Source organism: Carnimonas nigrificans ATCC BAA-78, assembly GCF_000526695.1.
Lineage (GTDB): Bacteria > Pseudomonadota > Gammaproteobacteria > Pseudomonadales > Halomonadaceae > Carnimonas > Carnimonas nigrificans.
In genome coordinates this window covers 1-57,671 of sequence record NZ_JAGO01000012.1, presented here as the reverse complement: position 1 = coordinate 57,671, position 57,671 = coordinate 1, and the positions used below count along the sequence as shown (strand labels likewise).

The 57,671-nt window shown below is 56.9% G+C and carries 51 protein-coding genes and 2 pseudogenes (1 of these 53 running past the window's edge); 17 read left to right on the top strand and 36 right to left on the bottom strand.

The features are described from left to right. The 3 genes in view from L881_RS0106295 to leuC are tightly spaced (at most 18 nt apart) and all read right to left on the bottom strand, a layout consistent with a single transcriptional unit that may run on beyond the window. Positions 1-693: the 5' portion of a class I SAM-dependent methyltransferase gene (locus L881_RS0106295; protein WP_025732854.1), read on the bottom strand. 84 nt of this gene lie to the left of the window's left edge; 693 of the gene's 777 nt are visible here — the first part of the coding sequence; it begins with the start codon at positions 691-693; its stop codon lies beyond the left edge, outside the window. After that, the gene (leuD, locus tag L881_RS0106290) at positions 686-1,330 is read right to left on the bottom strand and encodes a 3-isopropylmalate dehydratase small subunit (RefSeq protein WP_025732853.1); all 645 of its coding nucleotides are present in this window, start codon (positions 1,328-1,330) and stop codon (positions 686-688) included. The genes L881_RS0106295 and leuD overlap by 8 nt, the downstream gene beginning before the upstream one ends. A gap of 18 nt (positions 1,331-1,348) precedes the next feature. After that, positions 1,349-2,797: a 3-isopropylmalate dehydratase large subunit gene (leuC, locus tag L881_RS0106285; protein WP_025732852.1), complete on the bottom strand. Its 1,449-nt coding sequence runs from the start codon at positions 2,795-2,797 to the stop codon at positions 1,349-1,351. Between the two features lie 793 nt (positions 2,798-3,590). Here leuC and tsx point away from each other — a divergent pair. Beyond that, positions 3,591-4,481 (top strand): nucleoside-specific channel-forming protein Tsx, encoded by an 891-nt coding sequence (gene tsx / locus L881_RS0106280; protein WP_025732851.1) that lies wholly within the window; start codon positions 3,591-3,593, stop codon positions 4,479-4,481. Between the two features lie 442 nt (positions 4,482-4,923). On the opposite strand, the gene aroC is transcribed toward tsx, so the two are convergent. Next, complete coding sequence (aroC, locus tag L881_RS0106275) at positions 4,924-6,009, bottom strand: chorismate synthase (RefSeq protein WP_025732850.1); 1,086 nt, start codon at positions 6,007-6,009, stop codon at positions 4,924-4,926. 37 nt (positions 6,010-6,046) lie between these two features. Next, positions 6,047-7,018 carry a 50S ribosomal protein L3 N(5)-glutamine methyltransferase gene (prmB, locus tag L881_RS12925; RefSeq protein ID WP_051464828.1) on the bottom strand — a complete coding sequence of 324 codons (972 nt, stop codon included), beginning with the start codon at positions 7,016-7,018 and terminating at the stop codon, positions 6,047-6,049. A gap of 175 nt (positions 7,019-7,193) precedes the next feature. Here prmB and L881_RS0106265 point away from each other — a divergent pair, with 175 nt between their 5' ends. After that, positions 7,194-7,841 (top strand): Smr/MutS family protein, encoded by a 648-nt coding sequence (locus L881_RS0106265; protein ID WP_025732848.1) that lies wholly within the window; start codon positions 7,194-7,196, stop codon positions 7,839-7,841. 1 nt (position 7,842) lies between these two features. On the opposite strand, the gene L881_RS0106260 is transcribed toward L881_RS0106265, so the two are convergent. Then, positions 7,843-8,709 carry an alpha/beta fold hydrolase gene (locus tag L881_RS0106260; RefSeq protein WP_025732847.1) on the bottom strand — a complete coding sequence of 289 codons (867 nt, stop codon included), beginning with the start codon at positions 8,707-8,709 and terminating at the stop codon, positions 7,843-7,845. Between the two features lie 237 nt (positions 8,710-8,946). Between L881_RS0106260 and L881_RS0106250 the strand changes: the two genes are divergently transcribed. Next, complete coding sequence (locus L881_RS0106250; RefSeq protein ID WP_034578776.1) at positions 8,947-9,894, top strand: AEC family transporter; 948 nt, start codon at positions 8,947-8,949, stop codon at positions 9,892-9,894. A gap of 5 nt (positions 9,895-9,899) precedes the next feature. Here the strand turns inward: L881_RS0106250 and sixA are convergent, their stop codons facing one another. Genes sixA through L881_RS0106235 form a run of 3 tightly spaced genes read right to left on the bottom strand, consistent with a single transcriptional unit; the run spans position 9,900 to position 13,047 of the window. Further along, positions 9,900-10,397, bottom strand: coding sequence for a phosphohistidine phosphatase SixA (gene sixA, locus L881_RS0106245; protein ID WP_025732845.1), 498 nt, complete (start codon positions 10,395-10,397; stop codon positions 9,900-9,902). Further along, complete coding sequence (locus L881_RS0106240) at positions 10,394-11,464, bottom strand: NAD(P)H-dependent glycerol-3-phosphate dehydrogenase (RefSeq protein ID WP_025732844.1); 1,071 nt, start codon at positions 11,462-11,464, stop codon at positions 10,394-10,396. Before L881_RS0106240 ends, sixA begins: the two co-directional genes overlap by 4 nt. Positions 11,465-11,517: 53 nt before the next feature. Then, entirely contained in the window at positions 11,518-13,047 is a 1,530-nt protein-coding gene (locus L881_RS0106235) for a protein adenylyltransferase SelO (RefSeq protein WP_025732843.1), read from the bottom strand. Positions 13,048-13,516: 469 nt separating this feature from the next. Between L881_RS0106235 and L881_RS0106230 the strand changes: the two genes are divergently transcribed. After that, positions 13,517-14,185, top strand: coding sequence for a response regulator transcription factor (locus L881_RS0106230; RefSeq protein WP_025732842.1), 669 nt, complete (start codon positions 13,517-13,519; stop codon positions 14,183-14,185). Then, complete coding sequence (locus L881_RS0106225; RefSeq protein ID WP_084055418.1) at positions 14,185-15,660, top strand: ATP-binding protein; 1,476 nt, start codon at positions 14,185-14,187, stop codon at positions 15,658-15,660. The genes L881_RS0106230 and L881_RS0106225 overlap by 1 nt, the downstream gene beginning before the upstream one ends. Before the next feature lie 111 nt (positions 15,661-15,771). Here L881_RS0106225 and htpG read toward each other — a convergent pair whose 3' ends face one another. Further along, complete coding sequence (htpG, locus tag L881_RS0106220; protein ID WP_025732840.1) at positions 15,772-17,688, bottom strand: molecular chaperone HtpG; 1,917 nt, start codon at positions 17,686-17,688, stop codon at positions 15,772-15,774. A gap of 73 nt (positions 17,689-17,761) precedes the next feature. Further along, positions 17,762-18,079, bottom strand: a complete 318-nt coding sequence (locus L881_RS0106215; RefSeq protein ID WP_025732839.1) for a YkvA family protein — start codon at positions 18,077-18,079, stop codon at positions 17,762-17,764. Between the two features lie 142 nt (positions 18,080-18,221). On the opposite strand from L881_RS0106215, the gene L881_RS0106210 reads away from it, so the two are divergent. After that, entirely contained in the window at positions 18,222-20,219 is a 1,998-nt protein-coding gene (locus L881_RS0106210; protein WP_025732838.1) for a transglycosylase SLT domain-containing protein, read from the top strand. A gap of 401 nt (positions 20,220-20,620) precedes the next feature. Here L881_RS0106210 and L881_RS0106205 read toward each other — a convergent pair whose 3' ends face one another. Together L881_RS0106205 and L881_RS0106200 are read right to left on the bottom strand one after the other, a co-directional pair. Beyond that, positions 20,621-21,505 (bottom strand): transglutaminase family protein, encoded by an 885-nt coding sequence (locus L881_RS0106205; RefSeq protein ID WP_025732837.1) that lies wholly within the window; start codon positions 21,503-21,505, stop codon positions 20,621-20,623. A gap of 51 nt (positions 21,506-21,556) precedes the next feature. Next, a complete protein-coding gene (locus L881_RS0106200; RefSeq protein WP_169730597.1) occupies positions 21,557-24,061 on the bottom strand; it encodes a circularly permuted type 2 ATP-grasp protein in 2,505 nt (834 codons plus the stop codon). A gap of 282 nt (positions 24,062-24,343) precedes the next feature. Between L881_RS0106200 and L881_RS12920 the strand changes: the two are divergent. Beyond that, positions 24,344-25,808, top strand: a pseudogene (locus L881_RS12920) (circularly permuted type 2 ATP-grasp protein). Then, entirely contained in the window at positions 25,808-26,812 is a 1,005-nt protein-coding gene (locus L881_RS0106185; protein WP_025732834.1) for an alpha-E domain-containing protein, read from the top strand. Before L881_RS12920 ends, L881_RS0106185 begins: the two are co-directional and overlap by 1 nt. Before the next feature lie 38 nt (positions 26,813-26,850). On the opposite strand, the gene L881_RS0106180 is transcribed toward L881_RS0106185, so the two are convergent. From L881_RS0106180 to L881_RS14110, 5 genes and pseudogenes are all read right to left on the bottom strand, one after another. Beyond that, the gene (locus L881_RS0106180; RefSeq protein WP_025732833.1) at positions 26,851-27,924 is read right to left on the bottom strand and encodes a zinc-binding metallopeptidase family protein; all 1,074 of its coding nucleotides are present in this window, start codon (positions 27,922-27,924) and stop codon (positions 26,851-26,853) included. A 458-nt stretch (positions 27,925-28,382) separates the two neighbouring features. Next, entirely contained in the window at positions 28,383-28,811 is a 429-nt protein-coding gene (locus L881_RS0106170; RefSeq protein ID WP_025732832.1) for an NINE protein, read from the bottom strand. Positions 28,812-28,922: 111 nt separating this feature from the next. Next, on the bottom strand, positions 28,923-29,414 hold the full coding sequence (locus tag L881_RS13400; protein ID WP_025732831.1) for a GNAT family N-acetyltransferase: 492 nt from the start codon (positions 29,412-29,414) through the stop codon (positions 28,923-28,925). Positions 29,415-29,633: 219 nt separating this feature from the next. Next, positions 29,634-30,488 (bottom strand): substrate-binding domain-containing protein, encoded by an 855-nt coding sequence (locus L881_RS0106160; RefSeq protein WP_245587938.1) that lies wholly within the window; start codon positions 30,486-30,488, stop codon positions 29,634-29,636. Between the two features lie 54 nt (positions 30,489-30,542). Further along, positions 30,543-30,740: pseudogene (locus tag L881_RS14110) on the bottom strand (LacI family DNA-binding transcriptional regulator); the annotation flags it as partial. Here L881_RS14110 and L881_RS0106155 point away from each other — a divergent pair. After that, the gene (locus L881_RS0106155) at positions 30,739-31,968 is read left to right on the top strand and encodes a phytanoyl-CoA dioxygenase family protein (RefSeq protein ID WP_211238898.1); all 1,230 of its coding nucleotides are present in this window, start codon (positions 30,739-30,741) and stop codon (positions 31,966-31,968) included. The pseudogene L881_RS14110 and the gene L881_RS0106155 overlap by 2 nt on opposite strands. A 120-nt stretch (positions 31,969-32,088) precedes the next feature. On the opposite strand, the gene L881_RS0106150 is transcribed toward L881_RS0106155, so the two are convergent. The 11 genes from L881_RS0106150 to L881_RS0106095 form a co-directional block, all read right to left on the bottom strand. Next, the gene (locus L881_RS0106150; protein ID WP_025732828.1) at positions 32,089-32,670 is read right to left on the bottom strand and encodes a sugar O-acetyltransferase; all 582 of its coding nucleotides are present in this window, start codon (positions 32,668-32,670) and stop codon (positions 32,089-32,091) included. A gap of 174 nt (positions 32,671-32,844) precedes the next feature. Next, the gene (modC, locus tag L881_RS0106145) at positions 32,845-33,930 is read right to left on the bottom strand and encodes a molybdenum ABC transporter ATP-binding protein (RefSeq protein WP_025732827.1); all 1,086 of its coding nucleotides are present in this window, start codon (positions 33,928-33,930) and stop codon (positions 32,845-32,847) included. Beyond that, positions 33,927-34,622, bottom strand: coding sequence for a molybdate ABC transporter permease subunit (gene modB / locus L881_RS0106140; RefSeq protein ID WP_211238900.1), 696 nt, complete (start codon positions 34,620-34,622; stop codon positions 33,927-33,929). Before modB ends, modC begins: the two co-directional genes overlap by 4 nt. Further along, complete coding sequence (gene modA, locus L881_RS0106135; protein ID WP_084055415.1) at positions 34,612-35,439, bottom strand: molybdate ABC transporter substrate-binding protein; 828 nt, start codon at positions 35,437-35,439, stop codon at positions 34,612-34,614. The genes modB and modA overlap by 11 nt, the downstream gene beginning before the upstream one ends. Positions 35,440-35,819: 380 nt before the next feature. Beyond that, positions 35,820-37,088 carry a dihydrolipoamide acetyltransferase family protein gene (locus L881_RS0106130; RefSeq protein ID WP_025732824.1) on the bottom strand — a complete coding sequence of 423 codons (1,269 nt, stop codon included), beginning with the start codon at positions 37,086-37,088 and terminating at the stop codon, positions 35,820-35,822. 3 nt (positions 37,089-37,091) lie between these two features. After that, positions 37,092-38,129 (bottom strand): alpha-ketoacid dehydrogenase subunit beta, encoded by a 1,038-nt coding sequence (locus L881_RS0106125; RefSeq protein ID WP_025732823.1) that lies wholly within the window; start codon positions 38,127-38,129, stop codon positions 37,092-37,094. 20 nt (positions 38,130-38,149) lie between these two features. Next, the gene (locus tag L881_RS0106120) at positions 38,150-39,157 is read right to left on the bottom strand and encodes a thiamine pyrophosphate-dependent dehydrogenase E1 component subunit alpha (protein ID WP_245587937.1); all 1,008 of its coding nucleotides are present in this window, start codon (positions 39,155-39,157) and stop codon (positions 38,150-38,152) included. Between the two features lie 16 nt (positions 39,158-39,173). Further along, complete coding sequence (gene lpdA, locus L881_RS0106115; protein WP_025732821.1) at positions 39,174-40,526, bottom strand: dihydrolipoyl dehydrogenase; 1,353 nt, start codon at positions 40,524-40,526, stop codon at positions 39,174-39,176. Between the two features lie 36 nt (positions 40,527-40,562). Next, the gene (locus L881_RS13395; protein ID WP_051464814.1) at positions 40,563-41,615 is read right to left on the bottom strand and encodes a lipoate--protein ligase family protein; all 1,053 of its coding nucleotides are present in this window, start codon (positions 41,613-41,615) and stop codon (positions 40,563-40,565) included. 94 nt (positions 41,616-41,709) lie between these two features. Continuing rightward, a complete protein-coding gene (gene exaC / locus L881_RS0106100) occupies positions 41,710-43,230 on the bottom strand; it encodes an acetaldehyde dehydrogenase ExaC (RefSeq protein ID WP_025732819.1) in 1,521 nt (506 codons plus the stop codon). Positions 43,231-43,404: 174 nt separating this feature from the next. Beyond that, the gene (locus L881_RS0106095; RefSeq protein WP_025732818.1) at positions 43,405-43,938 is read right to left on the bottom strand and encodes a gamma carbonic anhydrase family protein; all 534 of its coding nucleotides are present in this window, start codon (positions 43,936-43,938) and stop codon (positions 43,405-43,407) included. A gap of 372 nt (positions 43,939-44,310) precedes the next feature. Between L881_RS0106095 and L881_RS13390 the strand changes: the two genes are divergently transcribed. Beyond that, a complete protein-coding gene (locus tag L881_RS13390; RefSeq protein WP_051464813.1) occupies positions 44,311-44,691 on the top strand; it encodes a putative signal transducing protein in 381 nt (126 codons plus the stop codon). Between the two features lie 35 nt (positions 44,692-44,726). Here L881_RS13390 and L881_RS0106085 read toward each other — a convergent pair whose 3' ends face one another. From L881_RS0106085 to L881_RS0106070, 4 genes are all read right to left on the bottom strand, one after another. After that, positions 44,727-45,707, bottom strand: coding sequence for a 5-oxoprolinase subunit C family protein (locus L881_RS0106085; RefSeq protein ID WP_211238897.1), 981 nt, complete (start codon positions 45,705-45,707; stop codon positions 44,727-44,729). Beyond that, the gene (locus L881_RS0106080) at positions 45,697-46,464 is read right to left on the bottom strand and encodes a 5-oxoprolinase subunit B family protein (protein WP_025732815.1); all 768 of its coding nucleotides are present in this window, start codon (positions 46,462-46,464) and stop codon (positions 45,697-45,699) included. The genes L881_RS0106085 and L881_RS0106080 overlap by 11 nt, the downstream gene beginning before the upstream one ends. Then, the gene (locus tag L881_RS0106075) at positions 46,461-47,204 is read right to left on the bottom strand and encodes a 5-oxoprolinase subunit PxpA (protein WP_025732814.1); all 744 of its coding nucleotides are present in this window, start codon (positions 47,202-47,204) and stop codon (positions 46,461-46,463) included. Before L881_RS0106075 ends, L881_RS0106080 begins: the two co-directional genes overlap by 4 nt. A 75-nt stretch (positions 47,205-47,279) precedes the next feature. Continuing rightward, on the bottom strand, positions 47,280-48,512 hold the full coding sequence (locus L881_RS0106070; protein ID WP_025732813.1) for an NRAMP family divalent metal transporter: 1,233 nt from the start codon (positions 48,510-48,512) through the stop codon (positions 47,280-47,282). A 336-nt stretch (positions 48,513-48,848) separates the two neighbouring features. Between L881_RS0106070 and L881_RS12900 the strand changes: the two genes are divergently transcribed. Then, positions 48,849-49,490, top strand: a complete 642-nt coding sequence (locus tag L881_RS12900) for a GntR family transcriptional regulator (RefSeq protein WP_034578774.1) — start codon at positions 48,849-48,851, stop codon at positions 49,488-49,490. A gap of 129 nt (positions 49,491-49,619) precedes the next feature. On the opposite strand, the gene L881_RS0106060 is transcribed toward L881_RS12900, so the two are convergent. Together L881_RS0106060 and yegS are read right to left on the bottom strand one after the other, a co-directional pair. Further along, entirely contained in the window at positions 49,620-49,964 is a 345-nt protein-coding gene (locus L881_RS0106060; protein ID WP_025732812.1) for a hypothetical protein, read from the bottom strand. A gap of 216 nt (positions 49,965-50,180) precedes the next feature. Then, positions 50,181-51,125, bottom strand: coding sequence for a lipid kinase YegS (yegS, locus tag L881_RS0106055; protein WP_025732811.1), 945 nt, complete (start codon positions 51,123-51,125; stop codon positions 50,181-50,183). A 279-nt stretch (positions 51,126-51,404) separates the two neighbouring features. On the opposite strand from yegS, the gene bioB reads away from it, so the two are divergent. From bioB to L881_RS0106025, 6 genes are read left to right on the top strand one after another with little or no spacing between them, the layout of a single operon-like run. Beyond that, positions 51,405-52,448 carry a biotin synthase BioB gene (gene bioB / locus L881_RS0106050; RefSeq protein ID WP_025732810.1) on the top strand — a complete coding sequence of 348 codons (1,044 nt, stop codon included), beginning with the start codon at positions 51,405-51,407 and terminating at the stop codon, positions 52,446-52,448. Positions 52,449-52,451: 3 nt separating this feature from the next. Then, entirely contained in the window at positions 52,452-53,612 is a 1,161-nt protein-coding gene (bioF, locus tag L881_RS0106045; RefSeq protein WP_025732809.1) for an 8-amino-7-oxononanoate synthase, read from the top strand. Beyond that, positions 53,609-54,364 carry an alpha/beta fold hydrolase gene (locus L881_RS0106040; RefSeq protein WP_025732808.1) on the top strand — a complete coding sequence of 252 codons (756 nt, stop codon included), beginning with the start codon at positions 53,609-53,611 and terminating at the stop codon, positions 54,362-54,364. Before bioF ends, L881_RS0106040 begins: the two co-directional genes overlap by 4 nt. Further along, on the top strand, positions 54,361-55,161 hold the full coding sequence (locus L881_RS0106035) for a methyltransferase domain-containing protein (protein ID WP_025732807.1): 801 nt from the start codon (positions 54,361-54,363) through the stop codon (positions 55,159-55,161). The genes L881_RS0106040 and L881_RS0106035 overlap by 4 nt, the downstream gene beginning before the upstream one ends. Positions 55,162-55,163: 2 nt before the next feature. Further along, positions 55,164-55,889 (top strand): dethiobiotin synthase, encoded by a 726-nt coding sequence (bioD, locus tag L881_RS0106030; RefSeq protein ID WP_025732806.1) that lies wholly within the window; start codon positions 55,164-55,166, stop codon positions 55,887-55,889. Then, entirely contained in the window at positions 55,882-57,246 is a 1,365-nt protein-coding gene (locus L881_RS0106025; RefSeq protein ID WP_025732805.1) for an adenosylmethionine--8-amino-7-oxononanoate transaminase, read from the top strand. The genes bioD and L881_RS0106025 overlap by 8 nt, the downstream gene beginning before the upstream one ends. A gap of 123 nt (positions 57,247-57,369) precedes the next feature. Here L881_RS0106025 and L881_RS13565 read toward each other — a convergent pair. Next, a partial coding sequence (locus L881_RS13565; RefSeq protein WP_156926509.1) for a transposase occupies positions 57,370-57,671 on the bottom strand: 302 nt, incomplete at its 5' end.

Genomic DNA, 57,671 nt, shown 5'->3' with positions numbered 1-57,671 from the left:
CACATCCTGCTGCAAGCGACGAATCGCGTCGCGCATCACGTCGGGGGTTTTCATACGCTCAATCCAACTAGAGAAGTCGAGGCGCAGCTTCTGGCGCTGCGTCGCGGTTACATCAAGCCCCGCCTCGCCGACCTGCCGTGTCCACTCGCCCACGCTGTAATCACGCACATGGCTGGTGTCACGCAGCATCTCGACGGTTTGTAAAAAGCTGTCAAAGAGCGGCTGCCCTGACGCCACCACATCAATGAAGGCTGCCACGCCACCGGGCTTGAGCACGCGCCGGACTTCGCGCAGTGCCGCGCCGAGATCGCGCCAGTGATGGGCCGAAAACCGGCTTATCACCACGTCGAAACTGGCCTCGTCAAAGGGTAGCGCCTCCGCTACTCCCTGCACGGTGCAAATATTGTCGTATTCACGCTCGCGCGCTGTCTCTGCGACCACCGCCAGCATGCGCGGCGATAGGTCATACGCCGTCATTTCGCCCGCCAGATCCGCCAACTGAAAGCTGACATGACCCGCACCACAGCCGAGATCAAGCACGCGCGGCGATGCCATCCTGCTCACCCGCTCACGCAGCGCCTGAAACTCCTCGCCCTGGGCATGCACCTGACTCGTCAGATAGGCCGCCGCCTGACCGCCGAACTGACGCTCGACCACGGCACCATGACTGGCCCCTTCAGTGGGCTTAGGCATCGCGAAACAGCCATGGCTGCTCGGTCTTGTGCTGCGCTTCAAAGGTACGGATGGCGTCGGCCTGCTCCAGCGTGATGCCAATGTCATCAAGACCATTTTGCAGACAGTATTTGCGGAATGAATCTACCTCGAACGGAATCTGTTCCCCGCTGGGCGTGATAACGTTCTGGCCGTCGAGATCGACATCAAGACGATAGCCTTCGTTGGCTTCAACTTCCTTGAACAGACGATCGACGGTCTCTTCATCAAGGGTAATCAGCAGCAGGCCGTTCTTGAACGCATTATTGAAGAAGATGTCGGCAAAGCTCGGCGCGATAATCACCTTGAAGCCAAAATCTTCCAGCGCCCAGGGCGCGTGCTCGCGCGAGCTGCCGCAGCCAAAGTTACTGCGCGCCAGCAGCACACTGGCACCTTCATAGCGCGGCTGATTCAGCACAAAATCGGGATTTTTCGGACGCTGACTGCAATCCTGCCCAGGATAGCCTTCATCGAGATAGCGCAGCTCGTCGAACAGATTGGGGCCGAACCCCGAGCGCTTGATTGATTTCAAGAACTGCTTGGGAATAATCAGGTCAGTATCGACGTTGGAGCGATCCAGCGGTGCTACCAACCCTTCCTTACGTACAAACTTCTGCATGGTACCTCTCCGAATGGGTTAGGCGCTGACCGCTGCGCGGGGAGCCTGATCAAAATCGCGCACATCAACAAAATGACCGGCAATGGCAGCCGCTGCCGCCATCGCGGGGCTGACCAGGTGGGTACGGCCACCGTAGCCCTGACGCCCTTCGAAGTTGCGGTTCGAGGTGGAAGCGCAGTGTTCACCCGCCCCCAGCTTGTCGGCGTTCATGGCCAGACACATGGAGCAGCCCGGTTCACGCCATTCAAAGCCCGCTTCCTTGAAAATGCGGTCAAGCCCTTCCTTCTCAGCCTGCTTTTTCACCAGACCCGAGCCTGGCACCACCATCGCCAGCTTGACGCTGGAGGCGACCCGACGGCCCTGGGCCACCTTGGCCGCTTCACGCAGATCTTCAATGCGCGAGTTGGTGCACGAGCCAATGAAAACGCAATCGAGCTTGATATCAGTGATCGCCTGATTGGCCTCAAGCCCCATGTATTCCAGGGCGCGCTCAATACCGCGACGCTTGGTAGCATCGCTCTCCTGCGCAGGATCAGGCACGGAGTCGTGCACGCCTGCGACCATTTCCGGGCTGGTGCCCCAGGTCACCTGCGGTTCGATCTCGGCGGCATCAAGTTCGACGATCTTGTCGAAGTGCGCGCCCTCATCGGAGACCAGATTGCGCCAGTAGGCGACGGCCGCGTCCCACTGCTCGGCGCGGGGGGCGAAGGGACGATTGCGAATATAGTCAAAGGTAGTCTCATCGGCAGCCACCAGACCAACGCGCGCACCTGCTTCAATCGACATGTTGCAGATGGTCATACGGCCTTCCATCGACAGGTCGCGAATAGCTGAACCGGCAAACTCAATGGCGTAGCCAGTACCGCCCGCCGTGCCAATCTTGCCGATCACCGCCAGCACGATATCCTTCGCGGTAACCCCACGCCCCAGTTCACCCTCGACACGCACCTGCATGTTTTTCATCTTGCGCTGAAGCAGGCACTGGGTCGCCATCACATGTTCGACTTCGGAGGTGCCGATGCCGTGAGAAAGTGCGGCGAAGGCTCCGTGCGTGGAGGTGTGCGAGTCGCCGCAGACCACTGTCATGCCGGGCAGCGTCGCGCCCTGCTCCGGCCCCACCACATGAACGATGCCCTGGCGCAGATCGTTGATCGAATAAAGCTCGATACCAAAGCTTTGGCAGTTGTCATCCAGCGTCATCACCTGGATGCGCGAGACGTTGTCCTTGATGCCATCCACCCCTTCGCTGCGCTCCAGCGAAGTAGTCGGCACGTTATGGTCAGCCGTTGCCAGGTTGGCATCCAGACGCCACGGTGTGCGCCCCGCCAGCCGCAGCCCCTCAAACGCCTGGGGCGAAGTGACTTCATGCAGCAACTGGCGGTCGATGTAGAGCAGTGACGTGCCATCGTCACGGGTGCTCACCAAATGCGCTTGCCACAACTTGTCGTACAATGTCTGGGCGGCCATCGCCTATCTCCTCGTTAACGGCCCTTGACGCCACGGTTGTTCAAGGGCTGCCGAATCCTGCTTAACATTATGAATGCGACCATTGGATCAAAAAAGGCACTTAATTTCAACCTCTAGCCAATAAACGGCAACTTTATGCCTTGTTTTCCTTCATTAAAGCAACTTATACAGAGATTGATCGGGGGCTTGGATAAAAACCATGCATGTTCTTCGCCCGTCGCCTTCTCCAATGGCAGCACACATCTTCCAGTGAAGCCTTCTGCCCCCCCTACTGGCGCATTGATGAAGCCTGGCAAGTGCGGCTTTTTTACTGACTTCCCTCTATTTGGCCCGACCAGTCACCCGCAAGCGGCTGACACGCGAGAAGCCAAGGGAGGAATCTCTCGGCGCTCGAAGCATTAGAGCAAGGCCGAAGGAAGGTGTTGCTTCGCGTGCGATAGATTATTGCGCTGACGGCACACAGCGAACCGCGATTACCCTCCACTGCTCATAAACCGCACCACACTGCGCGCTATTGCGCTTTATCGTTATCGTACCTGGCACACGCAACCATGCACTGGTAGCCGCATGACGGGATTTCCCGGGTAATGGCGTTTCCAGGCCGATAGCAAACACAATCGTATTACTGGCATACTTCACGGCAGGATAGTGCAATAACGACATAATCGCCTTTTGGCTCATTATCGGGAACGCGCCGCGTGACAATTTCCACCCGCTGCCGGTGCACTTGTGAGTACCTTTCCTTCACCCTCTCGGTACGTCAGCCAACAATAACAACGGGAACAACACCACAATGAAATCATTGCTCGCCATGGCATCGCTCGCTGCGCTGCTGCCTTCTCTCGCCTGTGCCCAGCAGGAAGTCGATACCCATAAACTCGCCAGTGTGCCGGCACAAAGCAAATCCAGCCCCTATATGTCGGAGTGGCTGACCCAGCACATCAATGTGATTGGCAGTCACGATATTCGCTTTGGGCCTCAGCCGGTCGATGATGTCTATCTTGAATATGAATTCATGGGCCGCAAGGGGCCATGGGATCTCTATGGCTATATTGATATGCCAAGGTTCGTGGGGATTGGTAACGGAGCAGACAAGGGCGCCTGGAATGATGGCTCGCCGCTGTTCTGGGAGTTAGAGCCGCGCCTGTCGATTAACCATCTGACCGGCAAGGATCTGAGCATCGGGCCGTTCAAGGAGTTCTATATTGCAGCGGATGATGTCTTTGATCTCGGCCATAACCGCGATGGACGCCAGCACACGCTCTATATCGGATTAGGCACCGATATTGATACCCACAGCCGCGTTAATTTGTCGTTTAACTTTTATGGACGGCGTCAGTTCGAAAACTATCGCGCCAGTAATGAGAACAGTTGGGACGGTTATCGCGCACAGGTGAAATATATTGTGCCGCTTACGCAGCTCGCCGACGCCGACCTGACCTGGGTGGGCTTCACCAATTATGATTTCGGCTCCAATCTCGACAAGGATAACCCCGGCGTGCGCACCTCCACCGCCTGGGTATCCACCAACGTACTCTCCCTGTCATGGACGCACTGGGCCGTTAGCGTAGTGGGCCGCTATTTCCACAATGCCAGCAACTTCCGCTCCGGCGCCGATCTTGGCAGCTTCAAGGCCAAAACGACCGGCTGGGGCGAATACTTTATTGTGACCTATAGCTTTTAATCGCCTTCCGCCCAAACACTTCTATGGTGTTATGGGCGGAGTTTCTCGCTGTTAGAGCACTGCGTCTAAAAGAAGAAATATCCACACTTCATAAGTAGCGGCATCCGTCTTCTACGCGAGAATGTCACGCAGCAACAACACTCGCCGCCTTCCTGTCAGGGATATGCTGGAAGAAGTCGCATGAGCGGATTTTCCATGCCCATATCTCGGTATTTCTGAGCGGTTATCACTAAAAGGGTGGATATCTGCTTGTTAATGTCGTGACAGCGCCGCTCAGGATGGAGAGAAGCAAATAAGGCGGAGCGCTGTAATAAACGCAAAACGCTGAATCCGACTGTCGATGAGAGCAATCAGATTCAGCGTTGGAGAAAGACACCATCATTCAACATTAACCAGCGCTTGCCCCGCTCGCATGAGCGAGGCTTTACCCGGTGATCGCTGCTTAACGCAGCACCGGTGTCGCGACCTCGACATCGCCATTTTGCGCGCGCTGACGCATCCAATGATCCACTAGCGTTAGCGCCATCATGGCTTCGGCAATGGGAGTGGCGCGAATACCGACACAGGGGTCGTGGCGCCCTTTGGTAACTACTTCGACGGCCTCGCCTGACGTATTAATGGAGCGGCCCGGAGTCGTAATCGACGAGGTTGGCTTCAATGCCAGTCGCGCCACTACCGGCTGACCGCTGGAAATACCGCCCAGCACACCACCGGCGTGATTGCTAGCGAAGCCCTGCGGCGTCATTTCATCGCGATGTTCAGTGCCATGCTGCGCAACGGATTTGAAACCGTCACCAATTTCAACCCCCTTCACCGCGTTGATCCCCATCAGCGCGTGGGCCAGATCGGCATCCAGGCGGTCAAAGACAGGTTCGCCCCAGCCCGGCGGCACACCTTCTGCCACCACTGTAATTTCGGCACCAATCGAATTCTGCTCACGACGCAGCTGTTCCATGAAGGCTTCCAGCTCTTCGATACGCGAATCATCAGCACAGAAGAAGGGATTGTCGTTGACCCCTTCCCAGCTCACAAAAGGCAGCTCAATAGGCCCCATGCGGCTCATATAGCCGCGCACCTCAATGCCCTGCTGCGCCAGCAGCTTTTTGGCGATGGCACCAGCCGCCACGCGCATCGCTGTTTCGCGAGCACTGGAGCGACCACCGCCCCGATAGTCACGGCGACCATACTTGTGGTGATAGGTGTAGTCAGCGTGGGCAGGCCGGAACAGATCCTTGATCGCCGAATAATCCTTGGAGCGCTGGTCGGTATTTTCAATCAAGAGCGCAATCGGCGTACCGGTGGTTTCGCCCTCAAACACTCCCGAGAGAATACGCACCTGATCGCCTTCACGCCGCTGCGTGGTATAGCGGGAAGTCCCTGGGCGGCGGCGATCAAGGTCGTGCTGCAGATCGGCTTCGCTAAGCGCAAGTCCTGGCGGGCAACCATCCACAATGGCGACCAGCCCTGCTCCATGACTTTCGCCAGCAGTGGTCACGGTAAACAGCTTGCCGAAGGTATTGCCTGACATAGTAAGTTCCTGAAACGTTCAGGCGCAGTGCCGCCATTTAGAAGGCGCTGCGCAAATCCTCGGCCGACAGGGCAAACACCCCGTGACCACCGTGTTCAAAGTCGAGCCACATAAAGGGCAGCTCGGGGAAGGCGTCGATCAACTGGCGCTCTGAATTGCCCACTTCCACAATCAGTACACCCTCTTCACTGAGATGCTGCGCCGCCTGACGCAGAAGCTGCCGCGTAAAGTCGAGGCCATCATCGCCGGAGCCTAATGCCAGCGCCGGTTCATGACGAAACTCAGCTGGCATGTTGGCAAGATCGCGGCGATCAACGTAGGGGGGATTGCAGACAATCAGCTCAAAACGCTGCCCTTCAAGGCCATCGAAAACGTCCGAGCGAACCGCCTTCACGCGATTGCCCACATCGAAGCGGGTGATGTTTTCACGCGCTACTGCCAGCGCATCCTCACTGATATCTGCAAGAATGACCGATGATGTAGGCAGCGCCATTGCCGCAGCGATACCGATACAGCCCGAACCAGCGCAAAGATCGAGTACCGTCGCGGGGTCACGCTCGGGGAACCAGTGCTCGAAGCCGCTTTCGATCAATTCAGCAATCGGTGAACGGGGAATCAGCACACGTGAATCGACCTTGAACAGCAGCCCCGCAAACCATGCTTCCCCCAATAGGTAAGGCAGCGGCATACGCTGCTCGACGCGGGCGCGGGTGAGCGCCACGATACGCGCGCGTTCGCTCTCCAGTAGCTGGCTGTCCAGCACCTCGCGACCGCTGCTGGCAGGCAGATGCAGCGCGCCCAGCACCAGCGCTACCGCTTCATCCCACGCACTGTCGGTGCCGTGACCAAAGTAGAGCGGCCGCCCCTGACTGCCATGCTCAAGGGCACTGGCACACCAGCGCAGCAGGTCACGCAAGCGGGTCAGGGTCGCGATCAGTTCATCATCAGACGCGGCGAGCGGATCGAGAGGCGGTAGAGGCTGGTAGTGGGTAGCACTGGAAGACGGCATAACATTCAACGACTGAAGAGAGTAAAAGTGATCGGATTGTACCTTGCCGCCGCGCTCGACAACAGCCGTGCTCACAAGGCCAGCGCCTGTACGTCGGTCAGGCGCGAACGGCACACTGGCCTTTTCGCCATCGGCCAACCCGTTATACTGCGCATGCTGCGAAAGGAGATCGACCATGGCGAAGGATAATTCGACCCCGCCCTACTCACATGCCAGGCACGGCGACACCGACAACCACGCCGACGACAACAACCATGACAACCACGACGAAGTATCGCTGTTTCGTCAGGCGCTGCTTGATGCAGGTGTTGAACGCATCAGCAAACGCCATCGTAATCGTGCTGAGTCGGTGCGTAATACGCCTGCGCTCGACAGCAACGCGGCTACCGCACGCCGTCGCGCCGCCGAAACCAACGAGCAGCAGTTGCATGCCGCCTCACGTACCAGCGATGGTCGCGTCGAACCTGTTTCGCCGTCGCAGTCATTGCTGTTTGCCCTTGGCGATATTGATCAACGCCTGATTGGGCGGCTTAAACGCGGCGAAATCGAATGGCAGGCCGGACTTGATCTGCACGGCTACGCGCTGGAAGAAGCGCGCCATCAGGTAGAAGCTTTTCTGCACGACGCCGATGCCAAACGGCTGCGCTGCGTGCTGATCGTCCACGGCAAGGCGTGGTCAACCCAGGCGGGCTACCCCGTCATCAAAAGCCACGTTAACGCCTGGCTGCGCGAATGGCCGCAGGTGCTGGCCTTCAGTTCGGCAACGCCCAGCGACGGGGGCACCGGCGCGGTCTATGTGCTGCTCAAGAAGGCCCGCCAGTAACCTACTCTGACACCTCGCGGATAATCGTTGCGGCAACCGCCGCCACATGAGCTTCCTCCAGGTGCAGATGATGACCGCCTTGCAGTGCAATCCAGTGCAACTGCTCAATGCCTGCGGCGGCATCGCGCGCGGGCTTGCCAAGAATACCGTGACTCGCTGCCAGCACGCTGACCGGGCAGCGCAGATTCTGTATGAGAGCGAGATTCTGGGCATCGGTGAAACGCAGCGGCGATGGTCGATGCAGCGCAACATCGCTGCGCAGTACCAAGCCCTCCTCTTCTTCCCGTAAATTCCGTGCTACTACGGGCGCGATGGTGTGAGCATCAACCGGCGTTACCGCGCCCAACACCCGCGCATCCACGGCCTGCTCGAAGGAACGGTAGGGGCGTCGCGAGGCCGGATCGCGGCGGGGCGTTAACAGCGCTTCGCGCAATTGCGTAGCCGTCTGCTCAACAGGCGTGGCCTGGCTAATCAACCCATCAATGAGCAGCAAACGCTCGACACGTTCGGGCAGTGCAGCGGCAAGCAGCGTTGCCACAATCGCCCCCAGCGAGTGCCCCATGATCACGGCGCTGTTCAGCCCAAGATCACCCAGCGCGGCGATGACATCTTCCACGTAATCCCACAGCATGTAGCGCCCGGCCTCGCGCCAGCGCGAGTGGCCGTGCCCGCTCAACTCGACTGCGACCAGCTGCACATCGAGCTGCTCGCACAAACGCGGCGCCAACCGCGAAAAAGTTGCTGCGTTATCCAGCCAGCCATGCAGACACAGCCATACCGGTGCCTCCCGCCGCCCCCAGCGTAGCGCCGCCAAACGACCTTGCGCCAGGCTCTGCGGCGCGCCCTGTGCTGGATTAGACGAATCCATAACGGTGTACTCCTTTTCCCCTGCTGCGCGGTTCTCTATGATGAAAGGCCCTATTTTAGCCATTCGCAATCGCGAGCGCTTACCCAAAACGGATACTTGCCATGGCCGATCACCGTCCCGAAAATGCTTCCACTACCCGCTCCCTCGGCCGTCGCACCCGTGCTCCGATCTTTTTACTGGTGGTGGCAGTCGCACTGTTCGTTGCCTTTCTGATGCGCTGATCGGCGCCGCTTCACGATGAGTTCACCGTCACTATGGGCTGGCATGGGGCAAGCGCTGAATGTCACGCTGCCGATTTGCCTGCTGATTGCGCTGGGCGCTGTGCTGCGCTGGCGCAGGATGATTGATGCGGCCTTTATTGCGACGGCATCGAAGCTGGTCTTCACCCTCAGCATGCCCGTGCTGATTTTTTTCAATGTGCTGACGATTCACGCTGATACCATCAATGTAGCGCTGCTGATCTATCTCGCCCTGGCAACCATAGCGTCATTGGTGCTGACGTGGCTGTGGGGCTGCTGGCGCGCTACGCCTGCCAATCGCGCCACCTTCATTCAAGGGGCCTTTCGCGGCAATGGCGCAGTGCTGGGGCTGGCTTTTGCCACCGGCATGTATGGCCGCCATGGTGTCAGTCTTGGTGCGCTGATGATCGCGGTATTGATTCCGCTCTATAACGGGCTTTCCGTGGTGGTGCTGACGCTCTACAGCGGGCAGCGCGTTAGCGTGCTGCACCTTGTCGGCAAGGTGTTAGGGAATCCGCTGATTATCGGGGTAATCGCCGCGCTCGTATGGCGCTTGACCGGTCTGGGCATGCCGCGCTGGGCTGCCAGTACCGGCGATACGCTGGGCCATTTGACGCTTCCGCTGGCGTTACTGTGCATTGGCGGATCGCTCTCGCTGGCCGAGCTGCGCAATAGCGGCAGAGAGACCATCGAAGCGACGCTTTTGAAGATTGTCATTATACCGCTGCTGCTCACCCTGGGCGGTTGGCTGTGCGGCTTCCGTCACGCTGAGCTGGGTACGCTGTTTCTCTACTTCGCAGCTCCCTCCGCCACGGCAGGCTTTGTGATGGCGAAAACCATGGGCGGTAACGGCGAACTGGCGGCCAGCATCATTGCCTTTACCACCCTCGGCGCGATGGTCACGGTGAGTATCGGTCTCGCCATTCTGACGCTACTGCCCATCTAGCCATATCAGGTGCGCGCTGGCGTGAAGGAGGCCGCGTAGCTGGCACAGCCGCTGGCCCATACGTCGGCATCAAGCCCCACGATCTGCGCAGTGGCAAAGGAGCTACCCTGATGCCGGCCCCCTTCCTGTAGCTGCTCGGTCAGTGTTGCCACCAGCGGCATATGGCTGACCAGCAGCCAACTGCCCCGCCACTGCTGCAGGGTCAGCCATTCGATCAGCTCGCTGGCGCTACTCTCTGGAGTGAGGCGCTCGCTCTCCAGAAGCTGCGGTTCGGTAGTAGCGTTGCCGCACTGCGTCAGCGTTTCCATCACCTGCACCGCCGATTGCCGTGCACGCCTCAGCGGGCTATGAATGACAACCAACGGCTCCGCTGGCGATAGCTGACTGGCCAGCCAGCGCCCGCTCTGGCGGGCCTGCGCTTCACCCGCCGCTGTCAATGGTCGCTCGGCATCGCTGTGGGCGCTGCCCGCTTCCCCATGGCGCATGATCCACAAACGCATCATGAGGCTGAGCCGCTGCGCAAATGTTGATGAGCCTGGCGCGTATCTTCCCGTGACAACGTGAATTCAACATCGCTGGCGTGATCATTGCGCATCAGCGACTGCGCCATTTGCGAGGCTGGCACCTGCTCGAACATCACCCGATACAAGCCTTCCAGCAGCGGCATATAGACCCCGCTTTTCTGCGCTTCGGCGTAGATCAGCTGTACGGTATTGACCCCTTCGGCAACCTGCCCCAGTGAGGCGACCGCCTCCTCAAGGGACAAGCCTGTCCCCAGTGCCCGCCCTACCCGAAAATTGCGCGACAGCGGCGACGAGCAGGTCACGATCAGATCACCGACGCCTGCCAGCCCCAGGAAGGTGAGCGGATTGGCCCCTCGATCAACCGCGAAGCGGCTCATTTCGGCCAGCGCGCGGGTCATCAGCATCGCTTTGGTGTTCTCCCCCATGCCCATCGCCTGCGCCATACCGGCGGCAATGGCATAGATATTCTTCAGCGTGCCCGCCAGTTCCACCCCATGGCGATCGCTGTTGGCGTAAACGCGGAAGAAGTCACAACTCAACACATGCTGGGTCAGCGCACGGGCGCGCTCATCCTCGCTGGCAATGACACTGGCGGTCAGCTGATACTGCGCTACTTCAGCCGCCAGATTGGGGCCGGACAGTACTCCCACATGGGCGCTGTTTGTCTCCTCCAGCAGCACGTCACTCATCAGGCACAAATGCCCCGCCTCGACCCCTTTGGTGGTACTGATCAACACCGCTTCAGCGGGAATATGGGGCGCCGCCTGACGCACCACCTGACGAAACGCCTTGGAAGGAATCGCCACCAGTACCAGGGTGGCCTCTTCCAGCACCCAGGCCATATCGGTGGAGGCAATGACCGCGTCATGAATGGTGAACTCAGGCAGGTAAAGATCATTAATGTGCTCACGATTGATGCGCTCCGCCAGCGCAGCATCGCGCAACCATTGACGCACCTGGGCACCACCGCTGGCAGCAATGCTGGCAAGTGCGGTGCCAAAGCTCCCGCCCCCGATAACCGCAACTCTGGCCGGCGTCTCTTGCATTCCGTCACTCCTGAAAAAACTGCATGGTTACAGCGCTTATCCTTCGTCCAGCGCTATGACGAGCAGGATAACCGCACCGGCGCACCACCGGCGGCCGGTTCAGCATAATAATCCATTCCGGGCTGCGCCGTGTATGGCGCAGCCAACAGCTCACGCAGACGTTTTAGCTCGCGGGTATCATTATGCTGCTCAATCGCTTCGATGGCCCGCTGCGCCAGATGAGTGCGCAGTACATAGAGCGGATTCACCTGATTCATCGCCTGTTGGCGCTCACGGGTGGAGCGCTCTTCGTGAAGCAGCCGCATTCGGTAGCGCTCGATCCAGCCATCGGCGGCTGCACTCTGCCCCAGATCAGCGGGGGTGGCGGCAGGCTCCTGCTCATTCACGCTTGCCAGCGCCCGAAATGCGCGGTGGTAATCCAGCCCCTGGTGATACAGAAGGGAGAGAAAATCACCCAGCAATTGGGTGTCATCGGGCATTTCTTGCTGTAGCCCAAGACGCGCCCGCATTCGCTCGCCAAAGGCGTGATTAACGCGCTCGCCATACTCTTCCAACGCGTGCTGCAATACCGTTTGAGCCGCCTCTTCACTGCCCACTTCCATCGCGACCTGCTCCAGCAGGGCAAAGGCCAGCCGCGACAGATTCCACATGCCGATGGAGGGCTGCTCGGAATAGGCGTAGCGCCCGCCTGCATCGGTCAGATTAGGCGTGAAGGCAGGGTCAAACTGCTCCTGGAAGGCAAAGGGGCCGAAGTCCAGAGCGATCCCCAGGATCGACATGTTATCGGTGTTCATCACCCCATGCACAAATCCCATGGCCTGCCAGCCCGCGATCATTTCAGCGGTACGTTCGGCGCAGCGCTCGAACATCGCCAGCGCGGGCGATGGTGCTTCCAGCAGATCAGGCCAATGCTGGGCAAGTACGTGATTGACCAATAGCGCCACATCCTGACGATGCCCAGAGAGCGCCAGCCACTCGAAGTGACCAAAGCGCACATGGCTGGGCGCAACCCTTAATAGCGTCGCGCCCGGCTCCCAACGCTCGCGAGGCACCTGCTGCTGATTGACCGCTACTGCCAGGGCACGGGTAGAGGGCAGCCCCAGCCCTGCAAAGGCTTCGCTCACCAGATACTCACGCACGCTTGAACGCAGCACGGCATGACCATCGCCATGCCGCGAATAAGGGGTACGCCCAGCGCCCTTCAGGTGCAGATCAAAGGCTACCCCGCTATCGTTGCGCCACTCTCCCAGCAGCAAACCGCGCCCATCGCCCAGATCAGGGTTATAGCTGCCGAACTGGTGCCCGGTGTACTTCTGCGCCAGTGGCTGCATGCCAGGCCATAGCTGCTCGCCACCCAGCAGCGCACGCAGATGTTCATCGCTGATCTCTTCCCGAGACATATCGAGCAAACGACGGCAGTCAGGGCTGACATCCAGTAGCTGCGTACCGGGTTGTACGGCTGGCTCCAGTGCGCTGAAGAAGTGCGCCGGAAGCCGTGCAAAGCGATTGTCGAAACGCTTGAGCGATGCGGGTGTTTCTCCCTTTGGGGGGAGATCAGGGGTGGTATCAGGCGTAGGCGTCATGCCACTCTCTCCAATAATCAATCACAACCACCTTTTCAGCGCAGAAGTAAACGTTGATAATCCATGCAATTAAGCTTTACTGCTCAACTAATTCTAAACTTAACAATAGCTTAGATACACCGCGCGTTATATGCAGCCGTTACCTTAGCAGCTATTCAAGGTCTCGCAAGCCAGCGCCAAGCAAGGCAAAAACAGGCGAAAACGCTAAGTTTACCCGTTGCAAATACGCAGTCAGAGCCTGTTATTAACGCAGTAGCGCCAGCGCGCAGCAGATATTGAACGGTAGCTACTGGAGAAAGAAGCACTGCAAACACACCATGATACATGTTGTATGCTGATACTTGCTTGCCAGGGCGCCCTAATATAACCGTAAGCCTTGCGCGCGCATGACTCGCTATGATGGGCGCCATCAGCCTTCATATGGGTTGTACGATATTTCATTGATTTCACCACAAGGGCCTTATACGCCATGAGAATACTACTGGTAGAAGACGATCCGCTTCTGGGCGATGGCGTTGAAACAGCGCTGAAGAATAACGGCTACCAGGTCGATTGGGTACAGGATGGCGAAAGCGCTCTGCAAGCACTGGATGGCAATGCGTTTTCAGCGGTATTGCTTGATCTGACGCTGCCCGGCATTGACGGCATGGCGGTGCTCGCCCACATTCGCGAGAACGAATCCATGCCCGTCGTGATCCTGACCGCTCGTGATGCGGTGGATGATCGTGTCGCAGGGCTGGATGCGGGTGCCGATGACTATATTCTCAAGCCGTTCGAGCTGGATGAGATGCTGGCGCGCCTGCGCATGGTGATTCGGCGCTCCATCGGGCGTGCCTCCCAGGTGCTGGTCATCAATCAGCTCACCATTGATGAAGCCCGCCATGAAGTGCGCTGGAACAACGAGCTGGTGAAGCTGGGGCGGCGCGAATATGCCCTGCTGCTGGAGCTTGCCAATCACGCAGGCGAAGTACTCACCCGCCCTCACCTTGAACATCTGCTTTATGGCTGCGACGAAGAGGTCGAATCCAATGCGCTCGAAGTGCATATTCACCACCTGCGCAAAAAGCTGTCGCCCGAGCTGATCGTCACCCTGCGCGGCATCGGCTATCGTCTTGAGGATAAAGAGGAACTCAGCTAGTGCCAAAACGCCAGCCGAACAGCAGCGCCAGAGTACCGACGATTCAGTCGATCCGACGCTACCTGACGCGCACCGTGCTGCTGATTCTGCTGGCGACCTCTGCCGTCTCGCTGCTGGTTGCCTACGTACTGTTTCGCGCCGAGGTCAAGCAGATTCACGATGACGAACTGCGCATGGTCAGCGCTGTGGTCACGGGGGCAGTGGATTCAGACACGTCCCCCCAGCAGCTTGGCAAGGTGGCTCACCAACTGATGCCGCTCGCTGATAACAACGCAACGCTCACTCAGAATATCGAGGAAGAGCTGCTGCCACACCGCGACCATACCCCGCCGCTATCGCACGCCGCCCGTTATCGGGAATCTGCGCTGGCAATAGGTTTCTGGAGCAATGACGGTAAAACCGGCATCTTCAGCCCCGTTTGGGGCAGTGGCCCGAACTTCGAGAAGCCTTATCAGGAAGGCTTCACTGACCTGACCCACCATGGCCAAAGCTGGCGCGTCTATAGCCATTATGACCAGGACAGCCAGCTATGGATTGCCGTCGGCATCAGAGGCAGCGTGCAGGAAGCACTTTCGCGCAATACGGTGCTGATCAACTGGCTGCTGGATGCCATCGCAGTGATTATCGCGGGGCTATTCGTCTTCGGCATTATCCAGCGAGCTACCCAGCCCATTGATGAGCTGTCAACGCAACTGTCACAGCGCGACGAGCAGGACCTTACTCCCGTCAGCAGTGACGTGCCGGAAGAGCTGCATGAGTTGAAACGCTCCCTCAACGACTTCATGGCGCGGCTGGACAACGCGCTACAGCGCGAGCGCCGCTTCACTGGTGATGCCGCACACGAATTGCGCACTCCCCTGGCGGCTCTCAAGATTCATCTGGACAATATCCGTTCGGGGGATCAGGAGAGCGCTGCCCGTTCTCTGGAGAAGGTCAATCAGGGTATTGATCGTTTGCAGCGCGTAATCGCCCAGCTGCTGACGCTGGCGCGCGTTGACAGCCAGCCCGCGCAACAGCTCTCCCGCATCAATCTGTATAATGTTGCGGCGCAGATGGCTGGTGAAATGCTGCCGCTGGCCGAACGCCATCAGCACGAATTGAGCGTGACGGGGCTTGATAGAGTGGAAATTTACGCCGACGCCACCGAGGTGGGCGTACTGTTGAGAAACCTGATCGACAACGCATTGCGCTATACCCGCTCCGGCAGCACTGTCGAGGTTCATCTTTCGTATGACGACCAGCAGCGCCCTACTGTCGCGGTGCTGGACAATGGTGATGGCATCGACCCGCAGCTTATCGACCGGGTGACCGAGCGCTTCCGGCGCGGTGCATCGCCGCGGGATTCAGGCAGCGGGCTGGGGCTTTCCATTGTCGAGGCGCTGCTGAAACGCCAGCATGCCGAACTGAGCCTTACCAATCGCCCCGAAGGTGGACTTGAGGCACGCGTGACCTGGCCTAATAGCCAGCAGCGCTAGCTCTTCGCCACACTTTTACCTCCACTTCCGGTTATTTTCAGCTTGCCAACTAAAAACGCCCCACTGGTTATCCAGCGGGGCGTTTGTCTACCAATGGAACGACAGTGCCACTTAACGCATCAGCAAGGCGTTCAGTTTCTTGACGTAGGCGGCAGGATCATCCAAATGCCCGCCTTCAGCGATAATCGCCTGATCCAGCAGCACGCTGGCAAAGCCTTCAAACTCATCGCCTTCAAGCGTATCGAGGCGGTTCACCAGCGGATGCTCTGGATTGATCTCAAGGATCGGCTTGCTTTCGGGCACTGCCTGACCAGCGGCTTCCATCAGCTTGCGCAGCTGCTGCCCCATATCGTTGGCATCCAGCACCACGCAGGCAGGCGAGTCGGTCAAGCGATGAGTAACGCGCACGTCGCTCACACGCTCGCCCAGACCTTCCTTAAGACGCCCTACCAGCCCTTCTCTGGCCTTGGCGCTCTCTTCCTGCGCTTTCTTCTCTTCTTCATCTTCTACGGCACCAAGATCAAGATCGCCCTTGGCGATATCAACCAGCGTTTTACCGTCGAATTCAGTGAGGTGCGTGGTCAGCCATTCGTCGATACGGTCGCTCAGCAGCAGTACCTCGATGCCTTTCTTGCGGAAGATTTCGAGATGCGGGCTATTGCGCGCAGCATTGAAGCTTTCGGAAGCCAGGTAGTAGATCTTGTCCTGGCCTTCCTTCATGCGCTCAACGTAGTCGGAGAGCGCCACATTCTGCACGGTGCTATCGGTATGCGTTGAAGAGAAGCGCAGCAACTCTGCGATTTTCTCACGGTTGCTGGCGTCTTCTGCCGGACCTTCCTTGAGCACCGAGCCAAATTCGTTCCAGAAAGCCTGATACTTGTCGCTGTCCTTCGACAGCTTCTTGAGCATATCGAGCACGCGCTTGGTCAGTGCGCTCTTGAGCTTGTCAACCTGCGGGTCTTTCTGCAACAGCTCGCGGGAAACGTTGAGCGACAGCGCATTGGTGTCGATAACGCCCTTGATAAAGCGCAGGTAGAGCGGCAGGAACTGCTCGGCGTCATCCATGATGAAGACACGCTGCACATAAAGCTTGAGGCCACGCACGCCTTCACGCTGATAAAGATCGAAGGGCGCACGACCCGGCACATACAGCAGGCTGGTGTATTCCAGTTTGCCTTCTACCTTGTTGTGGCTCCAGATCAGCGGATCGGTGAAGTCACTGGCGATGTGCTTGTAAAACTCGTTGTACTCGTCGTCGGACACGTCGCTTTTGGGGCGCGTCCAGAGCGCTTGCGCCTGGTTGACAGTCTCCCACGATTCGGTAGTGGTCTTTTCGCCCTGCTCGTCTTCGGCTTCTTCCACTTTTTTCATCTGCACCGGCAGATCAATATGATCCGAATAGGTGCGAATCAGCGAGCGCAGGCGATGTTCGTTGGCAAACTCTTCTGCGTCGTTGCGCAGCGAGAGCGTAATCTCGGTGCCGTGACGCGGCAGCTCGATGGTCTCGATGGTGAACTCGCCTTCCCCCTGGGAGATCCATTCGGTGCCTTCCGCGGCTGGCGCTCCCGCCAAACGTGTACGTACACGCACATTCTCTGCCACGATAAAGGCGGAGTAGAAGCCCACCCCGAACTGACCAATCAGGTTGGCATCCTTTTGCTGCTCGCCTGACAGCTGCTTGAGGAATTCAGCGGTGCCCGACTTGGCGATGGTGCCGAGGTTATTGATCACATCGTCGCGGCTCATGCCGATGCCGTTGTCGCGAATGGTGACCGTTTTCGCCTGATCGTCGAATTCAATCTGAACCTTAAGTTCGCTGTCGCCTTCATAGAGGCCATCGTCTTCCAGCGCACGATAGCGCAGCTTGTCGCAGGCATCAGCCGCGTTTGAAATCAGCTCACGCAGAAAGATTTCACGGTTTGAGTAGAGCGAATGGATCATCAGATGCAGAAGCTGTTTGACTTCCGTCTTGAATCCAAGCGTTTCCTTTTGCGCTGAAGAAGTAGACTGAGACTCTTGTTGCGTCATTGCTCTCTTTCCTGAATAACAGTGAAGGTCCGGGAGTCACCCTGACAGGTGAGAAATCGTGGCTTGTGCTGGCTTATGAGCTGCGGCCGCGCTTCCAGGCGCGGTAGCCGTCAAGCTCTTCGTCCAGCTTCGCGAGTATCCAGCCGCTAATAAACAGATCATCGAGCTGCCCCCAGAACGGAATGAAGTCGGGCACGAGATCGAACGGGAAGAAGACATAGACAATCGCTACTATTAACAGCAGCGCGGCCTTTCTGGGAAATGGGCGGTAGTCACCGCGAATATAGTCGTGCATCATCGGCACAAGTGTTCGCAGCGCTTTAGCAATCCGCAAGAGAACATTGCCACGTCCAGCAACAAGACCAAACAGATTGAATTTTTTACGTTTCATCGACTGTCTCCATAGCGGGCCTTCACAAGCCCTGAACCCAGCATCGAGAACGCCACTTCCCTGCCGCACATGAAGTCTTCTAAGTGCGGACGGCCCCTGAAAAATTCAAGTCGCAATGGTCGGCTCGCTAAAAGGAGTACCTGTGACCGTATCTGCATCAATCGCCAAGAGATCTGCCATCTTTCGACGTGCGCGACATCCTCGCCGCACCCTGCTGGCCGCCGCCATTTCAGCCGCCCTGTTCGCCCCGCTGGGCAGCGCAACCATAGCCCACGCCGATACCGGTGATGCGGCCATTGAGCAAGCACTCAACAGCGCTCGCCAGGGCAGCTTCGATACCAGTTCAGCCGTATCGAATCATGTGCTGGGGGCCTACATTCAATACCACCAACTGCGCAACCAGCTCCCGGATATTCCAGCCACCTCGATCAGCCGCTTCATTAATGCCAATAGTGATTCGCCGCTATCGGAGTGGTTACGCAACTTTGCCCAGCGAGCCTATGGCAAGGCGGGGAATGATGCTGCCCTGCTGGCGATCAGCAATGGAGTGCCCAGCGCTACCGAAAACCAGTGCTACTACTACCGTGCGCTGCTGACCCGCGACCCGCAGCGCGCCGCTGCCGGTGGACGTGAGCTGTGGGAAGTAGGTCACTCCCAGCCCAACGCCTGCGATCCGCTGTTCGATACCCTGCGCAGTCGCGGTGAAATTACCGCAAGCAATGATTGGGCGCGCCTGATGCACGCCTGGCAGAGTGGCAACAGCTCACTTGTCAACTATGTGCGCAAACTGATTGATGCGCCCAACTGGCAGAGCGCGATGGCAACCTTCGATCGGGTGTATGCCAATCCTGCTGCGGTAACAACTGTACCGGCGCGCCTGGGGCCAGACAGTCACGCCGCCGGTCGCCTGATGACGGTGGCGTTTCACTCGCTCAGTCGCAGCGATCCGCGCGCAGCGCTCAGCGCATGGCGGCAGCTTTCCAGCAGTCAGGCGCTCAATAACGAACAGCGTCTCGCCATTCAGCACGACATCGCCTTCAACTCGATGCTGAAAGAGGTGAGTGACAACCGTAGCTGGGTAGATCAGACGCTACCGCAACTGAACGATAACGCCCTTTATGAGCTGCGTATTCGCACGGCACTGGCCGAACGCGACTGGCGCGGCGTGTACCGTATGGTGCCGAAGATGCCGGCGGAAGTACGCCGCAGCCCACGCTGGCAATATTGGCTCGGGCGTGCCGCAGAGCAGCTCGGTGAGCGCGCTACTGCCAACAACGCTTATCGCGCGGCGGCCGAAGAGCGTGATTTCTGGGGCTTCGCAGCAGCGGATCGCATTCATGCTTCTTACGCGATGAATGACAAGTCGCATCCTGTCTCGCCTGCTCGTATCAATCAGGTCGCAGCACTTCCCGCGGTACAGCGTGTAGCGGCGCTTTATCGTATTGGTGAGCCGGGGCTGGCCTACAGCGAATGGGTCTATACCCTGCAACGGGCGGATCACGCCAAGCGTGAAGCCATGGCGGCCTATGCCATCAAGCAGCACTGGTATGCGCTGGCCGTACAAGGGTCGATCACCGCCAGGGCGCTCGACTCGCTGGCGTGGCGCTTCCCTCCCGCCTACCTGAGCCAGTTCCAGCGCTGGGGCAACGCTCATGGCACCGATCCTTATATGCTGATGGGCATTGCGCGACGCGAAAGCGCCTTCAACCCAAGCGCCCAGTCGCCTGCCGGTGCACGCGGCCTGATGCAGCTCATGCCGGGCACAGCGCAGCACATCAGCCGTGTGGAAGGCATTCCCTATTCAGGAGTGAACAGCCTCAAGGATCCTGATACCAACATTCGTTTCGGTGCCAGCTATATTACGTCGATGCTGGAGCGCTATAACGGCAACCGCATTGCCGCTGCCGCTGCTTATAATGCCGGCCCCGGTCGCGTGGATCGCTGGCTGGCCAACAGCAACCAGCCGTTTGACCTGTTTGTTGAAAGCATCCCCTTCCGCGAAACACGCAACTATGTGCTTGCGGTACTGGATTACCGTGCGGTATTCGAAAGTATCGCGAAAGGCTCCAGCAACGGCGTCAGCATGCTATCGCCAGCCGAGCGTAACGGCACTTACGGGCCAAACCTACTGGCACGCTAAGCGATACTGGAGCGCCGTTACCACAGGATAGCGGCGCTTCGGTGAGGTGTTTGCGGTTGATAAAAATATGTTCCCGAATATAGAAATGGCCCGCCGAAGATTGGACTAATATCCAGTTTTCGGCGGGCCGTTCGTTGTGCTGATGTTCAAGCTCGATTATTTCTTGCGTAGAGCGCCTGCGCGCGTACCTGTTTTCATGAAGTAACTACCTGTTGCCACTGTTTAAACGACTACGCCAACGACTCCATCATCTATTCAGAATCAAACAGATGTAATGAGGAATAACGCCATCGAAGTGATGAAGCAAAACGTTGTTCAGTAGAAACCAGGTGGCCGGTGAAATTGCTTGGTGGCATCCATCAGAACAGGAACGTTCTGGAAAGATATCCTTGGGGGAAAACTTATGGAGGAGAAGATGTTTCGCCCAATGGTTCTACATCCACAGAGACCGTCAGGTGCTGTGAGCCACCACCGCTCATCACCCCTTTCAAGGGAGCAACATCGGCATAATCACGTCCCCAAGCGTTAATAATATGCTTCTCTCCCGATAGGCTGCCATTGGTAGGATCCAATTCGAGCCAGCCACTTTCCGGCAGATAGACGGCCAGCCAGGCATGTGATGCATCAGCGCCGATCAGCCGAGGTTGCCCAGGAGGAGGCAGCGTCTCCAGATAACCACTGATATAACGTGTGGGGAACCCTAGTGAGCGAAGACATCCGATCATCAGATGGGCAAAGTCCTGGCACACTCCCCTGCGGTTGAGTAGTACATCATCAATGGGCGTGGCAACCGTGGTGTAGCCCGGATCGTATGAGAACTCATTGAAAATGCGTTGATTCAGATCCAGTACACCTTCAAGGGCAGTACGATGTTCAGGAAAACTTGGCAAGGCATAATCGCGCAGGGAGTCAGAACTCACGACGAGGGGCGAGTCTACACTTACCATTGCCGTATCCAGCCGCTCTTGGCAGCCCACCGAAAGTGCCAAGGAGCTACGCCAGGGACGACCATTATCGACCGGTGCCGGTCGAGCCGATGTGCGTATTCGTGTATCAATCGTGATGCCCAGCGATTGATGCGGTTCTTCAAGGGAAAAATAAAGGACACGGTTGCCGAATACATCAGTATGCATACAGCGGCTGACGGTTATGGGAAAGATGGTAATTTCCGACTCATCACAGTGCTGCCACGGTAGCTGACGAGGCAACATGCGGGCTTCACTATGACAGAGCGTGACCATCGAGGCATATTCATAGCGGGTAGTATGTCGCAGCCGATAAATCATGGAGCTTGCATCTCCAACAGCTGGCGTGGAGTCTCGACATGGGCAAAATGACTATTGCTGATGGCATCCGATAAGCGATCCAACGGTGCCCACAGCTCTTCCAGCAGAGTCGCCAGCACCCGTTTGCTCTCGGGAGAATCGGGCAATCCGGCAAGAGCGGGAACATCGGCAAGCTGCAAGCTGCAAGCGGGAACTGGCCAGAATCAAGAGGCGCTGCTCTTCCGAACGATAAGACGAGCTGTTTGGTTGCGGCAATCTATCCAATTGCCGTTTCAAGCGCTTGAACATATATCCGATGGAGCGCGGGTTGCCTTCATCGAAAAGCAACAGATCAAGCAAGGCATTGGGATGAAGTTCACTACGATAACGGCGGCGATAGGCAGTAAAATTGTCAGTCGCTGCCAGCATCATTTCGCCGGCACCGGCGCTCTCATCGGCTGGACTGTCAATTAAGGCATTACTTAGCAGGGTCAGACTATTCTGGCAGCGCTCGAGAAAGCGCCCTATATCCATCAGGCGCCAACCATAATGGTGTGGCATGGTTTCGTTGCACAAACCAAAGACAGCGGCCAGTTCAGTAATAGTGCGCTCACAGGCACGACGCCCGCTCATGGCGCTATGGCTCTCGGCAAGTTCATTGCCCAGATTACTGATCAGCCGCCAGGCATCATCCCCCAGGTGATCCCGTACAGCCTGAGCATTTCGTTTTACTGCCGCAGCGAGAGTCATCAAACCAGCAGGGCCAGTAGCCTCTATCTCATCCTTCAGACAGCCACGACTCTGCCCGAACCGGGCCGCAGGATCACTCGTCGTTATAGAACCGTGTCCCAGTATGCGTAACAGACTGTTCAAGGAAGGATCGACCACACTTGCCTGATCCTGCTCAAGCAGACGAACAAAGGCCTCTCGTACCAAACGGGCACGATTATCCAGGCGCTCGCCATAACGCCCAAACCAGAAGAGGCTATCCGCAACACGGCTAGGCAGATCGACACCATCACGCGTCACAACCAATGGCGCGCTGGCCTGACGCAGCGGACTGACATGGGGCTGGGGTTGATCAGCCAGTACCCATAGATCCTTGACCACACTGCTCTGAAACGCTGACTGTCCGGGTTCCCCTACCCATACCAGTCCGCCTGGCATTACGTTGTAGCTGACTTCACCAGCCCCATGCTCTACAGAAGATGAATCCAGCGAAGCAAACAGCCGCAGCGAGAGTCGTTCCGGGACAAGTTGTTGATGTTCCATGTCAAATACAGGGGCAGTGGCCGAGGCCATCGGCCGTTCTGCCACATATTTATCAGGGCGCTCAAGAACGGAAGCCTTGAGACTTTCCAGGTCCAGATCACTCAAGGCAGCGGCATGAATAGCGCCAGCACCTTCTGTACAAGGATAGAGAACCAGTTGAGGAAGCTCCTGCAGGGTACGCTCAAGACCCTCCGGCTCGCCGCACCACCAGCTTTCCGCGCATTTCATCAACAATGACTCGCCCAGGAGGGTTTGACATAAACGCGGCCAGAATGGCTTGAGTATCGGGTGTTCGATAATGCTTGAGCCGATCGGATTAGCGATATGTACCTGACCTGATCGTACAGCCTGCATCAGCCCTGCGACGCCAAGAATAGAATCGGCACGCAGCTCCAGGGGATCACACCAGGCATCACTCATGCGACGCAAAATCACATCGACAGGGGTCAACCCACCCAGCGTTCGAATCCAGACGCGCTGTTCCCGAACAACCAGATCCTGCCCTTCGACCAGCGGAATATTGAGGTAGCTAGCAAGATAGGCATGCTCAAGGTAGCCATCACTATGAGGCCCTGCTGTCAGTAGCACCACATTAGGGTGTTCACGATGACCAGCGCCCAATGCCCGAAGCGTCTGATGACCTTCGGCAAGCGCTCCAGCCAGCCGTCGCAGCGGTGCATCGCGATACAAACGCGGGAAAGAGCGCGCCAAGACGATTCGATTCTCCAGCGCATAGCCAGCACCCAGCGGGGATTGGGTCCGAGGTGTCACTACACGCCATTGCCCATAGGTGTCGCAGATCAGGTCCATTCCCAAGGTAGACAAGGCAGCCCCATGGTCGGGCAAGGTGCCATGACAGGCGGGCCACCACCATCCATGCTGGAACAGCGCCCCGGTTGGCAGCCAGCCTTCGCGCAGCACTTTCTGCTCGCCATACACGTCACACAGCACGGCATTCAGCAAGCGTGCCCATTGCTGAATCCCCTGTTCTATCTCTGCCCACTCTCCATTTGTTACCAGAAGCGGTAGTGGATCAAGGCTCCAATGGCGTGCCGTGGAATGCGCGTCTCTCCCCTTAAAGGTAAGTCCATTTTCATGCAGTAGTCGCTGTACTTCATTGACACGCTGCCGGATGCTCTCTTCACCTTGAGCGACAAAACCATGGAGAAATTCATGCCAGTGAGGGCGTAATTGCCCGCACGCATCATAGAGTGCGTCAAACCCTTGTGCCGGAGTATACCCACGGAGCAGTTTTGCCAGATTGGCATCATGCTCCTTGGTGGAGACAAACGGTGTAGGAGTCATGCCAAGCGTCATCACTTGTTATTATGCTGCATAACCATTCCAGCAGCGGTATCCGGAGTATGCGTGATACACCTGCGCCGCGCCAGTCAGCGATTAACATTGCCAACCTCTTCTCTTTCGACAGACATAATGATATAGCTAGAATCCAGATAAAAAATAACGCAGGAGAATCTCACCTATATTTGCTCAAAACCGGCCTTGCAGCCTCACATCATGTTATATCCAGCATAATTACAAGAGATTGCGAGGGTCTTGTCCCATCGTAAGCTAGAGGTGCAACAAATGATGGAAATTGATTGGGCACACTATCGCAGCGACAAACACTTCGATGAACTGATCGGTATCGACAGTATTCCTCGGCCAGCATCCAAAGCCTTGTGCGATTATCTTGCCAACCTGGCCCCCAGTGAATTATCTGCGCACAAATCGGCGGCGGAAGCTGCTATCCAGACAATGGGCATCACTTTTACAGTCTACTCCGAAGGCAATGCCATTGATCGGGCATGGCCATTCGACATAGTTCCCCGGATTATCCCTGCCAAAGAGTGGCGCCGTACGGAGACGGGCCTCAAGCAACGAGTGAAAGCTCTCAATCTATTGATTGATGATATTTACCATGATCAGCGTGCCTTCAAGGATGGCATCCTGCCCCCCGAACTACTGGCCAACTCGGCCAACTTCCGACCACAATGTGTCGGCATAGATCCTCCTCACCATATATGGGCCCATATCTGTGGCTCCGACCTGGTAAGGGACAAGAGCGGGACCATCTACGTACTTGAAGATAATCTGCGTGTTCCCTCCGGTGTTTCCTATATGCTGGAAAACCGCAATGTCACCAAACGCGTATTGCCAGAGTTTTTTGCCAATAGTCGCATTCTTCCCGTCGATGACTATGCATCACAGCTTTATGACATGCTCGCCAGCATGTCCCCGCGTCCGCAGGATGAGCCTCATATTGTTGTGCTATCTCCCGGTATCTACAACTCGGCCTACTATGAGCACGCCTATCTTGCCCAGCAAATGGGCATTGAGCTGGTGCTCGGCGAAGACCTGATCGTTGATGATAATGATGTAGTCTATATGCGTACTGTCGTAGGTCTGACCCGTGTCGACGTCATTTACCGCCGCATTGATGATCTCTTTCTCGATCCGGAAGTATTCCACCCCGACTCCATGCTCGGTGTTCCTGGACTGATGAGAGCATGGCGGACAGGTAACGTGGCACTTGCCAATGCCCCTGGCGCGGGCGTAGCAGACGACAAGGTCATGTATGCCTTCGTACCCGACCTGATTCGCTATTATCTGGATGAAGAGCCTATTCTGCCCAACGTACCCAGCTATTTATGCATGTTTGATGATCAACGTGACTATGTCCTTAACCATCTGGATGAGCTGGTCGTCAAACCCGCCAATGAATCCGGTGGCTATGGGCTGCTGATCGGCCCGCATGCAACACCTGAAGAACGATCAAGATTTGCCGAACTGATCAAGGCTGACCCACGTAACTACATGGCACAGCCGATGCTTAATCTTTCGACTTCTCCGACCCTGTGTGGAGATGCCGGTATCCAACCACGGCATATTGATCTGCGCCCTTTTATTCTCTCAGGGGGTGACAGCACTTACGTGACCACTGGCGGTTTGACTCGGGTTGCCCTGGTCGAAGGATCGTTGGTAGTCAACTCTTCACAGGAGGGGGGGCAGCAAGGATACCTGGATTATCGACACCGGGGAGGAGGCGTGATGGACATGCTTTCAAGGGTCGCCGAAAACCTCTACTGGATGTCGCGTTATATTGAGCGCGCTGAAAATACCGCGCGCATGGTCAGCGTCGATGTTCACCTACAGTTGGATTTCCCTGAAGCCCGCCCCAAGGGCTGGGCCAATCTGCTGGACATCACCAGTAGCAGTGATCAATTCGAGGCTCGCTACAATGACTTCAATGAACAGAATGTCATGGCGTTTCTCTGCGCCGATAAGGAATACTCTGGCTCATTGATCTCTTCACTTGCCGCCGCACGTGAAAACCTGCGCACTACACGGGACATCATCCCACAAGAAATATGGGAAGAAATCAACGCACTGTACATGAAGGTGTCGGCACGAGTAGCAGGTGGTCTTGTACCTTCAAACCGTGAGCAGTTTCTCAAGGAGATCATCCGTGGGTGCCAAACCATTACAGGTATCCTCGAAGGCTCGTTAAGCCGGACCCAGGCATCGACCTTTATCCGCATAGGGCGTCATCTTGAGCGGGCCGATATGACCACACGTATCATTGATGTGCGTTCGGGCAGTCTGTTGCCCCGTGATCCAAGCCAGTTAACTCCGTTTGAAAACCTCGAATGGATGAGCGTACTGAAATCACTGACAGGCTATCAGATGTACCGTCAGCAGATCAGAGTAAGGGTACGTGCCGCGGACGTATTGGAGTTCCTCGCCAAGGACAGGCATTTTCCAAGGTCGATCTGCTACTGCCTGAATACACTCTCGGAAGAGTTACGTCACCTGCCCCACCATGACCGTCCGCTGGCATCAGCTACCCTGATCCAGGCAGAAGTCGCTGAAACGGACTTCCGCCTATTGGCTAAATCACCGGATGATCTCAGTAATACCATGGATCAGTTCCAGGTTGACTTTAATGCTCTACACGAGTCGATTTGCAGCAATTTCTTTGCTCGTAAAGGAATAGAACAATCACTGGAGAATCAGACACAAACAGCCCCAAACGATATGCTGGATGAGGATTGAAGCTATTTACTGATACATTTTTCACGCGGTACCGGCGTTTATTGCCCGGTACCGCGTGAAACGGATACACCCTGTGTGATCAAGCGATCAATATAACGCAACTTTTCGATCACTTTGGATTGTATTATTTCCGGAGCAAAATCAAGTAGCCCCATGTCACGGTTAAGCTCATTCAACATAATGCCCAGCCTGGCCCAATGACCAAGTGTCGCCTCAAGCGTATTATCCTTCATGGGTTTACATAACCCACAGCCTTCAGCAGTATCCATGACCGACACAATATCAAGATATAGAGCGAAGGTTTCAGCAAAGTCTTCCCAAGGGTGCATACTGGCATAGGCCGAGACATGGTGAGTACGCCAATCCGGCGCAGGGCCATTGGCATAATAGGTATCCATGGCTTGCGCATATGTCGGTGAGCGATGATCACCAAACACGCTCATGCATGCCTCTTCATCACGGTTCTTGACCAACAGCTCCCAATAGTAGTGGCCAATCTCGTGGCGGAAGTGGCCTATTAACGTACGATGCTCCTCCCCCATGTTCACACGCATGCGCTCACGCTCGGCATCATCGGCCTCACGTACATTGATTGTGATATTGCCTTGTGCATGACCGGTATATACCACGTCCTGCCCCGCCCAACGCCATCGTCCTTGCCCTTCCGGCACAGCATCGCCCATGAACGAAAAACTCAGTGGCAACTCCGGGCAGGGGTCTGACGCACTTTGGTGAGGTAGCCCAAGCAGATCAAGCGTATAAAACAGCCTTCTCTTGGCTCGTTCCAATGCTGACCAGCGCGCCTGTGCCCCAGGAATGGAAAGATCGGGAATAATACTGTTGCAACGACAACAGTCACAGAAATGGAAGCCTCGCTCATATTCACTACGTGCCACCATGCGATTGCATACATCATATTGCTGGTAGTTCTGACACTTGACCAGCTCGGCAGCACAATCAGGATGAGTACAACAATAGACCCCATTCCCCAACGCTTCGAGAGCCCGGAGGGCATAACAGTTGGGGCACCAGCCCACCTCACGGGAACAGGAAAGACATTGGCTATTGTCGAAAAACAGCGGTGTGTTGCAAACGCATTCATAGATACGCATGACACAGATCTCAGCAAGTACGGCAAAAATGGATGAGGCAAGAATACAGATAATAGCAGCAGATTTAGCGCAACATCGCGATATTATGTTCTTTCACATGATCATTCACATCATTTTCTGACAGGCAGCATGCTCCCGCTGATGCATCCCCTTCCGCGAAACACGCAACCATGTGCTTGCGGTACTGGATTACCGTGCAGTGTTCGAAAGTATCGCGAAAGGCTCCAGCAACGGCGTCAGCATACTGTCGCCAGCCGAGCGTAACGGCAATTACAGGCCAAACCTACTGGCGCGTTAGCGATATTGAAGCGCTGTTATCACAGGATAGCGGCGCTTCTATGTGGTTGTTTGCGGTTGATAAAAGAATCCCGCTGAGTGCAACCGACACCAGCGGGATTTCTCATCAGGCACCGTGGGTAATAACATCACCTGAGACAAGGGTTAACTGGATGGCTGCGTTAATTCGACGAGCTTCCGTAACGATTGCGTATATTCTGCATCGACACCTGATCATTCAGCGTCCAGTAATCGAATAGCACACCCAGCAGGAATACCCCGCCGGTGAGCAGATAAATAAGGCCGCTGATCCATTTCCCCATATACATGCGATGCAGGCCGAATATTCCCGTAAAGGTGAGCAACAGCCAGGCAGCAGAGTAGTTGGTACGTCCGGGCCGGAAGCGAATATCTGCGAGCCTGTTCATGCGCGGTATCAGGAAAATATCAATAATCCAGCCGATGAAAAAAAGCCCGAAGGTGAAAAACCATAGGGTGCCGGTCACGGGTTTGCCGTAATAGAAACGGTGCGATCCGGTAAAACCAAAAATCCACAGCAGGTAGCCCATTAATACACTGTGGGTAGGGTCAAGCGCTGCACGTTGCACCATCGTTGTTCCTGTTATCTGTTCAATATAAAGGCATTCAGCCTGACTGTGTTGGCACCTATGCATGGACAGCCAGCGCCGCGCCAGGTTCCTTCGGCACTTTTTATAATAGGCTTATAATCGGCGCTCCATGGTCAACAGCCCCTGCACCCGGGCATCTTCACCTGTTACGTCAAACCCGGCTCGCAGGTAGAGATGGCGCGCCGGATTCTCGGCAAATACCCGCAAACGTGCGTGCCGTGCCCCCGCGCTACGCGAGTATGACAGCCACGCATTAAGGATCGCTGCCCCACGCCCCTGTCCACGCACCTGAGCATCAAGATGCAGCTCGCGCAGATGGGCGTACACGTCATCTATCTGCCACGCGATGATACCGCTGCGCTGCCCCGCATGCTCCAGTATCAATGCGTCATAGTCACGCCAGAAGGTCGAAAACATCGTGCTACTGAAACGCATCTGACGCCGCGCCCAGTAAGGTGTCATCGTGTGCTCCACCAGCTGGCACGCATAGCAGGCATCTTCCTCACCGCTGGCCCCGCGCCATTCAGGGGGTAACGAGTGCCCGCGTGCGGAGTCGCTGAATTTAGCCAAATGCGTCGGTTGCATCGCTGTGTCACTCGCTTTATGAGTCAAAAGAAGCCAACACCCTGCATTATTTGCCTACCTGCGCATTCTATCTTTCGCGCAGGTTGAGGCGGTAGCAGGAAGTGCTCAACGCAACAGCGCCTGCACTTCCCGCGTTATCAACCATACGACGCATGTGACTGAAAGGGAATCAGTGGGCAGGTTCAACGCATCGAGAGCGGTTTGGCAGCCGACTGGTGTTTAGCGTGGCAGATTATAGGGAGTGATGACCTGTATGGGAGAAGCTCCACCGGCCAGTGCCTGGGCATCACCGCGACGTCGGTCACTATAGTGATAATGCAGTAATATATTACAGGCGCGTCTCATATCCTCTACCAGATCATGATGAAGCACTGCCGATAAACGTCGCTGGGATAATAGTGCACGGTGTTCTTCTCCCAAATCATGGGTAATAAAACAGGCACACGCTTTTCTTTTATAATCGAATGCTGACAATATTCCAGCATTGCCGCCACCGACGGAATAAACAGCATTTATATCTGAATCGGCATCCAGTAACGCGCTGAAACGTTGATATGTTTCTGCATCCAGACCATTGGGACATTCCAGCGTGGTGACCTCACGTTGCGGCGTCAAACACGCCAGCTGCGAGCAAAACGCATTGGCGCGCTGTTCCTCCCCATTGAACCACTCTCCACTCGTCACGACTGCTACTTTCCCCTTCACGCCCTGCATCCATCCATGAACAAGATGTGCCGCTGTCTCGCCGGCCGACTCATTATCACTACCTACATAGGCCAGCCGCGAACTATCGGTAATATCAGTGACCAGCGTCACAACCGGGATACCTGCAGCGGATAATCGCTCAATGGCCGCAGAAATCTGGGGAAGATCAGGCGCCTTGAGAATTACCCCCTGACTTTTGCGTTTCGGAAGCCGATCAAGCCATGCCACCAGTGCTGGCAGCGTCCAATGTTCAAGGCAGCGACTTCGCACCCGAATAGCATGGGGAGTTCGTTCAACCAAAGAACGCTCCAGGGAATGTTGCACCACTGCTGAAAAACGCAGAGGCGTCCACATGACCAGGTCAATCACCAGGCTGTGTTCCCCCGGACGTAATGGGCGTACCTGCCGGGAAAGCTCCTCTATGGCTACATTGACCAGCTCTTTTGTACTTGGCCGTACCCCGCCCCGCTCGTGTAGCACACGATCAACCGTAGCCTCACTAAGCCCAGCCTGACGCGCAATCTCTCTGACAGCAAACCTATGGGCCAATGGTCTAACCTCCCTGATTGAGGTGATTTTGATGGATGCCGGCACTTCTTGAGCGTACTGACCCACTGCCATGATTGCGGTGGCGATAACGCTATATCAACCTCACCATAGAGTAATGGACATGCACTCAATCAACTTTCCTCATCGTACCTGGTTAAATGCAGAAGAGTGTCGTATCGAAGATCTGGAAGCTCTACTGGACGATAGTACGAGCAAGAAGGATGTGCCGCTGGCAACGACTATTGAAAAAAACGTACCAGGTTATGATGTTGCTACTGTCGAGTCAGCCTATAGCAATAGTAATGCGCTCCGTGAGCTTGGCGATGAATGGGCCAGAACCCTGCGCAGCGGAGCCGGTATCTTTATTATCAAGGGGGCATTCAGCAGACAAGTCATTGATGCAAGTAATGAAGTACTTGAAGCACTACTTGCAGAACAACGTGAAAACAAGGTCAACAATGGTGATCACTTTGCACCGCCAGGCACCAATGAGCGACTTTGGGGAGCACAGGAAAAGTTCGCTTTCCGTTCTGCTGAAACCTATGTCGATTATTACAATAATCCAACATTGGCACTGGCCTGCGCCGCCTGGCTTGGACCAATGTATCAGGTCACGTCGGATCTTAACGTAGTGCTGCCAGGCGGCAAGGCCCAGACTGCTCACCGTGATTATCATTTAGGTTTCATGGAACAGCGGCAGGCCGAGCGTTTTCCCTCCCATGTACACGCCCTTTCTGCCTGCCTGACCTTACAAGGCGCGATTGCCCACTGCGATATGCCTCTGGAGAGCGGGCCTACCCAGTATCTGCCCTTTTCCCAACGCTATCTGGAAGGGTATTTGGCGATACAGCGAGAAGACGTTAGGCAACTGTTTCAGGACAGGTATATTCAGCTTCCCCTCGACAAGGGCGATGCCGTGTTCTTTAACCCAGCGTTATTCCACTGTGCCGGAAGCAATACTTCCAGCGATATTCGACGCATGGCCAATCTGATTCAAGTCTCTTCGGGGTTCGGGCGCGCCATGGGAAATCTCGACCGCATGGCTATTTGCCGCGCTATTTACCCAACGCTTGCAGAACGAGCCTCTCGCCATGGCAGCGAGAGCGTCGCTCATGCAATTGCAGCATCCGCTGAGGGGTACCCCTTCCCCACTAACCTGAGCAAGGATCAGCCGATCAACTCGCTAGTTCCAGAGACACAGGCAGAGCTTATCACCCACGCATTGGATAAAAGGCTATCGACAGAAGATTTCATTACAAAACTTCAGGAGCAATTCAACCGGCGTCAGCCAGGGGATTGATAAGCTTATTTCTAACCACAAGAACTTCTATAGCCCACCGCCGTACCCAGATTATATACGGTGGTGAGGCATTAAACTCCACACACAAAACTAACAACCGTTACTTATATAAATACACGCCTACTGAAAGCGCTTCTTGTCTTCGTCGGTAATTTTACGCACGACCTTGCCCGGATTACCCACCACCAGTGATTCAGCGGGAACATTCCTGGTAGCCACCGCTCCGGCGCCAATGACACTTCCGCTGCTGATGGTTACGCCTGGGAGAATGTGAACACCCGCCCCAATCCACACATTATCTTCAATTGTCACCGGCCAGGCATATTCAAGCCCTTGATTCCTGCGCTCAACATCTAGCGGATGGCCCGCCGTATAAATGCCAACATTAGGTGCGATGAAAACATTATGTCCGATGCTGACCCTTGCGCCGTCCAGGATGACCAGGTTCACGTTGGCATAGAAATTGGTACCCACGGTAATGTTATAGCCGTAATCACAATAGAAAGGGCCTTCTATCGTGCAATTTTCTCCCATCTCTCCCAAAATTTGAGTCAGCAATGAATGACGCTTTTCATAATCGACAAAAGAGGTGTGATTAAAGTCAAAGAGGCGTTTTTTCGTGACCTCACGTACCTTAATTAGCTGCTCATCATAGTTGGCATCATAAAGAAGGCCCTTAGCGGCCTTTTCCATTTCATTCATAGAGGTTCCTTAATTGGAGAGTATAGGGTGACAGGATATTTACTTGCCTAATGCTATTGATGATAAAAAAGAATGTAAAATCCCCCTGTAACTCGCTACCAGGAATATTAGACTTGGCGATATTTACACATATCACTTGAAGGAAATAACAACGCCTGACATACGATCCTTCTACTACCCCACCCTCACAACCGCAGGTACGCCGGGGCCCACCCTACAGCGACTGCCAGGGGCCAACCCCAGTTGCCTGATATAGTCAGCCGTGGCACACAGGGAGAGCCTTTGGCCGGCGAGCCGCACCGTGACGTTCATCAGGCCAGCTTCCGGATGGCCGCCTTCACCGAGAGCTGGGAAAATATCTTCCACTTCGGCCATGAGTGTGTGGCTGGCCTTTCCGTCCATAAGGCGCAGCTCCCTGCGTTCCATCATTAACCTGACTCGGGTTCCGACGGGAGCATGGCTGCCGCGTACCGGCATCCGTTGGTTATCATCAAGGATAACCTGCGCGGGCTGACAGTCGGTGGCAGGCGCTGCGACTCGGCCAGAGAGTATCGACAGGCTGGCGAATGGCGTTATTTCGCTCAATTGCGACTCGGCAAACAGCGTTTCCAACGCGCCTTCCAGCATCTTGCTCCCCGATTTCAGCACCACCAGATGATCCGCCAGAGCCACCACATCCTGCGGACTATGGGAGATAATCACCATCGGCAACTGCCATTCGTTCATGATGCGCTGAAGATAGCGCACCAGCTCGCCATGGCGATCTTCATCCAGGCCGCTAAAAGGCTCATCGAGCAGTAACAACTGGGGCGAACTCAGCAGTGCGCGGGCGATGGCGACACGGCGCGCCTCACCGCCTGACAGGGTGGCGGGCCAACGCTTCAACAATGGTTCGATACCCAACAGAGCCACCAGTTCATCCCAACGGCCACGGGATTCCCGAGTCATGGCATAGCGCAGATTTCCCGCTACTCGATAGTGGGGAAACAGACGAGGTTCCTGGAAAACGACGCCCATACGCCGCTGCTGAGGCGGCACCCAGCGTCGAGCGGCCGTGTCCACCAACACGCTGTCGCCCAGCACAATCCGCCCCTTCGTGGGGCGATCGAGTCCGCACAGCAGACGCAACAGGCTGGTCTTGCCGCTGCCCGATGCGCCAAAGAGCGCACTCACACCTTGAACGGGAAGGGATGCCGAAACCTCCAACTGAAACGCTCCCTGACGGTGCGCTATGTCAATCTCGAACCTGCCACCACTCATCGGTCGCGTCCCTGTATCCGTTTTTGAGCAGCGCGCGTCAATCTTTCGGAGAGCACCATGGCCATCAGCGCAATCACGATGGCGATAACACACAGCCGGGCAGCCGCGTATTCACCGCCAGGGGACTGGATCAAGGTATAGAGTGCCAGGGGCAGAATGCGTGTTTCGCCGGGAATATTGGAAGCAAACGTGATGGTAGCGCCAAATTCCGACAGCGCACGGGCGAAGGCCAGCACCAGACCGGCCAGCACTCCTGGCAGTGCCAAGGGTAGTGTGATGGTGAAGAATACGCGCAGCCGCCCTGCCCCAAGGGTACGGGCCGCCGCTTCCAGACCAGGATCGACCGCCTCAAATGAGAGCCTTGCCGCGCGTACCAGCAGCGGCAGCGCCATCACGCCCCCTGCTACCGCTGCGCCTTGCCAGGTAAACGGCAGATGCCAGCCCCCAAGCTGCTCAAGCCAATGCCCCAGCCAGGAATTTCGCCCCAGCGCCACCAGCAAGAGATAGCCCACCACCACGGGCGGCAGCACCAGCGGTAAATGGATAACCCCATCCAGCAGCGCCTTGCCGGGAAAGTTGCGTCGGGCCAGTAACCAGGCCAGTGCAATTCCCGGAATCAGGATCACTCCCAGCGCTGCCAGCGCAATGCGTAGACTAAGCCGAATGGTCTCCCACTCAAGTTCACTCAGCAGCATCGTGATCCGATGCCGCTTCAAAACCGTAGGTGGTAAAGATATTCATCGCTTCAGGCTCCGCCAGCCACTTACGCAGCGCCTTCGCCTCGTCGGAGGGGGCATTACCGATCAGAGCCACCGGATAGGTCACCGGCGGATGTGATGACGCAGGGAAGGTGCCGAGAGTTTTGACCTTATCGCTCACCTTCGCATCCGTGCCATAGACAATGCCCAGAGGTGCCTCGCCCTGCTCCACCATTGCCAGCGCACCCCGCACATCGGAGGCGCGAGCCAAGCGGGGCTCCAACGCTTGCCACTGGCCCAGTGACTCAAGCGCCGCCTTGGCATAAATACCTGCCGGTACATGGCTCGGGTCGCCCACAGAAAGACGCTCCTTCTCCCCCAACAGCGGCAATAAGGGGTGATCACGGTCAGGAACAAACGCCTCCTGACGGGAATTACTGGGCGCGATCAGCACCAGGGCATTACTCAGCAGATCAGCGCGCTGATTCAGTTCAACACCTTGCTTGCCCAGCCAGTCCATCCACTGCTGGTCAGCCGAGATAAAAATGGCCGCATTCGCACCCGCGGCGATCTGACGGGCCAACGTCGATGACGACGCATATACCGGCTTGATCTCCACATCGGGATGCTGCTGCTCGTAACGTTCGGCGGCCTTATTGAGGGAATCGGCCATCGACGCCGCCGCATAGACCTGTACGGTTGCCGCCATGGCGGGCAGTGACGCCAAACAACATCCAGCTACTAACGCGGTACGGCCAAGTGCGCTCAAAGAGCGGGAGAAAAACGCAAAGCGTGAAGCAAAAACGGTCATGCCATAAAACCTCGTATAGTGATATTACACATCCCGACCCAGGCCAAACGATGGCTGGATGATCGAGCGCTTCGCCCTTCTGCTCATATAGAACGAACGCCTGCGGCTGAAATTATCCTTGCGGCAGTGGCTCGACCATCACCAGTGAAGCACGCATGCACCATCGCACGCCTGGCTCAGGGAGCTAGCGCGCAGTGAGATGGTCGCCACTATCAGGGGGATACAACGCTGCCAGACAGCATATCGAATACTGCCTGGCCTTATTGATATAACAAAGCGTGGCTTCAGTGATACTGCCCTCGCGGGACATAACATTCCCGCCGGATAAAACAGGCGGGAATGAAGTAGCACTTTCCATAGAGGGTCTGCCCTGCGCACGTTTACAGCAATAGCGAATAGGGCGCCTCAAGATAGGCAGCGATAGCCGCAAGGAACTCGGCAGCGGGCGCACCATCCACCACCTGATGGTCAAAGGTGAGGCTCAGCGGCAGCTCGTGGGCGACCTTGACCTCTCCTGCATCATCCAGATATAGCCGCTCACCAATCGCCCCAACGCCCAGAATGCCGGTTTCCGTCGGGTTAAGCACAGGCGTGAAATATTCGATGCCTTGCGCTCCCAGATTGGTGATGCTGAAACTGCCCTCCAGGTGGCTGCTGATAGTGCCACTCCGCGCCTCCTGCACGGCGCGCTTAAAGGCACCACCCAGCTGCGAGAGCGGTTGCTTGTCAACATCGCCAATCACTGGCACAACCAGCCCTTCATCAAGCGCCACCGCCACGCCAATATTGATGGCCTCGGGATGGAGAAGCTTTTCGCCATCGTAGCGGCTATTCATGGCGGGGTTATCCCGTAGCGCCAGAGCGGTCGCTTTCAGCAGCAGTACATTCAGGTTGAAGGTGCCCGAGGCCATCTGCGCCGCGACTCGCGCCTTCATCTCTTCACGAAATTCCAGCAGGCGGGTCACATTGACCTTGCGCTGTAACGTCACTTGCGCCGTCGAATGAAGGCTCTGCATCATATTCGCGGCAATGGCCTTGCGCATGCCCGTAAAGCCCTGAGCTGCAAACGTTCGCTGTGCACTACTACTCTGCCCCTGAGGCCCCTGAGCCGCACCTTCCTGCGCTTCGGTGGTCTGCCCCTGCGCCAGAAAGTGCTCTACATCACGCCGAGTAATGCGACCGCGCCCGCCAGTGCCGGTGATCTTCCGTATATCCAGTTGCTTCTCCCGAACCATGCGCCGGGCAAGTTTCGAGATAAACAGCCGCTGCTCGGCGGAGCTGTCGTTGCTGATCGTGTCATCATTGGAAGCAGCAACGCGCCGGGCAGGTTCGGGGGCGTCTTGTGCCTGTGTTTTTGTTGCGGCCTGAGGCGCAGCCGTATTCGCTTCATCAGCGCTATCAGGCTGTTCTCCCGCTTCGCCTATATACGCTATCGGCGCTGTGCAAGGAGCAGATTCACCGGTCGGTACCACAATACTAATCAGGGTGCCCGAGGCTTCTGCTTCAATATCCTGCGACAGCTTTTCGGAGCTGATCGAGCACAGGATATCGCCCTTCTGAACGCTGTCGCCTTCCTGCTTGTTCCACTCTTCGACCACGCCCTCTGTCATGGTCAAACCCAGTTTTGGCATGACTACCGAAATTGCCATGATTTACGCCTCCTTGGCAGACCTGAGATCAAAAATCAGCTCATCGGCCTCGCTCAGCACACGCTGCGCCGAAGGAATATAGAGCTTCTCCAGGTTACTGGCGAAGGGAACCGGCGTATCCGGCGCACTGACAACCTTGATGGGCGCGTCCAGATAATCAAAGGCGACATCGCTGATTACAGCGGCAATATCACGCCCTACGCTGTTATGAGGATTGGCTTCATCAATAATGATCATGCGCCCGGTCTTTTGGATCGACGCTTCAAGCGTTTCCCGATCCCAGGGGGAGACCGTCAGCAGGTCAATCACCTCGGTGCTGATACCACTTGCTTTAAGCTGCTCGGCCACTTCCAGCCCGACAAACAGCATCTTGCCGATGGTCACAATGGTCAGGTCAGCCCCTTCCTGCACCACCTCCGCCTTGCCGATCTCCAGCGTATACTGCTCTTCGGGCACCTCGCCCTTGCTGCTATAAAGCGTTTTATCTTCGGAAAACACCACGATATTCGGCTCTTTCAAGGCCGCCAGCAGTAACCCCTTGGCCGTATAAGGCGTCGAAGGAACCACCACCTTGATACCGGGAATGGCGGCCAGCATGCCGTAGTAGGTGCCCGAGTGCTGCGCAGCCGCAGAAGCCCCTGCACCGTGCGTGGTTCTCACCGTCAAGGGCAGGCTGGCCTTGCCGCCAAACATATAGCGCATCTTGGAGCCTTGTCCGAGCAAGGGATCAAGGCAAAACCCCAGAAAGTCGTTGAACATCAGCTCGGGCACCGGATGCATGCCAGTCGCGGCAGCGCCTACCGCCGCGCCCATATAGCCCATCTCCGAGATGGGCGTATCAATCACTCGCTCTTCGCCGAACTCCTCTACCAGCCCTTTGGTAACGCCCATCACGCCGCCCCAGGCGCCCTTGCCTTCCAGATGTGCTACGCCGTGCCCACCCGCCAGGTCTTCACCCAGCAGAATAATGGTTTCATCCTCGCGCATGGCCTGTGCCAGCGCTTCATTGATCGCTTTTGAAAAGGAAAGTGTGCGTGCCATGCCGATGCCCTCATCAATCATTAGGAAAATACGTCTTCAAACAGAGAGTCTGCGCTGGGCAAGGGGCTCTCCTGCGCAAACCGAAGCGCCTCTTCAACGCGTTCAATAGAGGCTTCCTCGATTTCGTCGGCATCGTGCTGGCTGAACAGCCCATGTTTAACGGCGTACTCTTTGAACAGCGGAATGCAGTCCTTGTCGGCAAACGCTTTCTCATCCCCCTCTTTGGCCTTGTACGTCTGCTCGTCCCCCTCGAAATGCCCATACATGCGGTAGGTATGACATTCGATCAGGCTAGGGCCTTCACCATTGCGCGCACGCTCGATAGCCTCGCCCACGGTGGTATACACATCGACGACACTCTTGCCATCTACCTGAGCGCCCGGCATGTTGTAGGCGCTGGCGCGTTCGGCAATCGTGGGAGAAGCCGAGGCATAGCGCTGAGGTGTCGCTTCCCCGAAGCCGTTGTTTTCGCATACGAAGACGACCGGCAATTTCCATATGGAAGCGAGATTCAACGATTCGTGAAAGGTGCCTTCATTGGCGGCACCATCACCAAAGAAACAGACCGTAATATCACCGGTTTTCAGATTGCGATTGCGCAGCGCCGCCCCCACTGCCAGCGGCAAGCCACCGCCCACCATGCCGTTTGCGCCAAGCATTCCCTTGCTGACATCAGCAATATGCATGGAGCCGCCCTTGCCCTTGCAAAGCCCGGTGGCGCGGCCATAAATTTCAGCCATCATGCCGTTAAGCTCACAGCCCTTGGCAACGCAGTGGCCGTGGCCACGGTGGGTGCTGGTAATCTGATCGGAATCGGTCAACTGCTCACAGATAGGGACTGCGACCGCTTCTTCCCCTGCATAGAGATGGACGAAGCCGGGAATCTCCCCTTTGGCAAAACACTCCCGCACCTTGTTTTCAAAGTTGCGGATATCGTTCATTCGCGCATAAATGCGTTTGGCGGATTCCGGGGGAATAGCGCAACCGGTCGCCGTGGCTGGCACATTATCTGTCATTGCTGATGTCATGATGATCTCCTCGACGTCATTCATGAATTGCTTTGAACACGATGCTCTTTGCAGTTTCTCCAATCACCTCACTGAGCGTGGGGTGAGCGAAAACCTGCTCTGCCAAATCGTCCACTATTCCCTCAGCCTGCATGGTGGACTGAATCACTTGCAGGGTTTCAGTGGCATGCGCCCCCACCACCACAGCACCAACAATCTCACCGTAACGCGCACTGACGATCAGTTTGACGAAACCGTCGGTTTCACCGGCACTGATCGCTTTTCCGTTAGCGGCAAATGGCTGTTTTTTAATAATAATGTCGTCGTAGCGCTCACGCGCCTGCTGCTCGTTGAGACCGACAGAAGCGATCTCCGGGAAGGAATACACACAACGGGGCACAAGATGGAGCCTCAGCGGCGGCTGGTGAGACGCAAACAGCCGATCCACCGCCACAATGCCTTCCGCACTGGCGGCATGGGCCAGCATCAGGCCGCCGATCAGATCGCCAATGGCCAATACACCAGGCACAGAGGTCTGGAAACCATCATCAACCTTGACGAAGCGCTGCTGCGCATCGAGCGCTAGCCCCATCTCTTGCGCCAGCGTCAGATGGGGGACGCGACCAGTCGCGACCAGCAGTGCCTCGAATTCGATCTGCCCTTCGCTCAGCACAATCGAATGTGGCGTGACTCGCTGGATGGAGACACCGGTATGAATGCTGACACCCAGCCGTTTCAGCGCGCCCCTCACTACCTCGCGCGCCTCACTCTCCTCGGTCAGCAGAATATCCGGCGCGACTTCGACAAGCGTTACCTCAACGCCCAGTGGTGCCATGGCAAAGGCCAGCTCAATCGCAATAACCCCACCGCCAATGATCACCAGCCGCGCCGGTAGCTCGGCAAGATCGAAAAGGGTATCGGTCGTGTAATAACTGACGCGATCCAGCCCCGCGATAGGGGGAATAAAGGGACGGCTACCGGTCGCCAACAGAGTGTGCCGTGCCGATAGTGTGCGGCCATCTACCGTCAGCCCCTGGTCAGGCACATAGCTGGCTGTCCCCTGGATCAATTCAATAGCGTGGGCGTTAAAAAGATGGGCGATACCACGGCGTAACGTGCCGACAACATCCCGCTTGCGCGCGACCAGTGCCGCCATGTCAATGCCATTGACCGTGGTATCAATGCCGTAGCGCTTGGCTTCGGCCAGCGTCAGCATCCATTCGGCGTGTTTCAGAAAGGTTTTGGAAGGAATACAGCCAACGTTTAAACATGCGCCGCCTAACTCGCCCTGCTCGATGACAACAACGGATTTTCCCAATTGAGCGGCTCTGATCGCAGCGATGTATCCCCCGGGGCCGCTACCAACGACGATCAAATCATATTCTTTCACCATAGCCCCCATTCAGCGGTAATGGTTACGGCAGCCCTAGGCAGGTATCTGTGCAACCAGCCATTTGCCTACCTCGTTAGCTAGCAAATTAATCCTTTCATTGGGCGGGAAACATTCACCTTTCGAGGGGTTGCTTTGGTCGCAGCCCGATAGCTGGCGCTCCACATGGGCGCACTGATACCGACACCCATGCAGCACATGGCTGAAAAATTCAGAGAGTTGGCAGGAGTGCGCGTTGCCTGTTACCTGCACAGAACAGATTCGCCCTTGGTTAACAGCGATATGGGCCAAATAGGTGTGCCCTTTTACTTGTCCTGTAAATCGCTGAATAAACCGGGGCGTTTTTCCATACACCCACGCCCATTGTTGCTGTTCAATAATCAGCGGATGATCGTCGGCAATAATCGCGCCGGCATCTGCTCTGGCGAGAGACACATCACCCAGTGGTGCAAAATAATCCTTGAAGCAGAGTGGCAGCGCTTTTAAGAGCTGCTCAACACTAATACTGGTAGAGACACTGGCAAGATTAATGACGTGAGAGCGACGTGACGCAATGCCCTTCGCTTCAATATCAGCCGCTGGCGGCTGCAAGGCACTTCTCAGCCGATCAAGGTTGGAGTCGATCAATAATGTTCCGTGATGCAGGTATTTACCTTGCGTAGCCCGATAGGCGGAACCTGAGAATTTATAGTCTTCATTGGCCGAGCGAATCACCATGTCATTGCGATCATTGATGGTGGCATTAATTCCCCATTGGGTGAGGAAGTCACGAATCATTCCGGTAGCAATATGACGATGATAATGCTGTTGCGGCATTATCAGGCTGAAATTGATATTGCCATGATCGGTAAATACTGCCCCTCCGCCACTATGCCTGCGCACCAACGGTATTTGCTGCTGTTGTAAATAAGGAAGGTTCGCTTCACACCACGGATTTTGCCCTTTGCCAATAATCACGGCGTCGCTGTTTTGCCAGATAAGTACCGTAATATCGTGTTCATTCGCACGCTGCAAGAGCGTCTGCTCAAGCACCAGATTGCGCCTCGGATCAACGGAAGAGAGCGTGATAATCCTGATAGTACATCGCATTCTGCTCAAGCTCCGGGGCTACAACGGGAGATGCCGCTCCCGCAAAATTCTCCATGAGAGCGACATTCATTTCAGCGGATTATTGTTCCATCACTCAGAAAAGCCCAGCCGGATGAGGATCATAGCTCACCAACAAATTCTTGATCTGCTGGTAGTGATCAAGAATCATTTTGTGCGTCTCACGGCCTATCCCGGATTTTTTATAACCGCCAAAGGCGGCATGAGCCGGGTAGCTGTGATAACAGTTGGTCCACACTCGCCCTGCCTGAATACCACGACCAACTCGGTAGGCACGGTTGATATCGCGGCTCCAGACGCCAGCGCCAAGACCGAATTCGGTGTCGTTGGCGATTGCCAGCGCCTCTTCTTCACTCTTGAAGGTAGTCACGGAGATGACCGGGCCAAATATCTCTTCCTGGAAGACACGCATATCGTTGGTGCCCTTCAGCAGGGTGGGCTGAATGTAATAGCCATTGGCCAACTCGTTCTGCAATGTCTCAACGCTGCCGCCGGTCAGGATTTCAGCCCCTTCCTCCCGCGCAACATCCATATAGGAGAGAATCTTGTCGAACTGCTGCTGTGAAGCCTGAGCCCCAATCATCGTGGTGCTATCCAAGGGGTCGCCGCGCTTGATACGGGCGGTTTTCTCAAGCACCCGCTGCATGAAATCATCGTAAATGGACTCATGAATCAATGCGCGAGAGGGGCAGGTACACACTTCGCCCTGATTGAAGAAGCCCAGCACCAGGCCTTCCACCGCCTTGTCGATGAAGCTCTCTTCGGCTTGCAGAATGTCTTCAAAGAAAATATTCGGCGACTTTCCGCCCAGCTCTACCGTGCTGGGAATGATGTTTTCCGCTGCACAATGAAGGATATGGGAGCCTACCGGAGTGGAACCGGTAAAGGCGATTTTGGCGATACGCTTGCTGGTCGCCAGCGCCTCCCCCGCCTCCTTACCAAAGCCGTGCACAATATTAAGCGTGCCCGCCGGGAGCAGATCCCCCACCAGTTGGGCAAACAGAGTGATGGAAAAAGGCGTCTGCTCGGCGGGTTTGAGAACGACACAGTTGCCCGCCGCCAATGCTGGCGCCAGTTTCCATGCGGCCATTAAAAGCGGAAAGTTCCAGGGAATAATCTGCCCCACCACCCCGAGCGGCTCATGAAAATGGTAGGCAGTGGTGAATTCATCAATCTCGGCCAGTGTTCCTTCCTGAGCACGAATAACACCGGCAAAATACCGGAAATGGTCAATGGCCAGCGGCACATCGGCATTCAGCGTTTCACGTATTGCCTTGCCGTTGTCCCAGCTTTCTGCCACCGCAAGCTCCTCAAGATGCTCCTCCAGCCGATCAGCTACCTTTAGCAAAATTCTGGAACGCTCCTGAACGGAGGTTTTACCCCACGCCGGTGCCGCTGCATGGGCAGCGTCCAGTGCCTTGTCGATATCCTTTAGGGTAGAGCGCGGAAAATAGGCAAAGTGTGCGCCCGTTACGGGGCTGGAGTTGGAGAAATAGTCGCCGTCGATGGGCGCAACGAAATCTCCCCCAATATAATTGCCGTAACGCTCTTCAGGGTTAACCAGAGCACCTTGAGTACCAGGATGGGCATACTGCATGACACCTATCTCCTTCAATCAGAAAGCTTGTTTATTGGTACGCCTTCGCAGGGGAATAGGGCAAGTGAAAAGAGGCCACATGCCACCAATGGCGTAGATAAGTGATGCACGGAGAGGCTATTCATCCACTGCCTCTCGTGGCCGCTGGGAAATTAATAGAAGAGTAATAACGTATTAACGCTGCGGCTCCACCTCCACCAGCGCCTCTCGGTAATAACGGCCCTTTTCCACATAGTGCTCCGCGTTATTTCCCAGTTGCTCGATCTCTTCTGGCGTCAGCGAACGCACGGCCCTGGCAGGCGCCCCGACAATCAGAACACCCTCCGGAAACTCCTTGCCTTCCGTTACCAGCGCGCCCGCGCCCACCAGACAGTTACGCCCAATCACGGCATTATTGAGAACCACGGCGCTCATTCCAATCAATGAGCCATCGCCAATCGTGCAGCCATGCAACATCGCCTGATGACCAATCGTTACGTTATCACCCACCACCACTGGGCACCCTTCATCCACATGAAGCACAGCACCATCCTGAATATTGCTGCCCTGCCCGATAGTGATAGCGGCATTGTCGGCACGCACGACCGCCTGCGGCCATACACTCACATCGGCTGCAAATGAAGCGCTTCCGATAATGGTACTGTCGCTCGACACATAGGTATCCGCATGAATGTCAGGAACTTGATCCCCTAATTTAAAAATAGTCAATGTAGTGTCCTGATAGATTAATCATTATTAAAAATAATGACATACACATCCTTGTTCATGTATATGCCATCCGCACTCTTAATAACAAAATATTTATTATCCTTATTTGACAATCAACTCTGGATAACCAGCACCATTAATGAAGTACTCCGGCTATAGCGATCTTCCTACCCCTTACCTGATGGCAATAACATCGCCGTCAACACTGCATATGTTGTCAGATGAAATGGTGCGGCAATTCATCAACACTAACCGCCATTCTGAGACCTTGATATTGAACCTTCGCCGCAGATAAACGAAAGGTGATACAACACCCCCTCCCCCAATGATAACGTCATCACTCACACGGATACGCTAACCACAGAGCGAGCGATGGCCCCGATTACGATTGCGACTTTCTGCGAACCATTGGAAGCACAGATGTTTGCTGGACTTTTAAGCTCCGCGGGTATCAAGGCGTGGATCGCTGACCAGCACATGATCGGTATGCAGTGGACACTCTCTACGGCGCTGGGCGGCGTGAAGGTGCAGGTAGTGCCCAATGATGCAGACACCGCGCTACGCATTCGGCGGGACTACGACCACCACGCATTTACCAGCCCGTCTGACGAAACGTCTCCTTCCGCTACTGCCGCCCCACGCAACCGCTCGCTGCCCTGGCTCGCGCTTTTATTGGGATGCTGGCTCGTCGCCAATATTGTCTTCCCTCTCCCGCCTCGGCATAGTGCTGGCACAAAAACAGAGAGTGAATAGCAGGGACCAGCCGCCTCCATTCAACGGGGCTTCTTCTACGGCAGTACCGCAAAGAAATCCGCGAAGCGCTGCATATCGGTTTGTAGCGTCTCGATATCCGAGGCGACGAAACGCACCGTTTGACGGGCGGGCACCTGCGCCAGACGGCCACGGTCGAGCGGATGCAGCCAACCAAGCACTGGGTAGCCGCCCATGGTTTGGCAGTCGGACATCAACACAATGGGGTTGCCGCTGGGCGGTATCTGGATGGTGCCGGGGGTAATGCCCAGGGAGAGCGTGCGTGTGGGGATCTCTTGTAATGGCATATCGTGATGCAGTCGCACGCCCATGCGATCTGAGTCGCGGGAAACTTCCCAGTGAGTGTCGAAGAACCGCGCCCGCTGATCTTCAGCAAAGCGTAGTGCGTCACCGCCCAGCAATACCCGCAGCACGGGAGTGGTAGTGAAGTCGGTACGCTGCTGCCACTGCGCACTCGCGCTGCTTCTGAATGCCGCCGCATCCGCGACACAAGGCAGCAAATTGCCGCGTTGCAGCGGACTTCCCGAACCATCTGGCCCGCCGAGGCGATTGCGCTGATGGGTTGCAGTGGAACCCAGCACCGGCTCGACTACGAAGCCGCCCTGAACGGCGATATAAGCGCGCTGCCCCTGGGCCGCGAACCCCAGACTCAACACCTGGCCTTCACGCATGAGAAAGCGTGACCAGCCATCAACCTCGCGTCCATCCAGATAGGCCGGAATCGCCGCCCCGGCGATTGCCAGCCAGGTATCCTGAGCCGCCCTGAGCTGCAAGCCCCCTAGCGCCACCTCGATTAACGGCGCGTCCATGCGGTTACGCACCAGCCGATTGGCCCAGGCGGCTGAATAAGGATCCATCACACCGCTGTGCGAGACGCCATAGCGCAAAGCCCCGATGCGGCCAACATCCTGTAGCTGCGACAGCATGCCCGGCTTGAGAATTTCCAGATGACCAGAGGCGACCATGGCTGACCTTCCGGGCTCGGTGTTACGACTCATTATTCCCTCCCGATAGGCCGTCATCCTGCATTAGAGAAGGCTCAGGGCACCACTGCCAATGGCCTGACAGTGCGTTGAACTGCTGCTCGCTGATAGGTGCGAAGCTGACGCGGTCCCCCACGCTAAAACGCCCGGGTGGAGTGCGCGCAACGTCATACAGCTTCAACGGACAGCGCCCCAGCAGATGCCAGCCGCCCGGTGATTGTTCAGGGTAAATGCTGGTCTGGCCCTCGGTAATCGCTACACTGCCCTGCGGCACCGCCGTGCGCGGCGTAGCCCGACGCGGCAGCATCAGCCGTTCATCCAGACCGCCCATATAGGCAAAGCCAGGAGCGAAACCTACCGCACCCACAAAGTACTCTGCGCTGGCGTGCGCCTGGATCACTTCCGCTACGCTCAGTCCAGCAGCGCTGGCAACCATGGCCAAATCCTCACCGCAGTACCACACCGGCATCAGGTGATGCTGAATGGCGGCGCGCTGCTCACCTTCATCATCAGTGTCGCTCTGCCACCGCTCGATCAGTGGTGTCAGAATCACCCTTAGCTGATGGAACTTCACACGAGAGAAGTCATAGTGAATCAGCAAGGTATTCCAGCCCGGCACCCTATCCAGCACCACATCGCCCAATGCCGCTTCAATCCTGTTGGCGCAGCCCACAATGCGGGAGGAGAGCTGCGCGCCAGGAGCAGCATCGAACGAGATCAGCACGGCATCGACACCGGCAGGCTCGATACGCGGCGCTATCACCTGAGTCACACGGCCTCCAGCGCGTTACGCAATTCACTCAGCACCTGCAAGGATTCACGATTGTCGCCATGCACGCAGAGCGTATCGGCGGCCAATTGCAGCGGCTTGCCCTCAATATCGGAAAACTTTTCGCCACGGGCAATCGCGACGGCCTGGTCAATGATGCGCTGTGGTTCATGATGCACCGAGGCAGGATGTGTTCGGGGCGACAGTGTGCCATCACTGAGGTAGGCGCGATCGGCAAAGGCTTCAAACAAAAGCGGCACTCCTGCTATATCCGCTGCCTGCTGCACAGCGCTGCGCTCCTTGACCGCCAGCGTCATCAGCGCCAGACCTTCACGGTAGCGCCGACACGCCTCAAGCGCTGCATCAAACATGCGCAAATCGCTATAGACCGCATGGTAGAGCGCCCCATGGGGCTTAACGTACTCCACCTGAGTGCCATTGGCGCGACAGAACGCATCGAGCGCACCAATCTGATAGAGCATCAGGTCGGTGACTTCCTTCTCAGACAGCGCCATCGCACGCCGCCCGAATCCTTGCAGATCAGGATAGGAAGGATGTGCCCCAATACTGACGCCCGCCTTTGCCGCCAGCGCCACCACCTGAGACATCACGCTGAAATCACCGGCATGAAAGCCGCAGGCGAGATTGGCCTGGTCAATCAGCGGCAGCACTGCCGCAGGATCACCCAGCGACCAGTTGCCAAAACTTTCCCCCATATCACAATTGAGCAGCAGTCGCGCCATGGCAGAATTCCTTTTTGATTGAAGAGTATGGGGTAACGCCGAGCGGCGAAATACGAATACATCGGTGATGCCGTGCTACGCATTGGCGAGCAGCGCGAAGATCGGTCCCGCCGAGTCAATCGCCATATACCAGGAAAGCACGCATACCAGCGCTCCCGACACCAGCAGCCAGCGCGGATAGCGATAGCCGTGCATCAGGTCGGCACGTCGCCATCCTATATATAAAAAGAGAGTCAGCCCCAACGGCAGAATCAAGCCATTGAAGCCGCCAGCGAAAACCAGCAGTGCGGAAGGCGGCTTGCCCAACAGCACAAACACCACCAGGCTGATAAGGATAAACCCGAGAGTCAGCAGGTGACGGCGGCGCTCGCTGATTCCCTTGGCGAAAACCGTCACGAAACTGATGGAGGTATAGGCTGCTCCCATCACGCTGGTAATGCCGGCAGCCCACATGATCAGTCCAAACGCACGCAGCCCGAACTCGCCCAGCGCCACCTGAAAGGCTTGCGCAGCAGGGTTGGCCCCCTGCCCCGACACATCAATGGTGACGCCACTGGCGACCACGCCCAGAATCGCCAGAAACAGGATATAGCGCATGATCCCGGTGACCAGCACCCCGCTGAATGCCGCTCTGGAAACTTCCCCGATATGCTCCTTGCCAGCGGTGCCATGATCGAGCAGCCGATGCGCTCCCGCATAGGTGATATAGCCGCCGACCGAGCCGCCAACGATGGTAGTGATCGACGTAAAATCGAGGGAGTCTGGCAGTACCGTCTGACGTAAGGCTTCCCCGACCGGAGGATGCGAGGCGAAGGCAACGACCAGCGTCAGCACAATCATCAGCGTTCCCAGCACGATCATGATGCGATCAACGGCTACTCCCGCGCGCCGTGACAGGAAAATGCCGATCGCAATCAGCGCACTTATTGCGCCTCCCAGCAACGGCGGCAGCCCCAGCAAAGCATTAAGCCCCAGTCCGGCCCCGGCAATATTGCCGACGTTGAACACTACGCCACCAAACATCACCAGTACCGCCAGTAGATAGCCGCTGCCCGGAATCGCCGCATTGGCAACCTCGGACGCTCGCATACCGGTCATCGTGACGATGCGCCATACATTCAGCTGCACCACAAAATCAATGACAATGCAGGCCAGAATGCCGAACGCAAAGGTGGCCCCAAGGGTCGCGGTAAAGGTGGCGGTCTGGGTGATGAACCCCGGGCCTATCGCCGATGTCGCCATCAGGAAGATGGCTGCTACCAGCGACGCACGCCGCTCTTTGGCAAATGTTGCAGTGGATGGTTGCACCGCTTTCTTCCCGTAAAATCGCTTGAAGATCGCTGCCGAACGCCTGGCAGCCTGGAGGCCTTGATCAGGAAATGACTAGGCAAGAGGCGTGCCACTGCTCCGTAAATCGCGTGCCGTTGTAGATTTATATCCGATTATTGTTGAACAATGACATTCGATCTTTGATCAATTGCATCAGAATGATGCAGGCTGGATCAGGTCGCGCACCTATATCGTGCAGCGCCATGACAGAAAAGAAAGGAAAGGAAGGAATAGAGAAAGGCAAATCGTCAGCGTCGCGAATGCGTTATGCTCACTCACTGTCCCTGTGCTGACCAGCAAGAAGGTTTACTGCTTATGAATGAACCCGCCGCCAGCCTTGGCAGCACCATCGCCGCGACCATTCGCCAGTGGGTGGTGGAAGGCCGTTTGCTGCCCGGACAGCGCCTGTCGGAAAAACAGTTGGCCGAGCAACTGGAAGTATCACGCAATACACTGCGCGAGGCTTTTCGCCTGCTGACCCAGCAGGGGCTGCTTACCCATATTCCCTACGCAGGGGTGATGGTGGCGCGCCCCGACCTCGCTGCAATCATTGATATCTATCGGGTCAGGCAACTGATCGAATGTCAGGCCGTGGCGGATGCTTCCCCTCACCACCCCGCCATCGCGCGTATGGCGCAGGCGGTTGAGCAGGCTCGCGCCGCGCGGGAAGAACACGCCTGGCTAACGGTAGGCAGTGCCAACATCGACTTCCACCGCGCCCTTGTCAGTCTGACCGACAGCCCTCGCATCGAGGCAATCTATGCCGATCTCTGTGCGGAGCTGCGCCTGGCATTTGGGTTGGTGGATGATCCGGCACGCATTCACGCGCCTTATATCGAAAGCAACAGCGCTATCGTTGAACTGCTCAAGCAGGGAGAGAACCAGCAGGCGGCCACCCGTCTCGCTGCCTACCTGCAACAATCCGAACGCAGCCTGCTGGCGGTCTACAAGGGATAAGGCAGCGGCGCCCTCACGAGAGCCAGTCGTGTATCCCCCTAAAAAAGAACACCCCGACGGCTGGAAGTATCCAAGCATCGGGGTGTTCTTGTTCTGTGTTCCGGGGAATAACCCGGTGCTCAGCAGAGGTTACTGCTGGGTCTGATCGGTTTGCCCGCCTTCTAGCGTGCCGGACTGCGGATCACTTTCAGGGGAGTGATCAAGATCACGGCTCGACTCATCCGGCGGCATTCCCTGGCTCGACAGATCATCATGAGTATCGCTGTCACTGTCATCAGTGCTATCGGTGCCCTGCATATCGCTCTGATTGCCGGCATCGTTCGCGGCCGCCGAATCACTCTGCTGCTGAGCCGATGTTGCGCTATCGGCACCGGTATCAGGGGGCGTGTCGTCATCCGACTGACTACACCCGGCCACACCGAGCAGTGCTGCCATGGAAGCTGCCGCAATTGCCATCATGCTGATACGTTTCACTCTACATTCTCCCGACCTGAAAAACCGACAAGGGCTTGCTGGTTGTCTGATCAGCAAATACGCCACTCCACGAATAGGACACCGCAACGCGCCAGCGGTTCAGTGGGCGGCGGTCTCCTTTTTGATACCTCAATTGCCCAGCTTCCCTGTCTGGCGAAAAATAGTGTTGCCTGCTGCCGCCACATCGCCACGGCTGGCCCCATAGCGCAGTGCCGACTACTCATCCTCGTCGTCGGAAGGCTCCGCTGGCACTTCAATGCGATTTTTCAGCATTTTGCTATCGGGGGGCACCACAACATCAATCACTCCCGGCGCAATTTCAAAGCGCCCCTTTTTCACTTCCTGCATCTCGCCATCCAGCGTTACCGGCAATGGCGTTTCGCACTCAAGCTCGATCCACGGCGTACGGAAGTAGCGCACCAGATCATTGTCGGGCGACAGATGCTCAAGCTGGCGCAGCAGGCGCGGCACATCACGCAGCCTGAAGTCGTTGATTACCAGCACATCGAGCAGGCCATCGTCGATATACGCCTTGGCGGTCAGCTCCTGAGCACCGCCCGCCTGACGACCATTGCCAATCGCGATGACCACCATGTCGGCGTTATCTTCGAATTCAGGCATGCGCAAATGCCCTGAATAGGGCGAGAAGCTGAGAATGCGCGCAGCACCTACCAGCGAATAGGCACCGCCCCCCAGCATGCGCTTCAACATGGGCGGCGTGCTGGCCGTGACCGAAGCGCCGAAGCCACCCGATACCACGTTGATGAACCAGGTATCGCCAACCTTGCCAAGGTCAATCGGCACGGCTTCTTCACGCACTGCCAGCGCAAAGGCTTCAGTGGCCGAATGGGGAATGCCAGCGGCACGCGCAAAGTCATTGGCCGTGCCCAGCGGAATGATCCCCAGCGACGGGCGGTATTCTTCAGGGAGCTTCATCAGCGCATTGGCCGCACCGTGTACGGTGCCATCGCCGCCGCCCACAATCACTCGCTCAACGCCATTGGCGCTGGCCTGATAGATGAAATCCTCGATGTCGCTACCTTCCCAGGTAACGCGCACGTCAATACCGATCCCCTGCTTACGAAGGCGATTAACCATTTTGCGCAAACGCGGCTGGTCCGACGACTTACCATTAAGAATCAATCGAATGCTGCTGCTCAAGTGCGCTCCTTAATCACCAGCTGCATGGGTCAAGAATAGAGAGAAGGTTATCTTTTTTCGCCAGTAACCAACATAGCAAACGCGTAAAATCCGTTGCTTTTTGGTAATGTAAACCAAAAAAATATTTAAGGTTGACATTATACCCCCACCCTCGTGACACTAGCATCCGAAAAAATGGTGCAGCACTGCGCTACATCACACACGGGGAATGTCGTACTGCTTCTGCCCGCAGCAGGCGCTACAGCCCCCATAACGCCCCGCGACAAAAGCGACCCGCTCATGACCGAGATACGCCACGACTGGCACCGCGGCGAGATAGAAGCGCTGCTGACCCGCCCTTTTCATGACCTGCTGTTTGAAGCGCAATCAGTACATCGCGCCCATTTCGATCCTCATGCCATCCAGGTATCGACGCTGCTCTCCATCAAAACAGGCGCGTGTCCGGAGGATTGCAAGTATTGTCCGCAGTCGGGTCACTACAACACCTCGCTTGAGCGCCAAAAGCTGATGCAGGTCGAGAAGGTGCTGGAAGAAGCGCACGCCGCCAAAGCGATCGGAGCGACCCGCTTTTGCATGGGAGCCGCCTGGAAGCATCCCAGCGCCAAGGACATGCCTTATGTGATCGAAATGGTCAAAGGGGTGCGCGCCATGGGGCTTGAAACCTGCATGACGCTGGGGCGGCTGACTCCACAGCAGGCGACTGATCTCGCCGATGCGGGGCTGGACTATTACAACCATAATCTCGATACCTCGCCAGAGTATTACGACAGCATCATTACGACCCGCACCTACGCCGAGCGCCTCGATACGCTGCGGCATGTCCGCGATGCCGGCATGAAACTCTGTGCCGGCGGCATTCTGGGCATGGGCGAATCCGTCAATGACCGGGCTGGCCTGCTGCAACAGCTCGCCAATCTGCCGGTGCATCCGGAGAGCGTGCCGATCAATATGCTGGTGAGGGTCGAGGGCACGCCGCTGGCCGACGCCGATGATCTTGATCCGCTGGAATTTGTACGTACCGTCGCCACTGCCCGGATTCTGATGCCGCATTCCCGCGTCAGGCTGGCGGCAGGCCGTGAGCAGATGAGCGATGAGTTGCAGGCGATGACCTTCTTTGCCGGAGCCAATTCGATCTTTTACGGCCAGCGCTTGCTGACTACCCCCAATCCTGAGTTTGATCACGATCAAAGCCTCTTCCAGCGTTTGGGCATGCGCCCTGAACAGCGCGAAGAGTTTGATGACAGCACCCTCGACGCGGCCATTCACGAAAACCTGCACAGTCAGCGTGTAAGCGAGCTGGCCGTCGATGCCACGGCCCACTAAGCGATGACCGCTCTGGAACACTGGCTTTCACAGAAGCTGGAAGAGAGAAAGGAGCAGCAGCGCTATCGCCAGCGCTGGCAGCACCAGCCAGGCGTAGTGGATTTTGCCGGCAACGATTATCTCGGCTTCAGTCAGCACCCCGCGGTTATCAAGGCGGCAACGCAGGCCGCCGAGCAGTTTGGCAGCAGTGCAGCAGCATCGCCGCTGGTGGGCGGCTATTGCGCTATTCATCAGCGCCTCGAAGAGCGGTTGGCGGCGTGCCTGGGGCGCGAGCGCGCGCTACTCTTTCCCAGCGGATTTCAGGCCAATCTCGCGGTGCTTGATGCGCTGAGCGGGCGTGGAGATTACTGCCTGCATGACCGCCTTAACCACGCCTCACTGCTGGACGGCACTCGCTTGAGCGGCGCGCGTCTGGAGCGCTACGCCCATCTGGACAGCAGCGATCTGGAACACCGTCTGACACGTTTGGAAGGTAAACAGGGGCAACGCTTTATTGTCAGCGACGGTATTTTCAGCATGGAAGGCGATATTGCGCCACTCAACGCGCTTGGCACGCTGGCCGCCCGCCATGACGCCACCCTGATTATCGACGATGCCCACGGGGTTGGGGTGATGGGCAGCAGCGGCGCAGGCGTCTGCGAGGGCAGCCATCCGCAGCAGGTCGCGGTGGTGATTGGCACCTTCAGCAAGGCGCTGGGCAGTCAGGGCGCCTTCGTTGCCGGAAGTCAGCAACTGATCGAGGGGCTGATCCAACTGGCGCGCCCCTATATCTACTCGACCGGTCTGGCACCAATGTCCGCAGCGGCAGCCGATCAGGCCGTGCAGCTCGCCATGGAAGCTCCCGAACATCGCGATCGCCTCCATCACCATATTGCGTTATTCCAGCAACTGGCCCGCGCCGCAGGGCTTGAACCGCTGCCCAGCGTCACGCCAATTCAGAGCCTCGTGGTAGGCGACGAAACCCTCACCATGGCGCTGGCCCAGCGTTTGCTCGATGACGGTCTGCGGGTGGGAGCCATTCGCCCGCCCACGGTGCCGAACGGCAGCAGCCGACTGCGTATCACCCTCTCCGCCCGCCAGCGCCCTGATGATATTCGTCGTCTGGTAGAGCGGCTGGCGTGTCATTACAACGTCTTCTCCTCTGACAACCTGACCACCTCATGACAGCCACTCGTTTACTGTTGATAAGCGGCTGGGGCTTTCGCGTCACCGCCCTGACCCCTTTGCAAGCCAGTCTCGCGCAGACGCTGCCCGAACTCGATGTGCAGCTGGAAGCCCTGCCTGAACTTGCCACTGACAATCTCACTGAATGGTGTCAGGCCCTTGAACAGCGCATTGAGGAGATTGGTGATTCAGGTAATTACCGGCTCTGGATTGGCGGCTGGTCGCTGGGCGGCATGCTGGCAAGCCGACTCGCCGAACGCGCCCCACAGCGCTTTGCCGGTCTTGTCACCATCGCCAGCAACGCACGCTTCAGTGCCTCCGAGGAGTGGCCGCAGGCGCTGGATGCCGCTGTATTCGACGACTTCCGTGCTCGCTTTAGGCGTGACCCACTGGCAACCCGCCAGCGTTTTGCCCTGCTATGCAGCCAGGGCGCACGTCAGCGCTCGCTGATCGCCACGTTACGCGCACAGCTTGGCGATGTTTCTGATCCGGTGGGGGAAGCTGGCTTACAGCTACTGGCGCAGCTTGATAACCGCGCCCTGCTGGCGACACTGGCGCTACCGCAACTGCACCTCTTTACTCGCCATGATGCGCTGGTGCCCAGCAGTGCGGCGCATGCCATAAGCCAGCTCGCAAATCCGTTGCTCACAACCGAGACGCTGCCTGGCTGCCACGCGAGCGTTATCGAAAATCCTGCGCCACTGGCGATGCGGATCACCGACTTTATACAGCGCGAGGCCCCTCACTCATGAGTTCGTCCGCCAATGGTATCGACAAGGCGCGCATCGCTGAATGCTTCGGCAGCGCGGCTGAAAGCTACGACGCTGCCGCCGTGCTCCAGCGCCAGACGGGCCGTGCGCTACTGGATAACCTGCGTCAGGCTGCGCCCCACGTTCTGGATTCTCACCCTCGCTGTGGCGATATTGGCTGCGGCACCGGCTTTATGCTGGAACAGCTCGCGCAGGCTGGCATTGCCGAGCGGCGGCTGGTGGGCGTTGATCTCGCCCCCCGCATGCTGACCAGCGCCCGCCAGCGACTTCCCCAAGCTCACTGGCTGTGTGGTGATGCCGAGCACCTGCCGCTGGCCGCCCAGAGCCTTGAGCTGTGTCTCTCCAATCTCGCCGTACAGTGGCTGCCCCGACTGGACGGATTTCTGGCCGAAGCCAAACGGGTGCTGCGCCCCGGCGGCTGGCTCGCCTTCACTACCCTCGGTGATAACACCTTCAGCGAATTCAAGGAGTTGTGCCGCGCAGCGGGCCTTGGTGCGACACTCAACCGCTTTGATAACGGCACCATCCTGCATCAAGCCATCGCACAAAGCGGCCTCACCTTACGAAGCTGTCAGCGCCGCGACTTTCGCTACGACTACCCCGATGCGCTCACTCTGCTGCGCAAGCTCAAAACTCTGGGCGCGCACTCTCCTTCCCGCCCGAGCACGCCGCAGCGCATGCCGCTGAAACGCCTCGAAGCGCTCGCCGCCCAGCGCTTTCCCAACGGCGTTCCAGCCCGCTACGACACCTGGCTCCTTGTGCTTCAAAACGTGAACTGACCATGACCCACCACCGTTTTTTTGTTACCGGCACCGATACCGATGTCGGCAAAACCTTCATTAGTTGCGCGCTACTTCATCTGGCTCGTCAACATGGCTTGACTACCGCCGCAGGCAAACCCGTCGCCTCGGGATCACGGATGACCGATGGAGGGCTGCGTAACAGCGATGCAGAAGCACTGCTGGCCGAATGCCAGCCACCGCTCGCCTATTCTCGCGTTAATCCCATCGCGCTGGCCCCCGCGATTGCGCCCCATATCGCCGCCACCGAAGCCGGTATCGCCTTGAGCGTCGCTGATCTCCATACGCCGATGCGCCAGTTGCTGGATGACACGCCCGCTGACTTCACTCTGATTGAAGGCGCGGGTGGCTGGCGAGTACCGCTGAATGAACGCGAAACCCTGGCGGATCTCGCCAAAGCGCTGCACCTCGACGTGATACTGGTGGTTGGCGTGAAGCTGGGCGCAATCAACCATGCCCGCCTGACGCTGGAGGCAATTGAGCGCGATGGGCTGAAGGTGGCGGGCTGGGTCGCCAACCTGGTCGATGCCAAGAGCGCACAAGCGCCCCAACAGAGCCGCCTGGCACAAAACCTCGATGCCCTGCGCCAGTGGCTGCCTGCTCCCTGTCTCGGTGTGGTGCCGCACTTGCCCTGCGCCACCGCAGCCAACGCCGCCTCTTACCTCTCTCTCACACCGCTGCTGGCAAGGAGTACGCCTCATGACTGACACGCCTTCACTCAACGCACACTGGAAACAGCGCGACCTGCGCTCGGTATGGCATCCCTGCACCCAAATGAAGGATCATGAAACGCTGCCCATGATCCCGATCAAGCGCGGCCAGGGGGTGTGGCTTGAAGACTTCGACGGCCATCGTTACCTCGATGCCGTGAGTTCGTGGTGGGTCAACGTGCTGGGGCACGCCAACCCGACAATTAACCAACGCATGAAGGAGCAGCTCGACCAGCTTGAGCACGTCATTCTGTCAGGCTTTACCCATCAGCCGGTCATTGAGCTGTCAGAGCGCCTGATCGAGCTGACGCCCCCAAGACTGGACCACTGCTTCTATGCCGATAGCGGCTCGGCTGCGGTCGAGATTGCGCTGAAAATGAGCTTCCACTATTGGAAGAATATTGGCCGCCCCGAGAAGAAGCGCTTTCTCACTCTGACCAACGGCTATCACGGTGAAACCCTCGGCGCGCTGTCGGTCAGCGATGTAGGGCTTTATACCGACACCTATCAAGCCCTGATGCTGGATGTGATCAAGGTGCCCGCCCCCGACTGCTTCGGACTGCCGCGCGAGCAGTGGGACGCACACGCCGAATCCATGTTCGTCCATATGGAACAGGCCCTGGAGCAGCATGCCGATGAGCTGGCGGCAGTGATTCTGGAGCCATTGATTCAGTGTGCCGGTGGAATGCGCATGTACCCGCCCAGCTACCTGAAAAAGCTGCGCGAAGCGTGTGATCGTCATAACGTGCAACTGATCTTCGATGAAATCGCCGTCGGCTTTGGCCGCACCGGCACGCTCTTTGCCGCTGAGCAGGCCGGCGTTAGCCCTGACTTCCTGTGTCTGTCGAAAGCATTGACCGGCGGTTACCTGCCGCTCTCCGTGGTGCTGACCACCGATCAGGTATACGCCGCCTTCTATGATGATTATCAAAGCCTCAAGGCGTTCCTGCATTCGCACAGCTATACCGGCAATGCCCTCGCCTGTAGCGCCGCACTGGCGACGCTGGATGTCTTCCGCGACCAGCACATCATCGAGCGCAACCGCGCCAAGAGCGAAGCGATGGCACGAGCAGCAGCGCCGCTGCGCGATCACCCCCATGTCGGCGATGTGCGTCAGACCGGCATGGTAGTTGCCATCGAACTGGTCGCCAACAAGCAGCCGCTCACCCCCTATTCCTGGCAGCAGCGCCTCAACACCAGGGTTTATCAGCACGCCTATCAGCGCGGCGTGCTGCTGCGCCCGCTGGCGAATGTGATCTACTGGATGCCCCCTTACGTGATTACCGAACCCGAGATTGCGCTACTGGGTGAGGTCACCGCCGAGTGTATTGAAGTCGCCACGCGTGGTAGGTAGCGTGGAAGTGTGGATGAACTGCTCCCCGTATCTCCCTCAGAAACAACAATGCCTCCATCCATTGATGGAGGCATTACCTTCGGCTTGTATTCGAACTGTCAGGCTTTTGCTCAAATGCGGCCACTAGGTTCTGTCTGAAAAGTCTGCTCGCATACAGCGCCCAATGCAGGCCAGTGTCACCATGGCATTGAAGCTACTGGCCAATTTGTCAAAGCGAGAGTTGATTCGGCGTTTTTCCTTTAGCCAGCCAAATAACCTTTCTACAGCATTACGTTGGCGATACCGGGGCTTGTCAAATTGATATGGCAGTCCCGGGCGGGGAGTCCTGCGCATTCGACGATAAGGAATAATGGGACGGACTCCCTTGCTGGAACAATAATGACGCAGGGACTGGCTATCATATCCCTTGTCGGCAACTACAAAAC

Coding starts and splice junctions, on each gene's coding strand:
- L881_RS0106150 (WP_025732828.1), bottom strand. CDS start 32,670: ATGAATGAAATGGAAAAGGCCGCTAAGGGCCTTCTTTATGATGCCAAC.
- leuD (WP_025732853.1), bottom strand. CDS start 1,330: ATGCAGAAGTTTGTACGTAAGGAAGGGTTGGTAGCACCGCTGGATCGC.
- L881_RS0106075 (WP_025732814.1), bottom strand. CDS start 47,204: ATGGCGCGACTGCTGCTCAATTGTGATATGGGGGAAAGTTTTGGCAAC.
- L881_RS0106240 (WP_025732844.1), bottom strand. CDS start 11,464: ATGCAAGAGACGCCGGCCAGAGTTGCGGTTATCGGGGGCGGGAGCTTT.
- L881_RS0106180 (WP_025732833.1), bottom strand. CDS start 27,924: ATGCGTATCTATGAATGCGTTTGCAACACACCGCTGTTTTTCGACAAT.
- L881_RS0106265 (WP_025732848.1), top strand. CDS start 7,194: ATGGCGAAGGATAATTCGACCCCGCCCTACTCACATGCCAGGCACGGC.
- L881_RS0106200 (WP_169730597.1), bottom strand. CDS start 24,061: ATGACTCCTACACCGTTTGTCTCCACCAAGGAGCATGATGCCAATCTG.
- L881_RS0106170 (WP_025732832.1), bottom strand. CDS start 28,811: ATGGTGCAACGTGCAGCGCTTGACCCTACCCACAGTGTATTAATGGGC.
- L881_RS0106185 (WP_025732834.1), top strand. CDS start 25,808: ATGGACATGCTTTCAAGGGTCGCCGAAAACCTCTACTGGATGTCGCGT.
- L881_RS0106130 (WP_025732824.1), bottom strand. CDS start 37,088: ATGGCAATTTCGGTAGTCATGCCAAAACTGGGTTTGACCATGACAGAG.
- L881_RS0106215 (WP_025732839.1), bottom strand. CDS start 18,079: ATGAAACGTAAAAAATTCAATCTGTTTGGTCTTGTTGCTGGACGTGGC.
- bioF (WP_025732809.1), top strand. CDS start 52,452: ATGACCGCTCTGGAACACTGGCTTTCACAGAAGCTGGAAGAGAGAAAG.
- L881_RS13400 (WP_025732831.1), bottom strand. CDS start 29,414: ATGCAACCGACGCATTTGGCTAAATTCAGCGACTCCGCACGCGGGCAC.
- L881_RS0106230 (WP_025732842.1), top strand. CDS start 13,517: ATGAGAATACTACTGGTAGAAGACGATCCGCTTCTGGGCGATGGCGTT.
- L881_RS0106205 (WP_025732837.1), bottom strand. CDS start 21,505: ATGATTTATCGGCTGCGACATACTACCCGCTATGAATATGCCTCGATG.
- bioB (WP_025732810.1), top strand. CDS start 51,405: ATGACCGAGATACGCCACGACTGGCACCGCGGCGAGATAGAAGCGCTG.
- L881_RS0106235 (WP_025732843.1), bottom strand. CDS start 13,047: ATGACGCCTACGCCTGATACCACCCCTGATCTCCCCCCAAAGGGAGAA.
- L881_RS0106125 (WP_025732823.1), bottom strand. CDS start 38,129: ATGGCACGCACACTTTCCTTTTCAAAAGCGATCAATGAAGCGCTGGCA.
- L881_RS12900 (WP_034578774.1), top strand. CDS start 48,849: ATGAATGAACCCGCCGCCAGCCTTGGCAGCACCATCGCCGCGACCATT.
- L881_RS0106035 (WP_025732807.1), top strand. CDS start 54,361: ATGAGTTCGTCCGCCAATGGTATCGACAAGGCGCGCATCGCTGAATGC.
- exaC (WP_025732819.1), bottom strand. CDS start 43,230: ATGCAGTATGCCCATCCTGGTACTCAAGGTGCTCTGGTTAACCCTGAA.
- L881_RS0106250 (WP_034578776.1), top strand. CDS start 8,947: ATGAGTTCACCGTCACTATGGGCTGGCATGGGGCAAGCGCTGAATGTC.
- aroC (WP_025732850.1), bottom strand. CDS start 6,009: ATGTCAGGCAATACCTTCGGCAAGCTGTTTACCGTGACCACTGCTGGC.
- leuC (WP_025732852.1), bottom strand. CDS start 2,797: ATGGCCGCCCAGACATTGTACGACAAGTTGTGGCAAGCGCATTTGGTG.
- L881_RS0106260 (WP_025732847.1), bottom strand. CDS start 8,709: ATGGATTCGTCTAATCCAGCACAGGGCGCGCCGCAGAGCCTGGCGCAA.
- L881_RS0106120 (WP_245587937.1), bottom strand. CDS start 39,157: ATGACATCAGCAATGACAGATAATGTGCCAGCCACGGCGACCGGTTGC.
- sixA (WP_025732845.1), bottom strand. CDS start 10,397: ATGATGCGTTTGTGGATCATGCGCCATGGGGAAGCGGGCAGCGCCCAC.
- htpG (WP_025732840.1), bottom strand. CDS start 17,688: ATGACGCAACAAGAGTCTCAGTCTACTTCTTCAGCGCAAAAGGAAACG.
- modA (WP_084055415.1), bottom strand. CDS start 35,439: ATGACCGTTTTTGCTTCACGCTTTGCGTTTTTCTCCCGCTCTTTGAGC.
- L881_RS13395 (WP_051464814.1), bottom strand. CDS start 41,615: ATGCGATGTACTATCAGGATTATCACGCTCTCTTCCGTTGATCCGAGG.
- L881_RS13390 (WP_051464813.1), top strand. CDS start 44,311: ATGGCCCCGATTACGATTGCGACTTTCTGCGAACCATTGGAAGCACAG.
- tsx (WP_025732851.1), top strand. CDS start 3,591: ATGAAATCATTGCTCGCCATGGCATCGCTCGCTGCGCTGCTGCCTTCT.
- L881_RS0106085 (WP_211238897.1), bottom strand. CDS start 45,707: ATGAGTCGTAACACCGAGCCCGGAAGGTCAGCCATGGTCGCCTCTGGT.
- bioD (WP_025732806.1), top strand. CDS start 55,164: ATGACCCACCACCGTTTTTTTGTTACCGGCACCGATACCGATGTCGGC.
- L881_RS0106155 (WP_211238898.1), top strand. CDS start 30,739: ATGATTGCGGTGGCGATAACGCTATATCAACCTCACCATAGAGTAATG.
- L881_RS0106040 (WP_025732808.1), top strand. CDS start 53,609: ATGACAGCCACTCGTTTACTGTTGATAAGCGGCTGGGGCTTTCGCGTC.
- modC (WP_025732827.1), bottom strand. CDS start 33,930: ATGAGTGGTGGCAGGTTCGAGATTGACATAGCGCACCGTCAGGGAGCG.
- prmB (WP_051464828.1), bottom strand. CDS start 7,018: ATGCCGTCTTCCAGTGCTACCCACTACCAGCCTCTACCGCCTCTCGAT.
- L881_RS0106025 (WP_025732805.1), top strand. CDS start 55,882: ATGACTGACACGCCTTCACTCAACGCACACTGGAAACAGCGCGACCTG.